Below are 55,952 nucleotides of genomic sequence, written 5' to 3'. Positions count from 1 at the left end.
AGCGATCCCGGTGGGAGTTGGGCCAGTCCGGCCTGGCCGCACAGCAGGGCTTCCTCAACCCCGAGGCGTTGATCCAGGAGCTGACCGGCAGCACCAAGGTCGAATCCCGCAAACTCGTCGGCGTGGGCCGGATGCTCGCCGAAGCCGAAGAAGCCCAGGCCCAAGCCGACGCGGCCGACGCCGACGCCCTGGACCCGGTCGTTCCACACCTGCCGACGACACTCCTGCCGTGGCACGCCCCGATCTCGCGGGCGGTGAACGACGGCACAATCTCGATCGACGCCGCCCACGCCCTGCGCACCGGCCTCGGCGACATCGACACGGTCGTCACCGGCCCGGTCCTCGCCGACGCCCTGGCCCAGCTCCTCACCGACGCGCAGACGTCGAACGTGGACCAGCTACTCAAGCAGGCCCGGCAGACCCGCGACACCCTCGATGAGGCCGGCATCCGAGTGCGGGAGCAGAAGGCCTGGGACGACCGCTACCTGCACATCTGGACCCTCGATACCGGCCAGGTCCGCGTGGACGGACTCTTTCCGCCCGAGCAGGGCGAGTTCATCAAGTCCACCTTCGACAGCCTCACCAGCCCCCGCCGCGGCGGCGTGCGTTTCGTCGACACCGACCGAGCCGCCTGGGCCCAACGAGTCAAAGACGACCCCCGCACCACCACCCAGATCACCTGCGACGGCTTCCTCGACCTCCTCAAGGCCGGCACCACCATCAACCCGAACGAGATGCTCGGCGGCCGCCGCCCCGCCGTCCAGATCCTCACCACCACCACCCCCACCACCCCCGCCGCCCCGCCCGCCGCAGCCGACGACATCCTGATCTGCCCGACCGGCCAGGCCGGCCACGGCTACATCGACGGCAACAACGCCCCGGTCTCCCCCGAAACCCTCGAACGCCTGATCTGCGACTCCGGCTCGGTCGAGATCCGGTTCGACGAGCACAACCGGCCGCTCGACGTCGGTCACGAACAACGCCTGTTCAACCGTGCCCAACGCCGAGCCATGGCCGCCCGCGACGGCGGCTGCATGTGGCCCGGCTGCGACAAACCGCCATCCTTCACCGAAGCGCACCACATCGAACACTGGCTCCGCGACCACGGCCGAACCGACATCACCCAGGGCATCTTGCTCTGCCACGCCCACCACATGCTCCTGCACAACCGACGCTGGCAAATCTTCGAAAACACCGGCAAGTACTGGCTGAGACCACCCGCCACCATCGACCCCGGCCAGTCACTCATCGCGATGCCCAGCCGCAACCAGCCCCGACGCAGCTAAGGCACACGCTAGTCAAGATTCCGCGCCTCGACCTACTAGCGCTTCAGGTTGGTGAGCTCCTGGAGCACCTCGTCCGAGGTGGTGATGATGCGGGCGTTGGCCTGGAAGCCGCGTTGCGCGACAATCAGGTTGGTGAACTCCTGCGAGAGGTCCACGTTCGACATTTCCAGTGCGCCGCCGGTGAGTGAACCGAGGCCGGTCGAGCCGGGAGCACCGAGGTCGGGAGTGCCGGAGTTGAAGGTGGCCCGGTAGCCGTTCGAGCCGGTCTTCTCGAGCCCGCCCGGGTTGGTGAAGGTGGCCAGGGCGATGCGGCCCAGTGCCTTCTGCTCGCCGTTGCTGAACAGCCCGACGAGGGTGCCATCCGGGCCGAACGAGTAGGACTCGAGAGCGCCGGGTGCGCTGCCAGTCTGGTTGGTTACCGTCAACGTTTTCAAGGCAGCCTGGCCTTGGAGCGTCGACAGATCTACCGTGATGCCGTTGACGGTGAGGGAACCCGGCGTGGTGAGGGTGCCATTGGCGAAGGCAAGTGTTGTGTTTGCGGTAACCGCGCCATCGGTGCCGACCACGTTCCACCCCTCGTTTCCGGTGCTGGTAAACGTGAGGGAAATGGTGCGGGCCGCACCCGTGGCGTCAAAGACCTTGATGTCTCGCACGAGGGAGGTGGGAGGCGTGGACCCGGACGGCAGGTTACCCGTGATAGACGCCGACGTTGTAGCCTCTCCCGCGATGACGGTGTTCATCGGCAGAGACAGGTCCCCAACCGCACTGCCCTCGTTCACCACACCGTCAACGGCGCCCCAGCCCTGCACGATCGCGCCCGACGGAGTGACGAGGCGTCCTTCGGAGTCGAAGTCGAACGCCCCGGCGCGGCTGTACACCGTCTCGCCGCCCTCCTGGGTGACGAAGAAGCCGTCCCCCGCGATCAGCATGTCTGATGCTTTACCCGTCGTCTGCGACGAGCCCTGGCCGAAGTTGGTGGCAATGCCGGCAACCTGCACGCCCAGGCCCACCTGCGCCGGGTTGCTGCCGCCGGCCCCGTCGGTCGGGGCGGCGGCGCCCTTGCTGAGCTGGGACAGCGTGTCCTGGAACTGGGTGGCAGAAGCCTTGAATGCTGTGGTGTTCACGTTGGCGATGTTGTTGCCGGTGACGTCGAGCATGGTCTGATGGGCGCGGAGGCCGGAGATGCCGGAGTAGAGGGAGCGAAGCATGAGAGCTGCCTTTCGAATGGTGATGCAGGAGGTGATGCGGAAGGTGTGGAAGACGACCAGTCGAACGAGACTGTGGGAGGTGCGACTACGCGGCGCGTGGGCGAGTGGCGTGCTCGTGGTGTGAACGCCGGCCGGGTCACCCGGTCGGGGCTGACACCCCCGAGATCGCGTCGAGGGCGACGCTGACCGTGCCGATGGTGACCTGGGGCACCGAGCCGGCGTAGGACACAGCCGACACGAGCCCAGTGGCGCTCGCCCCTGCAGCATCCGTGTAGGTCACGCTCTGCCCCACGAGCGCGGCTGCTGCCGTACGCATCTGCAGCGAGAAATTCTCGTCGGCGGTCGTGGAGAGGGCGGTGAGCTTCTCCATCATGGCCAGCTGGGTGGTCTGCGCGATCATCTGGTTGGTATCCATTGGTGAGCTCGGGTCCTGGTTGCGCAGCTGGGCCACGAGCAGCGACATGAAGGTCTCGGAATCGAGAGTCTGCTTGGGCGTGCGCACGGGTGGCGTGGAGTACAGACTGGCCCCGGCCGTCGTCTCTGCGGCAGCGGACGAAGCGGCAGCGGACACGGCGGTGGATACCGAACCAACGGCGTCGATGGTCATGTGGTCTCGATTCTGGTGGGCTGGATGGAACGGGGCGAGCGGAGCGGACAATCAGGCGAGCACATCGACCCGGCCTCCCGAGATATCAATGCCCGGTCGGCTTGAGTCGACTCCGTTGATGCCGACCTCGGTCGATGATCCGGTCGGGGACGCGGCGCCGTTCGCTACCGGCCGGAGCCAGGCATCAGCCAGCGGGGTTTGTCTGGGCTGGCCGGCACCGCCGCGCGGGCTGTCGCCGAATGAGGTGCCACCCTGCCCGAACGAGTCGGCGGCGTGGCGATCCTGCCGGCCTGACGAGCCGGCGTCGCCGGGCTGGCTGCGGGAGGAGAGGTCGAGGCTGGCCGATAGTGCGCCGCCGGCGAGGTCCCGGCGCAGTTCGGGCAGGATGAGCCGCAGCGCGTCACGGGCGACGTCGGTGGGCGCGAAGAGCTCCATCCGAACGCCGGTGGCGGTGATGACCGCCCGCACTACGACGGGGCCGAGGTCGTCGGGGGTGACACTGATCGACATGGTGTGCTCCCCCGGTCCCGCTGCGGCGAGGCTGAACAGTGGGCGAGCCACCTGACCGGCGAGCGGCACCGGCGCGGCGGAAGCCGTCGCGGGAGGTGTGGTCGGACTGGCCGCGGTCGGCTGCACGGTCGAGACGGACGAAACAGGGACGGATGCGGCGCCTGTGGCAGTCGCGACTGCGGCAGAAGCCGGTGCCGATGCCGTGGCGGGCGTCGCTTCTCCCGGTGATCCACCGTCGGGCGCGCCCTCGGCGGATGTCGTACCAACCGGTGTGGTGTCAGGCCCGGCCGAAGACGACGCTGGCTCGCTCCGAGTCACAGGCGCGGTGGGCGTGCCAGCACTCCCGTGCGCCAACCCGCTCGTGCCCCCCGCTGCGGGGAGAGACTCGGTGGGCACGCCGACGCTGGATGCCGTAACCGTGACAGTGGCGGCCGGCGCAGCCGCCACGGTTGATGGCGCCGAGGTCGCCTCCGCAGTTACTGCTGCGGGGTTCGCGGCGATCGGGGAAATAGTGCCGGCCGGCTGGGGACTCCCGGCCGCATCCGATGCCGGCTTGAGAGCGTGGGCAGACGATTCCGACCCGGGAACCAGGCTCTGGTCAGACGACGACGTTGTCGGCGCAGTCGGCGCAGGAATCGCACCTGTCGGCACCCCAGCTGACGGAACCGCTGCCGACGGACCGCCAGTCGACGGTGGGAAGGCTGGCGGCGCGCTGGCGGCGGGCGCAATGCCCACTGTCACGGCTGCCGCGCCCAGTCCGACGGCTTCGTGCTGCATCGGCTGCACATCATCATCTCCAGTGCGAGCAGTGTCTCTGTCGACGGATGAGGCAAGTGTCGGATCGCTTCCGGCGCTGAGCGCACCGTCGGCCGCCTGGTCGACGGATGCCGCCTGGTCGACGAATGCGGACGACGACGCCGGCGGCGCGGACGCGGACCCTGGCCCGCTTCCGACCGCGCCCTGCAGTGCCCCGGCGAACGCGCTGGCGCTCCGCGCACCGCGCTGGTCGTTCGGCGCACGCACACTGCCGGCTGCATTGAACCCAGCGTCGGCACTACTGCGCTGGGTGAGCATGGCCGGGACCGGCGTCACGAGAGCAATCCCGACGCCGACAGTGTCGACGTGAGATCGGTCGAGGACCCGGCTGTACTTCCGGAGAACAGTGAGGCGTACGCCGCGGCGACCAGATCGGTGGGCGCCGTGCCCGTCGCCGATGCCGTTGTGCTGGCGATGGCGCTGGTCCCGGTGCTCGCAGCCGCGATCTGGTCGGGGATCACCCGGCGGATGGTGGTGATGTCGGATTCGTCCATGTACGCCTCGACCTTGCTCACCGTGCGCCCCTCGTAGGGCGCGTGGATCACCTGGTTGTCGCCGGCGTAGATCAGGATGTGGTCGCCCCCACCGGTGACGATGAGGTCACCGGGCTTGGCCTCGGCCAGGGACGCCACCTCGGTGCCGATGGTCATCTGGCCGGAAACCAGCCGGGGCACCTCGATGCCGGCATCGGCATAAACGCGCTGCACGAGCCCCGAGCAATCCATGCCCGAGCTGTCCTCGCCGCCGAAAACGTAGGGCACACCGAGGTACTTTTCGGCGTTCGCCACGATGTCGGTACCGGTCGTACCGGTGCCGGAGGCCCCGTTCGTGACGGTCCCCGCCGCGGTCGCGCCGGTGGCGGAGGTGGCGGCGGTGAGGGCTTCGGCAAAGCTCGTCGCCGACGCCGCCGACGCCGGTGAAGTCGCCGACGTCGTGGCTGACGTCGTCGTCGCGGCCGTGCTTGTGTCGGCACTGACCCGGCCGGCGACCAAGTCGTTCAGCTCGACCAGCCGGGACTGGATCTCGCCGACCCGGCTGAGGGCATCCACCATCGTCATAGTTCCCGTCCTCCTGCGCGCCGGTGCCACCCGGTCGACGCGATCTCATCGATGACGGCCTGTTCGCTGTGCAGGTCGGCCTCAGCCTCGACAGCGGTGTGCCGAAGCTCGAGCTTCTCCAGGCTCACCGACGCGGCCTTGCGTGACTCGTACTCGAGCTGGGCGACCGACGCGGCCCGTCTCGCCACGCCATCGAGTCCTGCCAGCTCTGCCAGCATGCTTCGCGACGATGCCCGGGCCGCGACGATCGCGTGGAAAGTGTCGGCGCCCGCGGGATCGTTGGGAAGATTGTCGAGCGCTCCCCTGGCCTCTTCGATGCGTGCGGACATGGCGCGGCTCTGAGCGTTGGCCTGGGCGAGGTCGCCCGCGGCCTGGTCCTGCTGCAGGTGCCGCAGGCGCAGCAGGCCGGCCAGCGAGAAGGCGCGGCTCATCGCTCGCCTCCGAGCCGGCTCGACAGCGCAGACAATCGTTTCCAGGCCTCGACGGCCGGGGTGTGCTCGTCCATCCGCTGTTGCAGAAACGCCATGATCGCTCCATCGTGTTCAACGGCCGCGTCGACCAGCGGGTTGGTTCCCTTGCGGTAGGCACCGACGTCGAGCAGGTCCTGTGCGGCCCGCCGGGCAGCCAGCACCGCGCGCAACCGGCCAGCCACCGCAGCCTGGTCGGGAGTGGTGACCCGGGAGGCCACCCGCGAGATCGACGCGAGCGCATCGACCGACGGGAAATGACCGAGCACGGCAAGTTTTCGATCGAGCACGACGTGGCCGTCCAGGATGGACCTGGCGGCATCCGCAATCGGTTCGTTGTGATCGTCGCCGTCGACGAGCACTGTGTAGATGCCCGTGATCGAACCGACCTGGTCGGTGCCGGCCCGCTCGAGGAGCCGCGCCAGCAGGGAGAAGGTCGACGGCGGATACCCGCGGGTGGCCGGCGGTTCGCCGGCCGACAAGCCGATCTCGCGCTGCGCCATCGCCACCCGGGTCAGCGAGTCCATCATGAGCATGACGTCGGCACCACGGTCGCGGAACGATTCTGCGATGCGGGTGGCGACGAACGCAGCCCGCAGTCGCATCATGGCCGGCTCGTCGGAGGTGGAGACCACCACGATGGACCGGGCCAGGCCCTCCTCGCCGAGATCGTCCTCGAGGAACTCGCGCACCTCGCGGCCTCGCTCCCCCACGAGCGCGATCACTGACACCTCGGCATCCGTGCCGCGCGCGATCATCGACAGCAGCGACGACTTGCCCACACCGGAACCGGCAAAAAGGCCCATACGCTGGCCCTTGCCCACCGTGGTGAGGGTGTCGAGCACCCGTACGCCCAACTGCAACGGTGACTGGATGCGCGCCCGGGCCATGGCGGACGGGCTGTCCTTATCGAGGGAGACCCGCTGCACGTCGACAAGCGGGCCTTTGCCGTCGATGGGACGGCCGAGACCGTCGATAACCCGGCCGAGCAGCCCGCGCCCGGCGGGGACGAGGTAACCGGATCGGCCGGCGCGCACCGGGTCGCCCACCCGGATACCGGTGAGCTTCGCGAGCGGCATGCAGCGCATGCCGCTCGGAGTCGTGGCAACCACTTCGGCGTCGACGGCAGCACCGCCGGCACCGCCGCCGATCACGACGAGGTCGCCGATGGCACCGTTCAGGCCGCGGATGTCGACGCTGAGACCCACGATCGACGACACCTCGCCGACCCGCTCGGGGCGTGCCGCCGCGATGGCATTCGCCAGTCGATCGGCGGTATCGGGCCGGGCCAGCGTCATGAGGCCACCGGGCCGAGCGCCGCCCGGGCGCGCTCGAGGGCACTGCCGATCCGGGCGTCGAGGTACCCGTCGGGGAACTCGCTCACGGCATCACCGCGCACCAGGCTCGTATCAGCGACCAGCGTGACGCCGGGCGCCTCCACGGCGGGGTCGAGCAGCGCAAGATCATCGGGATGCAGCCGCACGGTATGCGGGCGGGTGCTCGAGCCGCCAGCTCCGGCGGTGTCGCTCGACCGGCCCAGGGCGAAGCGCACGGCGGAGGTCTCGTCGGAGAGCGCATGCCCGATGATCGCCTCGGCGAGGTCGATGGCGGCGCTGAGCAGAGTGTCCTCAGCATCACGCAAGACGGGAACGGTGCGTCGATCGAGGGCCTGGGCGGCGGTGTGCAGCACGGTCACTGCGGCGTTCAGGTCCCGGGTGGCGGTGCGCGTCAGCGCCGTGTACTCCGCGTCGAGCCGGGCCACACGAGCGTCGACCTCGATGGCCGCTGCCCGCAGGCCCTCGGTGTACCCGGCCGCGTGCCCCCTGGCCCGCGCGTGTTCCTCAAGGCGCGCACGATCGACCTCGCGCCCGGCGCGCTGTGCATCCGCCCGGCCGTTCAATGCGGGATAGGACAGCGCTGCGAATCCGGCGCCGACACCGGCCGCGCTAGTCAACGAAGTCATCCTCATCGGCGCGCTGCACGGTGATGGTGCCCTGGGCGGCGAGGTCGCGGATCGATCGAACGATGGTGGCCCGCGCCTCTTCCACCTGGGAGACCCGGACCGGGCCGAGTGCGGCCACTTCGTCGCCCAGGATTTCCCGGTTACGTTCGGAGAGGTTGCGCCGGATGCTGTCGACGACGGACTCGGTCGAACCCTTCATGGCAACGGCCAACACTGCGGAATCGATGCCGCGCAGTACGAGCTGAACGTCACGGTTCTCGAGCCTGACGATGTCGGCGAAGGTCAGCATTCGCGAGCGCACCTCTTCGGCCAGCGCCGGGTCTCGCTCGTCGAGGGCTTCCAGGAGCGCTCGTTCGGTGTTGACGTCGGCGCGGTTGATGATCTCCACGAGGGGCTGTACGCCGCCGACGACCGCGGCGGAGTCGCGCGAGGCCGCGACGGCGCCGATGCGTTTCTTCAGGATGTCGGTCACCACACGCACCGCCTCCGGCGCAGCAGTGCCCATGGACGCGATGCACTGCGCCACATCGGTGCGCAGCGGGCCGTCCAGTCCGGACAGGATGGCTGAGGCGTGATCCGGCCGCAGGTGGGCGAGCACGAGGGCGATGGTTTGGGGAAGTTCGCCGTCGAGGAGGACGAGCACCTGGTGCGGGTCGACGGCGTCGAGGAACTCGAATGCCTTGCCGGCCATGGAGGTGGCCACCCGGCTCATCACTCCGGCCGCCCGCTCGGAGCCGAACGATTTTTCCAGCAACCCGACCGCCATGGCATGGCCGCCACGCGGGTTGCGCCCGCCGGCGGATGTGAGGTCGTGGAATTCCGCCAAGGCGCTGTCCATCGCGGCGGCATCGATGCGACGCAGCTGCACGATTTCGGCCACGATCTCGGCGGCCTCGGACTCGGAAAACTGCTTCATGACCTCTGCCGCGCGCTGCTGGTCCATCGTCATCAAGACCACGGCGACTTTCTGGGTGCCGGTCAGGGCCGGCTTGATGTCGATCACGCGGGGTGCCGATCGTCCATCAGGCTGCGCAGCATGTCGGCGGTGGACTGCGGGTCACGCAGCGCGAGGGCATCGATGTCTGCCAGCCGCTGGTCGCCATCCGGCGGGGTGTAGGCCCGGGTCGGCAGCGGATCGATCACGAGCGGCGCCATGGGCTGCTGCAGGGCGAACGGCACCGTTGGCGCGCCGAGTGAGGACTTGGCCTGCACGAGCTCGTTGATCTCGATGACCTCCCGGCTCTGCCGGCGCGAACGCCGGGCGTAGACGATGAGGCCGAGCACGAATGCGATCACGGTGCCGCCCACGATCAGGCCCAGCCGCATCAGCCCGGCGTTCCGTTCGGCGACCTCGGCGGCAGCGGCGTCGGCGAGGGCGGACTGGGCGGCCTTGGCACCGGCATCGTTGAAGCTCACCATTTCCACCGTCACGGCATCGCCCCTGGCCGCGTCGACACCCGCCGCCGAAGACACCAGTGCGGTGATGTTCCCGACATCGAGTCCGTCGGCGACGTCGGCGTTGACGGCAACGGACACCGTCTGCCGGTTGATGGCGCCGGCCGGGATGGTGCGGGTCTCGGTGACCTTGTTGACGGCGTTGTTGCGGGTGGTGTCCTCCGAGGTGAAGGTGCCGTCGGTGGCGCTGTCGTCCGGCACGGCGATGTTGTCAGGCCCGAGCACCCCGGCCGCGGAACCCCCGCTGCCGGTGTAGGACTCAGTTTTGACGGCCTCGTTCAGGGCCAGTGTGTCGGCGGGCGCGGTGAACGATTCCTCAACGCGTTCCGCCGCTTCGGTGCTCACCTCTGCGGCCACCACGACCGTCGCATTGCCGTAACCGACCACCTTGTCCAGCATGGCCTGCACCGATCCGCGCACGCGTTCCTCGTAGTCGCCGGCCTGCTGGCCGGCCGTGCCGGTAGCTCCCACCCCGACGGCGGAGAGCACCACCCCGGAGGCGTCGATCACGGCGACGTCGTTGGGCACCATGCCGTCGATGGAGGCGCTGGTGAGGTGCACGATCGCCTGCACCTGATCGGCGTTCAGGCTGACCCCATTCTGCGTGGCGACAAAGACAGATGCCGTGGGGTCGGCGGTCTCTTCGGTGAAGACGGTGGCTTCCGGGATGGCCAGGCGCACCGATGCGGTCTGAACCCCCTTCATCGCCTCGATCGTGGCGGCGAGTTCACCCTCGAGGGCACGCTTGTAGGTGACGGACTGCTGGAACTCCGACGCCGTGACACCCATGTTGTCCAGCAACGAGTAACCGCCGGTGCTGGAGGAGGGCAGGCCGGCGGCGGCCGACTTCAACCGCTCGTCATAGACCACGGATTCCGGCACGAGAATCGTGGCGCCGCCGTCGCTGAGCTGGTACGAGACCCCGTCGGTGCGCAGCTGCTCGACGATGGTGTTCGCGTCCGAGCCGCTGAGCCCCGAGTACAGCGGAGTGTACGACGGTTGGGTGACCCACATCGTGAGCGCGGCGGTGCCCAGAGCGAGAACGGCGACGCCAATGATCGCCACGGTGCGCTGTGCGACCGAGAAGTCGCGGATGGCGCCGCCCAGGCGCCGGAAGACGGAGGAAAGCTGGGCGGGCATCAGGCCTGCATTCTCATGATGTCGTTGAACGCTTCGACGCCCTTGTTGCGCACCGCGGCGACGAGCTCGAGGGTGACCTGGGCGCGGGAAGCCGCGAGGGTGGCCGTGTGGATGTCATCCAGGTCGCCGGTGACGGCCTGAATCGCGTACGTGTTGGAGGTGGACTGCAGCTGCTGCAGGTTGTCGACGGCGCCGGTGAGCGCGCTGGAGAACCCGGTGTCGGACGACTCGACGGCGGTCGCTCCGGTGCCGGCTGGCAGGTAGGCCGTTGCAGACACGGCGGGAACAGCGCCAATGGCAGGAATGGTCATCAGGAGCGTCCGATCTGCAGGGCGGCTTCATAGGAGGTCTTGGCGCGGTCGATGACCGCCGCGTTCGCCTGGTAACCGCGCTGGGCCATGATCAGCTCGCCCATCTGCTCGGCAAGGTCGACGTCGGGGCGCCGGACGTAGCCGTCGGCATCCGCGATCGGGTTGTCGGGTTCGTAAACGAGGAGTCCCTCCGCGTCGCCGAGGGCAGTGCCGGCCACATAGGCGCCCGTGGTGCCTTCGCCCTCCTGGGCGACGATGTAGCGGGCCTGGAAGGCGTCACCGGAGGTGGCCGTGGCCGTATTGGCGTTGGCCATATTGTCGGCCACGGCGTCGAGCCATTTGCGGTGAAGGGTGAGCCCGGTGCCGGCGATGCCGAGGGCGTCGAGGCTCATCAGCTGGTCCGGAGCGCCGCGCGCAGGTAGCTGTGCTGGGCCTGGGCGGCCTGCGCGGCGAACTGGTATCGCAGCACGGTGTCGATGTTGGACACCGTTTCGGTGTCGAGGTTGACGTTGTTGCCGTCCAACCGGGTGGGTTCGAGCGAACGTGCCGTCGTGGCTGCCGTGTGGCCGTCACCCTGCTGCACCGACGCGGCCAGGGTGTCTTCGAACGACACGCGCTGGGACTGGTAGCCGGGGGTGTTGACGTTGGCAATGTTGTTGGCGATGGTTCTCTGGCGCAATGCCAGGCCGTCCAGGGCGCTGGCCAGCGCCGCAGAGGTCACGGATTCGATCACGCAGGGGCCCGTTTCGTCGTCAAACTCTCAGACGGCCGATCCGTGGCCTGGGGTGAGCAATCCGTGCTCACTCGTAGCTATCGGCCGTCTTTGACGGTTGGTTAGGACCTGCGGTGACGAATTCGCAGAAAGTTGCGTCGGGGTCAGCCCGCGATGTCGAGGTAGACCGGCTGGTCGGACTGATGGGTGGACAGGATGGTTCGCACCGCCGCCAGGTGGGCGCCGGCCGAGCGGCGCGCATCCTCGATCTCGCGGATCAGTTCGAGCTGACCGGCGAGGAGCAGGCGCGCCCGCTCCTCGAGTTCCCTGGGAAGCTGGCCGAGGAGTTCCGGTGCGCGCCAGTGCACGCCGGTGACGAGCTGGCCGCCCTGTGTGGAAAGCACCGCGTCCCTGGCTCCCCCGCTCAGGCTTGCCTCGAGGTCGTCGAGGACCTTCATCCACTCCGACGCGCTGGTACGTGGCGTGCCCTGCTGTTCGGCGCCCGGGCGGGTGCTGCGCGGCCGAGCGCTGCTCGAATGCTGGCTAAGCGACGCCACGGTAGCCGTCTCCACTCGGTGCGGTCTGGGTGGCGGGCAGTGCGCCGGCAGCTTCGTGCCAGGCCTGGCGCAGCGGCTCGAGCAGCACGATGCTCTCGCGGGTACGCGCGACGTCGCGGTGGATGTTGGCACCGATCAGCGCGTTCGACACGTAGGTGTAGATCGCGAGCAGCCCGTCGGCGCCATCCCATGCCGTGACGTCCAGCGAGGTGGTCAGTTCGTCGACGATCGCCTGCGCGTGCAGGAGGTTCTCGGAGGCGACCGCCCAGTTCTCGCTGACCTGGCCGGCCTCGGCGCGGTCGAGGTCGAGCATCAGCCTGTCGTACAGCATGGTGAGCAGGCGCACCGGCGTGGCCGAGAGCACGGCCTCGCGGTTGAGCTGGGCCCGGCGGGCCTGGGCGCCGGCCACGGATGGCGTGCCCGCTCCGCCGAGCGGGCTCGACGACAACGCGGCGGGGGCCAGCTGCGGCGCTGACAAAAGGGGCGTGAACGGGGATGGGGTCATCATGACGTCGAACTTCCGGTGTAGGCGGGCAGAAGCGATGCGATTTGCGAAGTGAGCCAGGAGGACTGGGACTTCAACTCCCCCAGCCTCGATTCCATGGCTGTGTAGACACGTTCGAGCGAGGTGCGCTTGGCGTTGAGCCTGAGGTCCCAGTCGCTGATCTCCAGGCCCATGGTGCGCACCTGGGATTGCTGGCTGGTGATGGTGGTGGTGAGTGTTCCGTCGTACTTGTCGGACGCGGACGTCGCGGCGGCCGCCACCCGGCCGGAGATCTCCTGCACCGTCTTCATGACACCGGCCGAGTCCTTCGCCAGCGCGGCGGCGAACTTCTCGGCATTGAATTCCAGGGTGCCGGTCTTGGTGATGCTGATGCCGATCTCCGACGGCGAGTGACCGTCGACGGGCAGCGAGGCGGCGGTGATGAGGGCCTGGTTCGCCGCGCGGATGGTGCCGTCGCCGGCGAAGAGCCCGGCGGTGGTGACGCTCTTGCCGGCTGAGTCGGTGGTGGTGGAAACCGCGGTTCTGCTGGAGATCAGGGCGAAGATGTCGTTGAGGCCGGTGACCAGGCCAGAGGCGATGGCGGTGATGGCCTTGTCGTCCCTGGCGATCGTGAGTGTCGTGGGAACGGCCGAGACCGCGCTGACGGTGACGGTGAGTCCGGGGAGCAGGTCGGCGAAGGTGTTGCTGGCCGATGTGATCGTCTGTTCGGCGGTGGTTCCGGACCACAGCGTGACGGCGGCATCCTGGGCGGTCTTCACCTGAGTGGTGGGCACGGTGCCGCCCGTGACGCTGAACGCTGCGGCGGCGCCGGTCGCGGCACTGCTGAACTGCAGCCGGTAGCTGTCGGCGCCGACGGCGACCTTGGTGGCGGTGATGCCGAGCCCGGCGCCGTTGACGGCTGAGACGACATCATCCAGCGAAGCGGATGCCGGGGTGAGCACGGTGGCTTTTCCGGCCGCGTCGGTGAAGGTGAGGGTAGTGTCCGGCCAGGAGGCGAGGGCGCCGGTGACGGTGACCTGGTTCTGGGCCAGACGGCTCACGGTGACGTCGAGTGTGCCGGCGGAGATGCCCGTGCTGGTGGTCGCGGTGACCTGGCTCGAGCTGCTCGTGGCCGTGAAGAGGCTGTAGGTGGCGGGCTTGGTGGCCGCCGCAGCGGTGTCGGCCAGTGCTGCCACCTTGGTGTTGAGCGATTGAACGGCGGTGGTGTAACTCTGCGCGGCCGTGACCTTGCCCTTGAGCAGGGTCTGCGGGATTGCTTCGACAGCGATGAGGTTGTTGATCAGGGTCGTGGTGTCCTGACCGCTGATCAGGCCATCGATGGAGAGTCCCATGCGTGCCTTCCCTTCCCGTTCGTCGTCGTGCGGATGCTGCGGGGCCGACGATGAGTGGCCGGCGGCGTGCGCTTCCTGAGGTCCAGTTCAGGTCGCACGCGCCACCGGCCGATTCTCGGTCAATCGGCTTCCCGGCGGTGACGCCGGGATGTCGCTGTTTCCGTGATTTAGCGCAGCAGCGTCAGGACGCCCTGGTTGGACTGGTTCGCCTGCGCGAGCATGGCGGTTCCGGCCTGCGACAGGATGCTGGAGCGGGTGTACTTGACCATTTCCTCGGCCATGTCGGTGTCGCGGATACGCGAACCGGCAGCGGTGAGGTTCTCCTTGGAGACGGCGAGGTTGCGGATGACGCTCTCGAACCGGTTCTGGTTTGCACCGAGTTCGGCGCGCGAGGTGGAGACGTTTTTGATCTGGGTGTCGATGGTGTCGATCGTTCCAGCAACGCCGACTGTTGCGCCTGCGGTCGCGAAGCCAGTCGCAGCTAGGCCGGACACAATTGTGGCTATCGCGGAAACGTCCGTGAGCTTCACATTGATCTGGTCGGCGGTCGCGGAGCTACCCGCACCGATCTGGAACGTCAAAGCCGTGGCATCCGTGTTGTGGGTGTTATCCAGCAGCTTGGTACCGTTGAAGTTGGTCGACTCGCCAATACGGGCCAGTTCCTTGCCCAGCGCCGTGACCTCGGTGGCGATGGCGGCGCGTGAGTCGGCGTTGTTCGAGTCATTGCCAGCCTGAACGGCGAGGTCACGAACGCGCTGCAGAATGGTCTGCACCTCGCTCAAAGAACCTTCAGCGGTCTGGATGACCGAGACGGCGTCCTGTGCGTTGCGGCTGGCGACCGTGAGGCCACCGACCTGCGACTTCAGTCCCTCGGAGATCGCCAGGCCGGCCGCGTCATCCGCTGCGCGGTTGATGCGGAGGCCGCTGGACAGGCGCTCGAGCGACTTGGCCATGTCGGTCTGGGTCGAAGCCAGGTTGCGGTACGTGTTGTTTGCCGCGAGGTTGGTGTTGATCTGCATACCCATGATGTGTTCCTCCGTGATTGGGTGGTGTTCGCCAGCCCATCCATGGGCTGACACTGAGACCTATCGGCCCCACCCCGCGGCGCGTTAGCCGTTGCTGGAGAAAAGTTCGCGGGGAGCAACACCGCGGGCAGCGTTCGGTCGCGGCACATCGCCCAGCGATGCCGGGACCGTCGGCACGGAACCAAGCGGGACCGCGCCCATCGCCACGGCTGCATCCGGTACCCGGTCGTGCGCGAGGTGGGCGAGGCCGAGCATGGCCTGGTCGGCGAGACGGGAGAGGTACGCGCTCCGGCGGGCGGGCGCGATCGTGGACTCCGGCACATACTCGGCGTCAACGTCGTCTGCATAGTGGGTTCCCAGGCCGTCGCGCAGCAGCCGGATGGCCTCCGTGCGCTGCTGGGACACCGCGGAGTGGGTGATGCCGAGGTCGGCGGCGATCTCTTTCACCGAACGGTCCTCGAAGTAGACCTGCTCAACGATCAGGCGCATCCGGTCCGGCAGCGCCACGACGGCGGCCCGCAAATAGGCGAGGCGTTCGGCCGAGAGCAGGGATTCCTCCGGCAACACGGTGTCGGCGACGAGAAATTCGGCGGTGGTGTCGTCCAGGGTGGTCAGGGTGCGGTCGGCGTCGGCCATTCCGGCGGCGGCACTCTCACGATCGACGCCGAGCGCCGCAGCGATCTCATCGATCGTGGCGCTGCGACCCAGGGCCGCGGACAGGGTGTCCTGCACCTGTCGGGTTTCCTTGATACGGCGCCGGGCCATCCGGGTTGCCCAGTCGTTGGAGCGCATCTCGTCGGCGAACGCGCCGATGATGCGTCGACGTGCGAAAGCTCCGAAAGGAACCCCCAGGTCGGGGTCGAAGGCATCGGCCGAGGTGATCAGCGCCAGCGAACCGGCGGACGCGAGGTCGTCGCGGGACAGGTGGCGGGCCTTCGCCCACACTTCGGAGACCAAATAACCCACCAACGGCAGATTCTCGACAACGAGCCGATTGCGCTCTGATCGGTTCACTGACGTCCTTCCTGGCGGCGACCGGATTGCACCGGTGTTTCTGCGGGCAAACAAGGCGTCTGGCGGCCGGCCGGGTAAGGAACTGGAGGTAGTGACGTCGTGCGCGTGCGCGAAAACAGGCCTGGAGCAGGGATTCGAGCCCCCGCCCTGCTGCTTTCGTATTGCTATTACGGTAACAACAAGCCCCTCACCCAACCGACCAAACCCACCCCCATTTTGGGGGGAGAGCGTGTCCTATCTTTGGGGGACATGGTGAGGTCGCTGCCGGAACACCTGCCCAGGTGAGATTGGGATCGTTGAGGGTCAGAGACGCAAGTTGCTAACCAGCCGGGAAAAACCGCCGATAGTGCCCTCGAATGACGATGAAATCGTACGATAGACCAACGAGCCCACAGGGCGGAAAGGCAGTGAACACGTGGGCGCCAACGAACTTTCTGCCTTGCTGTGGCGTGAACGCGAGCTGCTCGAACTCCTGGTCTTCAAACTCGACGAGGAACAGCTGCTCCTGAGCGCCGGACGCTCCCGGTGGGTACAGCACGCCACCCGCGAAGTCGAACAGGTGCTGGAGCTGGTCAAGGAAGCCGGCCTCAGCCGTACCGTCGAGGTAGCCGCCGTCGCCGACGAATGGGGTACGTCGCAGGATGCCACCCTGCGTGAGCTCGTTGAGCAGGCTCCGGCCGGCCCGTGGGCCGACATCCTCGGCGCCCACCTGACCGCGATGACGGAACTGATCGCTCAGATCCGTGGCCTGCGCGACGTGAACGAGCAGTTCCTGCGCGCGGCCACCCGGTCTACCCAGGAGACCCTGGCCGGCGTCGACGCCCAGGCGACGACCTACGACTCCCGTGGCACCTCCGGCGCCTCGGCGACCGGCGCCCGACTCTTCGACCAGAGCCTGTGAGCCCCCAAGCAATGAGAACTCCATGAGCACCTTTGGCGGCTTGAACGCCGCGTACACCGGCTTGATCGCAGCCCGGGCCGGTCTCGACGTGGTCGGGCAGAATATCGCCAACGTCAATACCGAGGGCTACACCCGCCAGCGCGTGACCACCTCGTCGACGAACGCCGCGGCCCGCGCCGGGCTCGTCGCCTGGGGAGTCACCCCCGGCACCGGCGTCTCGGTCGACGGCATCGCCCGGCTGGGCAGTGCCACGCTCGACGCCAAGGTTCGGGCCACGGCCGCGACCGCCGGGTACACGGCAGTGCGCGCCAACGCGCTGGCGTCGGTCGAGAACTCGCTGAAGGAACCGGGCGCCACCGGCTTGTCCAACCAACTGCAGGAGTTCTGGGCCTCATGGCAGGAGCTGTCCAACGGGGCCGACTCTTCGGCCGCCGCCGGGCTCCTGCTTGGTGAGGCCGGTCAACTCACCGCCCAGATCGCGTCCGGTTACCGAGCCGTCACCGACGAATGGTCTGCCGTGCGCAGCAGCGCCGACGCCCTGGTGACCGAGGTCAACGGGGCAGCCGCCCAGGTTGCGCAGCTCAACGGCATCATCCGCCAGACTGTCGCCACCGGCGGGTCCGCCAACGAGATGATCGACAAGCGCGATGCGTTCATCACCACCATCGCCGCCATCACCGGCGCTACCGTGCGGCCCCAGGCCAACGGCACCGTGGATGTGCTCATCGGCGGCAACAGCCTGGTTTCCGGATCGGATGTCCAGGCTCTCAAGGTGACAGGGCCCACCACTCTGGCCGGCACCGTCGTTCCGGATACGAATCCCGTCGAGCACACGGTCGTCCAGCTTGTCTGGGCGAATCATGATGACATCGCGGTGGCAGTCGACGGCGGCGAACTTGCCGGCGCCCTGTCGCTGCTCGGCCCCGCGGATGCCGCCGGCCCCGGCACCGGCGGCGCCCTCGCCGAGGCTGCCGCCTCGTATAACAGGTTCGCCGCGGACCTCGCCAACTCCGTCAACGAGCTCCACCTGACCGGAGTCACCACCATGGGAACCACCAAGGGTGCCACCGGTCTGGAATTCTTTCACTACGACGTGGGCAATGCTGCCGCGACCCTGTTCGTCGTTCCCAAGGACGCCACCGGGATCGCCGCCGGCGAGGTCGGCTCCGGCGCAGCCAACGGCACGATCGCCGACAAGATCGCTCAGCTCGGCACCGCGCAGGCGGCGAACTCGACGGGTGGTCCGGTCGAATCCCCCAACAGCGTGTGGTCGAAGTTCGTCACCGCGCTCGGTGTCTCCACCGGAGTCGAACTCGCCCAGGCCGCATCCGCCAACCTGTCGGCAAGCTCGGCAGTGACTTTGCAGCTGTCCAACTCCTCGGTGGACATCGACGAAGAGAATGTCAACCTCCTCACCTTCCAGCACGCCTACCAGGGTGCCGCCAGGGTCATGACCGCGGTGGATGAGATGCTCGACACCCTGATCAACCGCACCGGATTGGTGGGAAGGTAACCCATGATCTCCCGAGTCACCAGCACCACCCAGATGCGCGCCGCTCAGGCGAACCTGCAGGCCAGCGCCCAGCGCCTCGCCCAGTTGCAGGAGCAGTCTTCCTCGCTGAAGACCATCAGTCGGGCCTCCGACGACCCGGCCCGCGCCGCCAACGCCCTCGCCGTGCGGGCCGAGCAGCGCGCCACCGCTCAGTACACCCGCAACGCCGACAACGGCAACGGCTGGCTGACCACGCTGGACACGGCGCTCGGCGAGAGCACCACCATCCTGAACCGCGTGCGCGACCTCACCGTGCAGGGCTCGAATGCGGGCACCATGACCGCTGCGGCCAGGGAAGCCATTGCCGTGCAGATCGACGGCCTCAAGCAGGACCTGCTCACGCAGGCCAACGCCAGTTACCTGGGCCGCACCGTGTTCGCCGGCAATTCCGACACCGGTGTGGTCTTCGCCGCCGATGGAACATACTCCGGCGGCACCCAGTCGCCCGTGCTGCGTCGTGTCGGTTCCGACGCGACAGTGCGCGTGGATGCCGATGGATCCGCCGTGTTCGGTACAGGCAAAGAGTCGGTTTTCACGCTGCTCACGAACATCTCCGTTGCCCTCCGCGATTCTCCGGCATCGGTGTCGAACTATCTCGGCGCGGTCGACACCGCCCTGACGACAGTGATCGGCGCCAATGCTGACGTCGGCGCCAGGCAGGCGCGCATCGAGAGCGCCAGCGCAGCGTTGGTCACCCAGAAGGGCGCTCTCGAGGCCCAGCGGGTTCAGCTCGAAGATGCCGACCTCGCCACGGTGGTCCTCGACCTGAAGCTGCAGGAGGTTGCCTACCAATCTGCCCTGGCCGTGACTGCCCGCGTTATCCAACCGACCCTGATGGACTTCCTCTCATGAGCGCTACCCTGAGTTTCCTCTCCCCGCCTCCCGGGCTGGCGCCGCTCACCGAGTTCCACCTGAATGAGATCGCCGGGGCCGCCGGGCTCTTCTCACTCACGAGCGCCGAGGACGAGCGCACCAGGCTTTTCGTGCTGGATGCCTCGGTTTACCTGCCCGACTACGCGCCGGTGATCTCTGACGAGCACGCTGTGGACCTCGCCCTGGACGGTCCGGAACAGGCCATGGTCCTTGTGGTCTCCAATCCGGGCGAAACCGGGACCACGGTCAACCTGATGGCGCCCATCGTCGTGAACGTAGCCACAGGTCGGTGCTCCCAGATCATCCTCGACGGCCAGGATTACTCGCTGCGCACCGAGCTCGCCCCGCAGCCGGAGCCGGTCCTCGACCCCACCTAGTCAGCACTTTCGAGTGGCGGCAGGCGCCGTCGCAGGTAGCCCCGTCGCGCTGCAACGGACGGGCCTGACCCCAATCCGGGCGTAGGCTCAGAGCGCTTCACTATCTGGGGGACGAGTGCCATCATCTATCGGGGCGCCGGACCCCGGCGCCGCACGACCGGCCGTGTCGCGACCCGGCGTATCCCGCCCGGGTGTGTCCCGGCCCGGAGCCACCCGAATCGTCACCACGCGCACGACGGCCCCGGCGCCTGTGCCGGTCGCTCCCGCACAGAAGCCCCGCCGTCCACCGGCGTCTCCCGCTCCGCCAAGTGGTGGCTCCCCAGTCCCGCAGAGTGAAGGGCGGCGCCGAGACATCCAGGGCCTCCGCGCCCTCGCGGTGATCGCCGTCATCTGCGACCACGTCATCCAGTGGCCGTCCGGCGGGTTCGCCGGGGTCGACATCTTCTTCGTCATCTCCGGCTTCCTCATCACCGGCGTGCTGTTGCGGGAACACGACGCCACCGGGCGCATCTCCCTCCGCACCTTCTATGCCAACCGGATCCGCCGCATCCTGCCCGCCGCCGCGGCGGTGCTCGCCGTGACCGTCGGCATCGGTTACCTCCTCTTCAACCAGAGCCGGACCCTCGCCACCGCACTGGATGCGCTCGCGTCGCTCTTCTTCGTGGCGAACTGGCGGTTCACCGCCGTCGGCGCCGACTATTTCCAGGCCGCCGCGGCACCCTCGGTGCTGCAGCACTACTGGTCACTCTCGGTAGAGGAGCAGTTCTACCTCGTCTGGCCGTGGCTGATGATCCTGGTGCTGGCCGTCGTCACGCGACGATCCCGCACCCCCGGCCGCGGCCGCCGAGCGATCGCCGTGCTCGCGATCCTGCTGGTGGTCGTCTCGTTCGGCAACGCCCTGCGGGAGAGCGCGGTGGACCCCACGGGCGCGTACTTCTCGACCGTCTCCCGTGCCTGGGAGCTCGGCGTCGGCGCGGTCCTGGCCGTGGGCCTGCCCCGCTTCGCCCGGATGCCCACCGCCGCGCGCGCCGTTCTCGGCTGGGTCGGGCTGGCCGGCATCGTGGTGTCGTTCTTCGTCATCAACGGCACGCTGCCGTTCCCCGGACCGTGGGCGGCCCTGCCCGTCGCCGCGACCGCCCTCGTGATCGCGGCCGGTGCCGGTGGCCCGCAGCGCCACCTGTTCCCGCTCACCAACCCCGTCAGCGTGTACCTCGGTGACATCTCCTACTCGCTCTACCTCTGGCACTTCCCGGTGTTCGTCTACCTCTCCCTGGTGCTGCCCGATCACAGCGTGCGGACCATCCTGCTCATCCTCGGCAGCACCCTGGCCGTCTCCGTGGTGTCGTTCTACCTCATCGAGCAGCCGCTGCACCGCTCCCCCTGGCTGCGTACGCCGGCCCGCGACAGGGGTGAGCGCCGGGCGGCCTGGCGTACCTGGCGATCCAGGTTCAGCACCCAGTTCATCCTGTCCACCCTCGGCGCCTTCGTCATCGTGGCCGTCGTCGGCGTGTCCTTCGAGCTGAACGACCGACCGCTGACTCCGGCCGCCGCACCGGTGGCAACACCGGTGGCATCGGCGGACGCCAACCCGTCGGTGCAACTGCAGGCAGACCTGGCCGCCGCTGCCGTGGCGACCGCCTGGCCCGACAACCTGTCACCGTCGCTGGACGCCGCCATGGCACAGACCTCGAACAACAACCCCGCACGCGCCTGCTTCAACCCCGGCGATACCCCCGACTTCGGTCGTTGCACCTGGGGCGACGATGCCGCGCCGAACCAGATGTACCTGGTCGGCGACTCGGAGGCGCTCTCCTACGCGCCCGCCTTCAAGGCCATCGCCGAGGCCAGCGATGGACAGTGGAAGATCACCACCATCGGCCTCTACGGCTGCCGGTTCACGGCCGTCGATGTGGCCAACGACGGCGACGGCGTGATGGATGCCTGCCCGCAGCGCAAATTGGACATCGCTTCGGCGATCGCCGCGGACGCTCCCCGACTGGTGGTCGTGGCGAACGCGTTCGCGCTGGGCCAGGACACCAACCGCACTCCTCTGTCGGTGGCCGATCTCGTTGCCTCGACCGCGGCCGAGACGGCCACCTTCAACGCCGCCGGCAAGATCGTCTACCTGGCGCCACCGCCGCTCGGCGCCGACCTCGGCCAGTGCTATTCCACGGTGTCGAGCCCGCAGGACTGCAACTCGGCCGTGGGCCAGGCCTGGCAGGAATTTGCCTCGGCCACAGCGACCGCCAGCGCGGCAACCGGGGACTTCTACCTCGATTCCCTCGGCTTCAGTTGCGTCGACGGGGTCTGCCCGGCGTTCTCCGGCACCATTCCCACCAAGTACGACACCGTGCACATGACTCCGGCGTATGCGGAGCACGTGGCCTCGGCCATCCGGTTCGAACTCGGCGCCCTCGGGCTGATGTAGCCTCGCCGCCGGCCGCGCGGCAGGGCGGGCAGGCCCGCCGCTAGAGTCGGTGGTGGCTCCAGCGTTGGTGCCACGACCTCCTTTCGCGAAAGGCAACACGTGCCCCGCTTAGACCTGCCCCTGCCCGAGCTGCAGCAGTACCGTCCCGTCGTGGCCGAGCCGGCCGATTTCGACGCATTCTGGCGGCGCACCCTCGCCGAAGCGCGGGTCCACAGTTCCGAGCCCACCCTCACCCGGGTGGACTCGCCCCTGAGCGAGGTGGAGGTCTACGACGTCACCTTCAACGGTTTCGGCGGCGACCCGGTCAAGGCCTGGTTCCTGCTCCCGGTTGATCGTTCGGGGGCACTGCCCGGGCGCCTGGCCACCGTGGTCGAGTACAACGGCTACGGCGGCGGCCGCGGCTTCCCGCACGAGCACCTGGGCTGGGTGGCCAGCGGCTACGCCTACCTGTTCATGGACACCCGCGGCCAGGGCAGCGGATGGGGTTCCGGCGGGGACACCCCCGACCCGCACGGCAGCGGACCGGCCGGCTCCGGCTTCATGACCCGCGGCATCCACTCGCCAGAGGCGTACTACTACCGGCGCGTGTACACCGACGCGGTGCGGGCCATCGATGCCGTGCGCACCCTCGACCGGGTCGACCCAGACCGGGTGACGGTCTGCGGTGGCAGCCAGGGCGGCGGCATCGCGATCGCGGCCGCGGGGCTCTCCACCGGCCTGGTCGCCGCGATGCCGGAGGTGCCCTTCCTCTGCCACTTCGAACGCGCCGTCGGTATGACCGGCAGCGACCCGTACCAGGAGGTGGTGAGCTACCTGGCCGTGCACCGCGACGAGGTCGAGCAGACCTTCGCCACCCTGTCGTACTTCGACGGCGTCAACTTCGCCAAGCGGGCCACCGCACCCGCACTGTTCTCGGTGGGACTGCTCGACCCGATCTGCCCGCCCTCGACGGTGTTCGCGGCGCACAACCACTGGGCCTCGGATGCCGAGATCGAGGTGTACCCGTTCAACGAGCACGAGGGCGGCCAGGGCCACCACTTCGTGCGCCAGGCCGTCTGGCTGGCCCACCAGCTCGCGCCCCAGCCCACCCCCTAGCCCGGTTCCAGCGGTCCAACTGTTCCCAAAGCGGACAATTGCACCCGGTGTGCCGGGACCATTTGTCCGCACGGGGAACAGTTGCGGCGGGACTAGGGCGGGGGCGGCGGGATCTCGCCGGAGCCGCGCTGGATGAGCCGGGTGGGGATCTCCACCTGCCGGGTGAACGAGTCCGGGTCGGCGAGGTGGCCCAGCGCCAGGCGGGCGGCGGTGCGGCCCAGCTCGATCGGGTCGTACGCCACCACGGAGATGCCCAGGGCGTCGGCCAGCTCGAAGTCGTCGAAGCCGATGAACGCCACGGCCGGGTCGAGGTTGCGCAGCGCCCGCACGGCGCCGGCGCTGCCCCGGTTGTTGCCGGCCACGATCGCGGTGGGCGGGTCGGGCAGGGCGAGCAGGCTCTGCACCGCCGCCTCGGCCGAGACGGATGGGTCGTCGTCGAGCCGCTCCCACTGCCCGGTCTGGGTGACCCCCACCTCGCGGAGCGCCTCCCGGTACCCGGCCAGGCGCTCCCGCTGGGTGTAGATGCCGGAGGGATTGCTGAGGAAGCCGATCTTGCGGTGACCGATGGCGGTGAGCGAGCGCACGGCCCCGGCCATGCCCAGCCGGTTCTGCAGCACCACCGAGTCGGCGATGAGGTTGCGGGCCGGCCGGTCCACGCTCACCACCGGCGTGCCCAGCTGGCGTTCGCCGTCGAGGTAGGACTGGTCCTCGGCAATGGGAATCAACAGCAACGCCCGCACCCGCTGCGAGATAAGGGCATCGACCACCCGTTCCTCGCTGTCCGGCGAATCGTCGGTGGAAGCGAGCACCATCGTCAGCCCGTGCAGCGCCAGCTCACGTTCGATGCCCGCGGCGACGGTGAAGTAGAACGGGTTGGTCAGGTCACCAATCACGAACGCCACCGTGTTCGTCACCCCGCCCCGGCGGAGGTTCCTGGCCAGGTTGTTCGGGCGGAAGCGCAGCCGCTTCGCCGAGCCGAGCACCCGCTCCCGGGTGTCCGCGGACACGTTACCGGCATCGGCGAAAACCCGGGACACGGTCTTGGAGCTCACCCCGGCGAGCCTGGCGACATCGGCCAGGGTGGCTCGTGACTGTGTGGACATGCTTTCCCCGCTGCTTCCCGGCCCGAAATACCGGGCCAATGTCAACGTAGGACATTTTCGGGACATTCACAAGAAGTCGGCAATCCTCCGCGCATCGAATACACCGGTCAACCGCGATAATCCTGCAGACAGTGTGTGGCGGACACGACGAGACAACGTTGACATTATGTGTTTGCGGAGTCGGGAAAGCCGGGCCTAGCATGGGGACATACATCGGGATGCGCCGCCGCGGCGGCAGCCATCCGCCCCGTCAACAGCAACACACCATCAGCAGCACCGGGCCCCCTCGATCGAGACGCAGTCGTCTCGGTCGCCACGGGTCGCCGGTGCCGACCATGTCTGGACTGCGCATGTCTGAAACTCGCTCGATCGCCACCCTCCCCGCTGCTGCCCCGACCCGGGCCACCCGCGTCCTCACGGACTGGAGCGTCACCGCACTGGACGGCCCGGTGCCGCAGAACGTGCAGCGCATCACCGTGCCGGCCACGGTGCCGGGATCCGTGCACACCGACCTGCTCGCCGCCGACCTGATCCCCGACCCGTACCTCGACGGCAACGAGAAGCTGCTGTCCTGGATCGGGCTGACCGACTGGCGCTACAGCACGACCTTCGTCTGGAACCCGGCCGGTGCCGACCGGGTGGAACTGAACTTCGGCGGCCTCGACACCGTCGCCGAGATCGACCTCAACGGCGTGCGCATCGGGGCCACCCGCAATATGCACCGCAGCTACTCCTTCGACGTCACCTCCCGGCTCAAGGCCGGGCTCAACGAACTCGTGGTGGTGTTCCGCTCCCCCATCCGTGAGGCCGACGCCGCCAGCCTGAGCCTCGGCTACCGCCCGCACGTCAACCACCACCCCTACAACGCCATCCGCAAGATGGCCTGCAGCTTCGGCTGGGACTGGGGCATCGACACCTCCACGTCCGGCCTGTGGAAGCCGGTCACCCTGGTGAGCTGGTCGACCGCGCGCCTGGGCCCGGTGCGCCCGATCGCCACCGTCTCCACGACCGCCACCGGCACCGACGGCCTGGTCGAGGTGCACGTCGACGTGGCCAGGGCAACCGATGCGCCGGTGCGGCTCACCGCATCCGTCGCCGGCATCAGCGACACCGTCGACCTCGCCGCCGGGGCCACGAGCGCGACCGTGACCCTTGCCGTGCCCGACGTGGACCTGTGGTGGCCGGTCGGTTACGGCGAACACCCGCTCTACGACCTGGAGGTCACCCTGCACGACGGCGAGGCCGATGACGAGGCGACCGTGCTCGACAGCGCCACCCGCCGCATCGGCTTCCGCACGGTGGAGCTGGACACCACCCCGGACGACGCCGGCACCCCGTTCACCATCGTCGTCAACGGCACCCCGGTCTTCGTCCGCGGCGCCAACTGGATCCCGGACGATGCCTTCCTGCACCGCGTCACCAAGGACCGTTACCAGGCCCGGCTCGAGCAGGCCGAGTTCGCCAACATCAACCTGATACGGGTCTGGGGCGGCGGCATCTTCGAAACCGAGGACTTCTACGACCTCTGCGACGAGCGCGGCCTGCTCACCTGGCAAGACTTCCTGCTGGCCTGCGCCGCCTACGCCGAGGAAGACCCGCTGGCCGGCGAGATGGTGGCAGAGGCCAGGGAGAACGTCGCCCGGCTCGCCGCGCATCCGTCACTGGTGGTGCTCAACGGCAACAACGAGAACCTCTGGGGCTACGAGGAGTGGAACTGGAAGCTCCGCCTGGACGGCAAGACCTGGGGCGCCGGCTACTACTACGAAACCTTCCCGGCCATCGTCGCCGAGCTCGCCCCGCACATCGGCTACACCCCCGGCAGCCCCTTCTCCCCGGTCGCCGGCGCGCTGCGGAGCGACCTGCACCCGAACGACCCCGAGCACGGCACCATGCACATCTGGGACCTCTGGAACCAGCGCGACTACCCGGCCTACCGCGAGTACTCCCCGCGGTTCGTCGCCGAGTTCGGCTGGCAGGGCCCGCCGACCTGGTCGACGCTCACCGAGTCGATCCACGACGCGCCCCTGACCCCGGAATCGCCCGGCATGCTCGTGCACCAGAAGGCGGCGGAGGGCAACGGCAAGCTCACGGACGGCCTCATCCCGCACCTGCCGCTGCCGAACGAGATCACCGCCTGGCACTGGGCGATGTCGCTCAACCAGGCCAACGCGATCAGCACCGCGGTCGAACACTTCCGCTCCCTCGCACCATCCTGCATGGGCAGCATCGTCTGGCAGCTGAACGACTGTTGGCCGGTCACCTCGTGGGCCGCGGTGGACGGGTACGGCCGGCCGAAGCCGCTGCTCTACGCACTCAAGCACGCGTACGCCGACCGGCTCGTCACCATCCAGCCCCGCCAGGACGGCCTGGCCGTCATCGCCGTCAACGACTCCGCCGAGCCCTGGGCCGGTGAGCTCACCGTGCGCCGGTACGACTTCAGCGGAGAGGTCCTGGCCGTGCACGTGGAGCAGGTCAGCCTGCCCGCCCGCGGCGCCGTCACGGTGTCGCTGCCGGCCGCCGTGTCCGACACGGCGGATGCGGCGGGCGAGCTCCTGCGCGCCGACCTGGCCGGGGTGCGCGCACACTGGTTCTTCACCGAGCCCCGCGACTCCGCCCTGCTCGTGGGCACCCCGCAGGTGCACGCCGAGCGCACCGCGTCCGGCTACACCGTGCGTGTCACCGTGGACACCCTCACCCGGGACCTCGCCCTGCTGGTGGACAAGGTGGACCCGGACGCGCTGGTGGACGACATGCTCCTCACCCTGCTGCCCGGCGAGAGTACAGTTTTCACCGTCACCTCCGCACGTGACCTTGACCCGGCCGCCTTCCAGGCGGCGGGGGTGTTGCAGAGCACCAACCACCTCGTGCGGCCGTGACACTGCGCGCCGCAGCACTGAACACCGCAGCACTGAACACCGCACCGCTGAACACCGCAGCTCTGAACGCTGCACCGCTGAACACTGCACCACGGAACGCCGTGACACCGCCCCACGATTGGACCCACCATGAGCGCTGAACCCCGCTCGCTCACGATCGACGCCGGCCAGACCGGCATACGGGCCCTGCTGCACACCGGAAGCGGCCCGGCGGTACCGTTCGAGTTCGGCGGCATCCGCACCGACAGCGCCCTGGTGCCGCAGCTCGGCGAGGTGGTGGCCCGGATCGCCTCGTCGACGCAGCACCCCATTTTCACCGTCAGCGCCGGCATCTCGGGGTTCTCCAAGGACGAGACCGACCCCGCTGAGTTGCGGGCGCTGGGAGCGGCGCACGGGGTTAACGAGGTGTTCTTGGCGCACGACTCGGTCACCAGCTACCTGGGCGCCCTCGGCGACGAGCTCGGGGTCGTCGTGGCCGCCGGCACCGGCGTGGTCACACTCGCGGTCGGCGCCACCCAGGTAGCCCGCATCGACGGCTGGGGCAACCTGATCGGCGACGCAGGCAGCGCCTACTGGATCGGCCGTGCGGCCCTGGACGCCGTCATGCGCGCCTACGACGGCCGCGGCCCGGCGACCGCGCTCACCGGGTTCATGCTGCAGGAATTCCCCGACCTCGAGATGGCCTACCTCGACCTGCAGGCCGACCCGCTGCGGGTGAGCCGCATCGCCGCCTACTCCCGCCGGGTCACCGAGCTCGCCGGCACGGATGCGGTGGCCGCCGTGATCTGCGACGGCGCTGCCGCCGAACTGGTGCTGTCGGCCGCGACCGGGCTGCGCCGGGTGGGCGAGGCCGATCGGGTCTCCCCCGTCGTCTGCGGCATCGGCGGGGTGCTGCGCGCCCCGGAGATCGCCGCCCGGTTCGAACGGGGCCTCCGCGAGATCTGGCCGGAGGTGGACATCCGCCCCGCCGTGGCCAACGCCCTCGACGGCGCGGAGCACCTGCCCCGCCTGCCCGTCACGAGCGCCCTCCGCGACCGCATCGCCGTCTCCCTGGCCTGACCCCGCCCTCTCCCTCCGCCCGGTGGGCTGCACAACTCCTGCTATTTTCTGACATCACCATCACCAGCCCCGCTATTACGGGGCCGCGGTCGTGGGGCACCGAAAATTGCAGGAGTTATGCAACTGGAGCGGGTTGGGGCGGATGCTGGGGGTCAGCGCAGCTGCAGCAGGGCGGCCTCGAAGGCGACCCAGGGCAGCATCGCGCACTTGACCCGGGCCGGGTACTTGGAGACACCGGCGAAGGCGGCCGCGTCGCCGAGTACCTCTTCGTCGGGTTCGATGGTGCCGCGGGAGCGCAGCATCTCCCGGAACAGGTCGAGCATGGCCATGGACTCGGCGACGCTGGTGCCGCGCACGGTGTCGTTGAGCACCGACGCGGACGCCATCGAGATGGAGCATCCCGCGCCGCGCCACGCGAAGTCGGCGACCTGGGCGTCCGCCCCGGCCCCGGCCAGGCCCACCCGCACGGTGACCTCGTCACCGCAGGTGGTGTTCACCTGGTGCGACTGGGCCAGGCGCACACCGTCGGCCGCGTCGACCGACGCCGCCGCGGCCTCGAGGGCGGGCAGTTCGGGGACGGCGCCGTGCGCGGACTTGGCGTGGTCGAGGATGATCTGCTGGTAGAGCTGCTGCATGGCGGAGGAGGTCATCGGGCGACTCCGAAGAACGGGGCGACCTCGGCGAGCACGGCCAGGAACTGGTCGACCTCGTCGTCGGTCGTGTAGAGGTAGGTGCTCGCCCGGGTGGACGCGGTGACGCCGAGCTTCCGGTGCAGCGGCTGGGCGCAGTGGTGCCCGACCCGCACGGCGATGCCGGCCTCGTCGAGGAACTGGCCCACGTCGTGCGCGTGCACGCCGGCGACATCCACCGCGGCCAGGCCGATCCGTTCGACACCGAGGCCGGGGCCGAGCAGGCGCACGCCGGGGATGGCGGTGACGCCCTCGACCAGACGCCGGCCCAGCTCAGCCTCACGGGCGCGGATGCGGCCCATGCCGGTGTGACTGAGGTAGTCGACCGCGCTGGCCAGCGCGATGGCCTGGGAGATGCGCTGGGTGCCGGCCTCGAAGCGCTGCGGCGGGGCGAGGAATTCGGCGGTCTGCATGTCGACGGTGGTGATCATCGAGCCGCCGGTGAGGAACGGGGGCATGGCGGCCAGCAGTTCGGCCTTGCCGTAGAGCACTCCGATGCCGGTGGGGCCGAGCATCTTGTGCCCGGAGAACACGGCGAAGTCCACGTCCAGCGCGGTGAGGTCGAGCGCGAGGTGCGGCGCGGACTGGCAGGCATCCAGGAACACCAGCGCGTCGACGGCGTGCGCCAGCTGGACGAGCTCGTCGATGGGGTTGATCGTGCCGACCACGTTGGAGGCGTGGGTGACGGCCAGCAGCCGGGTGCGCGGGTTGAGGATCTCGGCGGCCGCGGTGAGGTCGAGGGTGCCGTCGGGCAGCACCGGGATGAAGCGCAGGGTGGCGCCGGTGCGGAGGGCCAGCTGCTGCCACGGGATGAGGTTGGAGTGATGCTCCATCTCGGTCACGACGATCTCGTCGCCGGCGCCGAGCGTGAACCGGGCGGCGGCCGGGCCGCCGAGGCCGAGGGACGCGTTCGAGAACGAGTAGGACACGAGGTTCACGCCCTCGGTGGCGTTGGAGGTCCAAACGATCTCGTTTTCCCGGGCGCCGACGAACGCGGCGACGGTGGCGCGGGCAGCCTCGAACACCTCGGTGGCGGCGAACGCGAGGGTGTGCGCGCCGCGGTGCACGGCGGCGTTCCGCTGCTCGTAGTACTCCTGCTCGGCTTCCATCACGCTGATCGGGTTCTGCGAGGTGGCTCCGGAGTCCAGGTAGGCGAGCGGATGCCCGTTGACCTGTTGGTGCAGCACCGGGAAGTCGTTGCGGATGCGCAGCACCTCGTCACGACTCAGGGTCTGATCGCGTGCGGGGGCCGGGGGTGGTGCAACGAACGTCATACTTCAGGGTACCGCCACCCGCTGCCGGTCGGCAGAGGATGACGGCAGGCGGCCGGCCGGGTGGTTCGGTTCAGGCCTAGGCTGGAAGCCAGCAGAAAGGCCCGCCATGCCGCACGTTCCCCTCGTTTCGCCGGGGCCGCCGCTCACCCCCGAGCAGCGCCAGCGCTATGCCCGCCAGATCTCGCTGCCGCAGATCGGCGACCTCGGCCAGCGCCGCCTCGCGGCCGCCCGGGTGCTGATGGTGGGCGCCGGCGGCCTGGGCTCCCCGGTGCTCACCGCGCTGGCCGCCGCCGGCGTCGGCACGATCGGCATCGTCGATTCCGACAGCGTCGAGGTGTCCAACCTGCACCGGCAGACGATCTACACCATGGCCGATCTCGCCGAGCCCAAGGCCGTCGCCGCCGCCGCCGCGCTCCGGGCGCGCAACCCGCTCATCGAGGTCGTGGCCCACCAGGTGCGCCTGACGGCGGCGACGGTGGATGCCCTGGTCGGCGGCTACGACATCATCGTCGACGGCACCGACAACTTCGCCGCCCGCCACCTCGCCCACGACGCCGCGGCGGCGCTGCACAAGCCCTATGTCTGGGGCTCGGTGCTGCGCTTCGACGGCCTGGTCACGACGTTCTGGGTCGACGGGCCGAGCGGTGGCACCCGCCTGGCCGACCTCTTCCCCACCACCCCCGGCCCCGACGACGCCGAGACCTGCGCGGTCGCCGGGGTGCTCGGCTCGGTGTGCGCCAGCGTGGGCGCCATGATGGCCTCCGAGACCCTCAAGCTCATCGTCGGATTCGGCGAACCGTTGTTCGGTCGGCTCCTCGTGCACGATGGACTGGACGCCAGCTGGCGGGAGGTGCCGTACGGCGCCGCCCCGGCGGCCTCGCCCGGCGCGGGCCCCGCCCCGCATGACACCAGTCACAGCGAGGTGCGCCTGGCCCCGGCCCCGCCGGCAGTGGAGCCCCCGACGGTTGGCGAGGTCAGCTCGGCCGAGCTCGCCGCGCTGCTGGCCGACCGGCAGGCGGGCACGGCTGATTTCGTGCTTGTCGACATCCGCGAGCCGTGGGAACGCGACATCGTCGCCATCGACGGCTCCGCCCTCGTGCCGATGGCGCAGCTGCTCACCGACCAGGCCCGCACGGTGATGGAGCCGGCCGACCGGGTCATCCTGTACTGCCACCACGGCACCCGCTCCGAATACGCCCGCGACGTGCTCCGCGACAACGGCTGGTCGAACGTGACCCACCTGGCCGGGGGCATCGACGACTGGGTGCGCCGGATCGAACCGGCCAAGTCGCGGTACTGACCGCGCCGGCGGATGCCCGGGGTGGTTGCCGTGCCCCGGCCCGGTTATGTTGTGCCCAACGGGCGCCATGGCGGCCTCGCGGTATCGAGGGAGGCGGTCATCGTGGTCGATGGCACACGCGGCAGGCAGGACACGATCGGGCGCAGGGGACACGCACACCCGAACCACCACACGGAGGGCGCCGACCCCGTCGACCGGGGTTTCCTGGGCAGCATCGACCCGATGGTGATCCACGCCGACGACGGCCGGGTGGTCTGGGAGATGGACTCCCTCGCCTTCCTGTCGGCGGACGGCTCGGAGAACGTGGATGCCGGCCTCTGGCGGCAGAGCACCCTGACGGCCCGGCACGGCCTGTACGAGGTGGCGGACGGCATCTACCAGGTGCGCGGTTTCGACCTGTCCAACATGACCCTCGTCGAGGGTGACCACGGGGTCATCGTGATCGACCCGCTCATCTCGGCCGAGACGGCCGCAGCGGCACTGGCGCTCTACCGCCGCCATCGCGGCGACCGGCCGGTGACCGGCCTGGTCTACACCCACGCCCACGTCGACCACTTCGGCGGGGTGCTCGGTGTCGTCGAGCCGGACACCACCGTTCCCGTCGTCGCCCCCGAGCACTTCCTCGACAATGCCGTCGCGGAGAACGTCTATGCCGGCACTGCCATGTTCCGCCGCGGCTACTACTACGACGGCCATCCGCTCGCCCGCAGTGCCACCGGCCGGGTCGGCATCGGGCTTGGCCCCGGCGCCTCCACCGGCACCGTCGGCCTTGTCGCGCCCACCCTCACCGTCACGGCCACCGGCCAGGAAGAGGTGCTCGACGGCGTCCGCATCATCTTCCAGCTCACCCCCGGCACCGAGTGCCCGTCAGAGATGAACCTGTACTTCCCGCACCAGCGGGCGCTCTGCATGGCCGAGAACGCCACCCACACCATGCACAACCTGCTCACCCTGCGCGGCGCACAGGTGCGCGATCCGCGGATGTGGTCCCGCTATCTGTGCGAGGCGATCGAGATGTTCGGGCACCGCTCGGATGTGGAATTCGCCTCCCACCACTGGCCCACCTGGGGAACCGGGGCGATCGTCGACTTCCTCACCGAACAGCGCGACCTGTACGCCTACCTGCACGACCAGACGGTGCGGCTGATGAACCAGGGCCTGATCGGCAGCGAGATCGCCGAGAACTTCGAGGTGCCGCCGAAGCTGGCCGGCCGGTGGCACGCCCGCGGCTACTACGGCTCGGTGAGCCACAACGTCAAGGCCATCTACCAGCGCTACCTGGGCTGGTACGACGGCAACCCGGCGCATCTCTGGCAGCATCCGCCGGCGGCGGCGGCCACCCGTTACGTCGAGGTGATGGGCGGTGTGGCGGCCACGCTCGAGCACGCCCGGCGCTATCTCGACGCCGGGGACCTGCGGTTCGCCGTCGAACTGGCCAGCCATGCGGTCTTCGCCGACCCCGGCGACCCGGCGGCCAGGGAGGTGCTCGCGACGGGGTTGGAACGGCTGGGACTCGGCGCCGAGAACGCCACCTGGCGGAACGCCTACCTCACCGGGGCCAGCGAGCTGCGCTACGGGGTCGGGCGCACCGACGTCTCCGCCGAGGGCCTGCTCTCGGTCCTGACCGTGACGCAGCTCTTCGACACCCTCGCGATCAGGGTCGTCGGGCCGCGGGCCTGGAACGAGGACTTCGCGATCAACTGGGTGTTCACGGACACCCGGGAGCTGTACCGGCTGGAGCTCAGCCATGGGGCCCTGGTGCATTTCCCGGTGGCCAAACCGCGCGCGGCTGACCTCAGCGTGCGGATCAGCCGGGCACGGCTGGCCCAGGGCGTGGCCACCGGGTCGTTCAGCGGCGTGGACATGACCGGTGACGCCAGCGTGCTGCAGCGGCTGTTCGCCCTGCTGGATGCCCCGGATCCGGATTTCGCCGTCGTCACCCCGTAGCGGCGGGCAGGGCGGATGGGTGTCAGCCGCCGGCGAACGGGGGCAGCACGTCGAGCAGGTCGCCGTTTTCGAGCACCAGGGCCCGGTTCGTGGTGGCTGCACCGTTCACGATGAAGGAACAGCGGGCGAAGACCGCGGGCGAAGTGCTGCCGAGGTCGTCGAGGAAACCGCCGATGGTGGCGCCGTCGGGCAGGTCGCGGGTCTCCGCGGCGATACCGGTGGCCGCCCTGGCGGCCGCGAAGTAGCGCACCTGAACCTGCATGGGACGGCCTCTCATCAATGCGGGCACGAACCGCCCGGCCCCTTCATTTTAGGACGGAGCCCGTTTACGACGGAGCCATTTCTGGTCGGAGCCGGTTGAGGACCGAGCCGGGATCGCGCGTCACCACTCCGGAGCGGGGCGGAGGGCGTAGTGCAACTCGACCAGGCCCTCGTCGAAGGTGCGCGCACCGAGCAGGTCGAGCACGGCGGGATCCGTCGCAGCGGGGAACGCGCCCCGCCCGGCACCGATGGCCACGGGCAACACCACCAGGCGCACCTCGTCGACCTCACCGGCGGCGAAGAACACCCGGCTCAGGCTCAGGCTGCCCCAGAGCACCACCTGGCCGGCGTTCTCGGCCTTGATCCGGCGGATGGCCTCGACGGCGTCGCCGGATTCCAGCGTCGCCGCGGCCAGGTCTCCCCAGGGTGCGTGGCTGAGGGTGCGGGAGAACACGTGCCGGCGCAGGGCGTTCAGCGGGGCGGTGATGACCTCGCCTTCCGCCGCGGGCGTCGGCCAGTACCCCACGAACAACCTGTAGGTGGCGGCGCCAAGGACCATGGCGTCGACTGCCTCGAGCCATGTCGCCTGGCTGCGGTCGAACTCCTCGGTGCCGCCGTCGAGCAGCTCGTAGGCGGTGAATTCGTTGTCGACGTTCGCCGCGAAACCGTCGGCGGTGACGAATTGCTGCACCACAAGATTGCCCATAACCCGACCCTTCCGGAACGTGTCGCCGCGGGTGTGTGCGAGGCACGATACGCCCGGAGGGAGGCCCCATCAAGGCTGGTCGTCAGCGCTCGAGGTTGAGCCCGAAGGTGAGGGCCCTGGTGAAGTCGGTTCGAGGCCGGGCGAACACCTCCCGTGTGTGCCCCTGCTCCACGATCCGGCCGTTCTCGAGCACCACCACCCGGTCGGCCAGCGCCAGCGCGTCGAGCGGATCGTGGGTGACCAGGATCACCGTGCGCTCGCGCAGCACGCCGTGCAGCAACATCCGCTGGGCCGGCACCGCCGCCACGTCGAGGGCAGTCATGGGCTCGTCGAGCAGCAGCAGCGACGGATGCGCCGCCAGGGCTCGCGCCACGGCCACCCGCTGGGCCTGCCCGCCGGAGAGCGCCGCCGGGCGACGGTCCGCCAGGTCGGCGACCTCGGCCTGCGCCAGCCAGTCGTCAGCGATGACCCGGGAGGCCGCCCTGGACGCCCCGGCGCTGCGGGGTCCGAAGGCCACGTTGTCGCGCACCGAGAGGTGCGGGAACAGCAGCGGTTCCTGGGCCAGGAGGGCGGTGCCGCGGGCGTGCGGCGGGAGCCAGGTCGTGTGGGCGGCTCCGACACGGTCGCGGCCGGCGGCACCGTCGGTGTCGGTGTCGGTGCCGGTACCGGCATCGGCGCTGATGTCGAACAGCACCCGGCCGTCGAGGCGGGCGCGGCCGCGGTCGGGGCGCAGCAGTCCAGCGATGATCTGCACCACGGTGGACTTGCCGGCGCCGTTGGACCCCAGCAGCGCCACGGTCTCCCCCGCGGCCACGTCGAAGGCCACGTCGAGGCCGCGCTGGGTCTGCACCGCGTGCAGGCTCAGGCCGGCCGGGCGCTGTTCCGGGCGGTGCTCCGCCGGCAGGCTCATCGCAGCGCTCCCGGCCGGTGGGTGCCCACCATCACGACGACGGCCACGACGACCAGCAGGAGGGCCAGTGCGACGGCGGCATCCGGGTCGGTCTCCCGCTGCAGGTAGATCTCCAGCGGCAGGGTGCGGGTGACGCCCTGCAGGCTGCCGGCGAAGGTGAGGGTCGCCCCGAATTCGCCCAGGGCCCTGGCGAAGGCCAGCACCGCGCCGGAGAGCAGCCCGGGCAGCACCAGCGGAACCGTGACCCGGCGGAAGACGGTGCCGGGGCCGGCGCCGAGGGTGGCGGCGACGGCCTCGAACCGGGCCCCGGAGGCGCGGAGGGTGGCTTCGACGCTGAGCACCAGGAACGGCAGCGCCACGAAGGTCTGGGCGAGCACGACCGCTGTGGTGCTGAACGCGATCTGCACGCCGAGAACACCGAAGGTCTCCCCGAGCAGTCCGCGCCGGCCGAAGGTGGCGAGCAGCGCCAGGCCGCCGACAACGGGCGGCAGCACCAGCGGCAACAGGACCAGGGCGCGCACGACGCGTTGGCCGGGAAACCGGGTGCGGGCCAGGACCAGGGCCATCGGCACCCCGAGCAGCACGCAGAGCGCGGTGCTGGCCAGGGCGGTGCGGAGGCTCAGGCCGAGTGCGGCCAGCGCGGACGGCGAGGTGATCAGCGCGGGCACCTGCGCCCAGTCCACCGTGAGCAGCATGCCCACGAGGGGCAGGACGATCAGCAGGGCGCCGATGGCGGCCACCAGCATGGTCCAGCGCGGCACGCCGAGCATGGTCGTCGCCGAGCCGGCGTCCGGGCGAGCGGACCGGCCGCGAACGATGGGCCGGTCAGGGGGCGCCAAAGCCGGCCTCCGCGAAAACGGCCTGGCCGGCGTCGCCGGTCACGAACCGGGTGAAGTCAGCGGCCAGGCGCGACCGGGCGCTGCCCGACACCGTCGCGATCGGGTACTCGTTCACCGCTTCCGTCGCCTCGTCGAACGGGATGCCCAGGATATCCGCGCCGGCGGCGGCGACGTCGGTGACGTAGACGAGGCCGGCATCCGCCTCACCGCTCGTGACCTTGCCGAGTACGTCGGTGACCGAGTTCTCCTCGCTCACAGGCGTGAGTTCGACGTCGGCCGCGGTGGCCACGGCGGCTGTCGCTTTGCCGCAGGGCACCTGGGGTGCGCAGACCACGAGATTGAGGCCGGCCTGGGCGAGGTCGGCGAACGAGCGGATGCCCGCCGGGTTGTCCGGCGGCACGGCGATCTCGAGGGTGTTGGTGGCGAACACGATGGGGCCGGCGTCGGCGAGCAGGCCGTCATCGGCGAGGGTGGCCATGGTCGCGCTGTCGGCCGTGGCGATGACGTCGGCGGGGGCGCCCTCGCTGATCTGGCTGACCAGGTCGGCGGAGCCGGCGAAGTTCAGGGCGACAGTGAGGCCGGGATGCTCGGCCTCGAACCGGTCGGCGATGTCGGTGAAGGTGCCGGTGAGGGACGCGGCGGCGAACACCGTGAGGGTCACGGCATCCGCGGGTGCGGGCGTTCCGGTCCCCTCGGTGTTGCCGTCCGAGCCGGCCGGCGCCGCGCAGCCGGCCAGGGCCAGGACGACGGCGGTGGCGAGGATCGCGATCCGGGCCGGGCCGTGGGAGCGTCGCTTCGGCGTGCGCGGCGAGGTGCGTCCGACCCGGCTCACGGCTGGCCCCTCGGCGTCTCGACGATCACGGTGGTGGCCTTGACGACGGCCACCGCCACCGACCCGGGCACCAGGCCGAGTTCGCGCACGGCTTCGGTGCTCATCAACGACACCACCCGGTGCGGTCCGCACTGGAGCTCGACCTGGGACATGACGGGGTCGCTCAGCACCGCGGTGACCAGGCCGACGAACCGGTTGCGCGCGGAACTGGAGCCGCCGGCCGGGTCGCTGGGCATCTGGGCGTTGGCCTGCGCCAGCTGCGCCAGCTCCAGGCCGTCGACCACCTTGCGGCCGGACTCGTCCACACCCGCGGTGAGCGTGCCCTGCTCGATCCAGCGGCGCACGGTGTCATCGCTCACCCCGAGGTAGCCGGCGGCATCTTTGATCCGTATTTGCGACATAAAACACATTGTATGTCCGTGGATGCGGAAGCGCACCGCAGGGTGACCCGGCGAGCATGCCGGCCGGGCGACGCTCCTCGGCCGGTGCGGCAAGATGGGGGCATGAGCGCGCGCACGATCGATCAGCACCGCGAGGCCGTGGCGACACTGCTCGCCCCGCTGAGCGGCCGCGCCACCGAGACCCTCGATCTCTCCGCTGCCCGGCTGACCGCCGCCCCCGCCGGCTACCGGGCCCGGGTCCTCGCCGGGGACGTCACCTCGCCGGTGTCGCTGCCGCCGTTCGACAACTCGCAGATGGACGGCTATGCCCTGCGCGCCGCCGACCTCGCGACGGCCTCGGCCGGCACCCCGGCGACCCTCACCATCGCGGCCCGCATCGCCGCCGGCGACCCGGGCAGCGCCCTGCACCCGGGCGAGGCGGCCCCGATCATGACGGGAGCCCCGATCCCGGCCGGTGCGGATGCGGTCGTGCCGATCGAGCAGGCCGACCCACCCCGTTTCCTGCCCAACGGCCCCGCCCAGACCGTCAGCTTTGTGGCGCCGGTCGCGCCTGGCGGCTTCGTGCGGCCGACCGGCAGCGACGTGCGGGCCGGCGACCTTCTCCTCGCCGCGGGTACCCTGCTCGGCCCGGCCCAGCTGGGCGTCCTCGCGGGCACCGGTCTCACCCGGGTCAGCGTGCTCCGGCGCATCCGGGTGCTGCTCATCGCGACCGGCCATGAGATCCGCGAACCCGGGGAGCACCTCGCCCCCGGCCAGATCTACGACTCCAACAGCGTCATCCTCAGCCAGGCGCTGCAGGATGCCGGCTGCGTCGTGACCGCACACCCCTGCCGGTCGGACGACGCCGCCGACCTCCTCGCCATCCTCGCCGACGCTGCGGAGACCGACCTCGTGGTCACGGTCGGCGGGGTCAGCGCCGGCGCCCGCGAGGTGGTGCGCGACGCGCTCGGCCCGCTCGGGGTGGTCTTCCAGCACGTGTCGATGCAGCCCGGCGGCCCGCAGGGACTCGGCGAGATCCCCCGGCCGGGCACCGGTTCCTCCGTGCCCGTGATCACCTTCCCCGGCAACCCGGTGAGCGCCCTGATCTCGTTCGAGGTGTTCCTCCGCCCGGTGCTGCGCCGCCTGGCCGGACTGCCCCGGCCCGACCGCGAGCTCAGGCGCGCACCGCTCGCCGCCCCGGTGGAATCGCCGGCCGGGAAGCACCAGCTGCGCCGCGGCATCCTGCGCCCGGACGGCACGCTCGACCTGGTGGGCGGCCCCAGCTCGCACCTCTTGCACGCCTATGCCGCCGCGACGGCGCTGGTGCACCTGCCCGTCGGGGTGGACAGCGTCGCCGCGGGCACCCACGTGGACTATTGGAGCATCGATGACTGACACCCCACCCGAATCCACCCCGGCAGCGACGCCGGATACGGCCGGCCGGCTCAGCCACGTGCGCGCCGACGGCGCGGCGCTGATGGTGGACGTGACCGACAAACCCGTCACCAAACGACGGGCCACAGCCACGGCCACCCTCAGCACCCGGCCGGACGTGATCGCCCTCCTGCTCGCCGGGGAGTTGCCCAAGGGCGAGGCCCTCGCCGTGGCCCGGGTGGCCGGGATCATGGGCGCCAAGCAGACCTCCGCACTGATCCCGCTCTGCCACCCGCTGCCGATCTCGGGGGCCACCATCGACTTCTCCCCCGGCACCGACACCGTCGTGATCACCGCGACCGTGAAGACCACGGGGGTGACCGGCGTGGAAATGGAGGCGCTGACCAGCGTCTCGGTGGCGGCGCTCACCCTGTACGACATGATCAAGGCCGTCGACAAGCACGCGGTGATCAGCGATATCCGGGTGCTCGCGAAATCCGGCGGCAAGAGCGGCGACTGGAGCACCGAATGAGTGCGGCCGGGCAGCCGAGGCGTACCCGCGCGGGAGCGTCCGGGCAGCCGAGGCACGCCGGCGCGGGTGCGGCCGAGGGTCGCATCGCCCAGGTGGTCGTGGCCTCCACCCGGGCGGCTACCGGGGTCTACCCGGACCGCACCGGTCCGGTCATCGACGCCTGGCTCGGTGAGCGCGGCTGGCTGGTGCTCGACCGGGCCGTCGTCGCCGACGGCGAGCCGGTGGGCGACGCGATCGCGGCCGCCGTCGAGGCTGGACTCGACCTCGTCCTCACGACCGGCGGCACCGGGGTGAGCCCCACCGACCAGACCCCGGAGCAGACCCTGCCGCTGCTCGACCGGCAGCTGCCCGGGATCATGGAGGAGCTGCGCCGCCGGGGCACGGCGTCCACCCCCCTCGCGGTGCTCTCCCGTGGTTACGCGGGCATCGCGCGCGGTCGCACCGTGGTGGTGAACCTGCCCGGCTCCACCGGCGGGGTGCGCGACGGCCTGGCCGTGCTCGACGAGGTGCTCGACCACCTGCTCGACCAGGTGCGCGGCGTCGACCATGCCGGACCGGCTGCAGCGGGCACCCAACCCACCGGCACCCACCCAACCGGCACCCAGCCATCGGGCGCCCACCCATCCGGCCCCCACGCGGCCGGTCACGACGAGGATGTGCAGCATCGCCACTGAACCCACTCCCGGAACGTCCGACCCCGCCGCGGCGAGCCCGGTGCTGTTCGCCCGGGTCGACGAGACCCCGATCACGGTCGACGAGTGCACGGATGCCGTGGCCGACGCCACCGCCGGGGCCGTCGTGTCGTTCGCGGGCGTGGTGCGCAACCACGACGACGACCGCGGCGTGACGTGGCTGCGCTACAGCGCGCATCCGAGTGCCCAGACGGTACTCGACGAGGTGGCCCGCGAGGTCGCCCTGGCACACCCGGGCTGCCGGATCGCCGCCGCCCACCGGGTGGGCGACCTCGGCATCGGTGATGTGGCGCTGGCCTGCGCCGTGGCATCCGCCCATCGCGCCGAGGCGTTCGCGGCCTGCGCGGCCCTCGTCGACGAGATCAAGGCGCGGGTGCCGATCTGGAAGGAACAGGGCTTCACCGACGGCACGACCGAGTGGGTGGCCGCCCTGGGCTGACCCACCGCCCCGCTGCCTACCCGCTCCCCAACTGTTCCCAATGCGGACAAGTGCACCCGGCACACCGGGTGCACTTGTCCGGAGGGGGAACTGTTAGGGCCAGATCAGGGCGGAAGTCTGGGCATCTGCCGAGGGCGGCCGGGCCGGTTTACATGGCCGACACAAAGCTGCGCTTGACTAGGGGTGTCGGCGCCCGATCGGGCGCCCCTCGGCGGAGCCCACAGGCTCCGGCGACACCTGGCCGCCACACCGCGGCCACGAATCATCGGGAGACCGGATGGACCTGACCACCGTTGCGACCATCACCCCGGCCCGCACCCGCGCCGACCTGAGCGCGCTCGGCGACACCGTGGTGCCGCTGGCCGGCGGCTCGGAGCTCTTCGCCGACCCGCGCATCCACCTCAACGGCCTCGTCGACCTGCAGACCATGGGCTGGCCCGCGCTCACCGTCACCCCCGACGGCCTCGACATCGCCGCCACCTGCACCCTCGCCGAGCTCTCCGCCATGCCCGCCGAGCCCGGCTGGACCTGCCACCCCGTCTTCCACCAGGCCTGCACCGCCCTGTTCGGCTCGTTCAAGGTCTGGAACGTCGCCACCGTCGGCGGCAACCTCTGCACGTCGCTGCCGGCCGGCCCGATGATCTGCCTCACCGCTGCCCTCGACGCCGAGGTGCTGATCTGGCGCGCCGACGGCAGCGACGAGCGGATGCCCGCCCTCGGCTTCGTCACCGGCAACACGACCAACGTGCTCGCCCCCGGCGACGTGCTGCGCTCCATCCACGTGCCCGCCTCCGCGCTGGCCTCCCGCACGGCCTACCGCAAGATCGCCCTGTCCCCGCTCGGCCGCTCGGGCGCCGTGCTCATCGGCCGGCTCGACACCGACGGCACCTTCGTGCTCACCGTCACCGGCGGCACCGTGCGTCCGGTGCAGCTGCGCTACCCAGAGACCCCCGAGGCGGCGGAGTTGGCCGCCGACATCGCCGGCATCGACGCCTGGTTCACGGATGCGCACGGCGCCGCCGACTGGCGCCGTGCCGTGAGCGGGCTGCTCGGCGAGGAGATCCGGCAGGAGCTGGCCGCCCCGACCCTGCCGGCCGGCACCGCAACCGCCCAGAACGGGGCCCGCGCATGAAGCTCTCCGTCAACGGCAGCCCGGTCGACGCGCCCGCCGCCGCCGGCCAGGCCCTGCGCACCTACCTGCGCGAGCAGGAGCACTTCGAGGTCAAGAAGGGCTGCGACACCGGCGACTGCGGCGCCTGCTCGGTGCTCGTCGACGGTACCCCGGTGCACTCCTGCATCTACCCGGCCTACCGGGCCGCGGATCGCGAGGTCACCACGGCGACCGGCATCGGCGGCCCGGACGACCTCGCCCCGATCCAGCAGCGCTTCATCGACGCGGCCGGCTTCCAGTGCGGCTTCTGCACCCCGGGAATGGTCGTGACGGCGTCCACTATCCAGGACCACCAGCTGCACGACCTGCCCCGCCTGCTCAAGGGCAACCTGTGCCGTTGCACGGGCTACCGCGCCATTGACGACGCCATCCGCGACCGGCACACCCCCGCCGACGGCAGCTGCGCCCACGACCACGACCACAGCCACGCGGCGGATGCTGCCCACCCGGATGCAGCCCCGATCACCGGCCTCGGCCCGGTTCGCACCACCAAGCCGCGCACCCCCCGCACCTCCGCCACCGACGGGCAGGTCGGCGGGTCCCTCCGCGCCCCGGCCGCCGCGCGGGTGGTGAGCGGCCAGGAGCCGTACACCCTCGACGTTGCCGTGCCCGGCCTGCTGCACCTCAGCGTGCTGCGCAGCCCGCACGCCCATGCCCGCATCACCTCCATCGACGACAGCGCTGCGCGCGCCCTGCCCGGCGTGCACGCCGTGCTCAGCCACGCCGACTCCCCCGGCACGCTGTATTCCTCGGCCCGGCACGAGAGCCGGCTGGACGACCCCGACGACAGCCTGGTCTTCGACACCGTGATGCGGCACCGCGGCCAGCGGGTCGCCGCCGTCGTCGCCGACTCCGTGGCCATCGCCGAACACGCCTGCCGGCTACTGACCGTGCAGTACGAGCTGCTGCCCGCGGTCTTCGACCCCGCCGAGGCGCTCACGCCCGGCGCCCCGCTCGTGCACGGCGACAAGGATCCCGCCGCCAGCCGCCTCGCCGACCCGTCCCGCAACCTCGTCGCCGAGCTGCACGGTGAGTATGGCGACGTGACCGCCGGCCTGGCCGCCGCGGACACCGTCGTCACCGGCACCTGGCAGACCCAGCGCGTCGCGCACACCCAGCTGGAGACCCACGCCACCATCGGCTGGGTCGAGGACGACCGGCTGGTGCTGCGCACCAGCTCGCAGGTGCCCTTCCTGGTACAGAAGGAGATCAGCCGGATCTTCGATCTCGACCTCGCCGACGTGCGGGTGTTCACCGCCCGGGTCGGCGGCGGCTTCGGCGGCAAGCAGGAGATCCTCACCGAAGACGTCGTCACCCTCGCCGTGCTGAAGACCAGGCGCCCGGTGCAGTACGAGTTCACCCGCACCGACGAGCTCGCCGCCTCGCCGGCGCGGCACCCGATGCGGGTGGGCGTGACCCTGGGCGCCACCCGCGACGGCCGGCTGACCGCCCTGGCCATCGACGTGCTCTCCGACACCGGCTCCTACGGCAACCACGGCCCCGGCGTCATGTTCCACGGCACCAGCGAGTCCGTCGCCCTGTACAACGTGCCCAACAAGCGGGTGGATGCGCAGGCCGTGTACACGAACAACCCGCCGTCCGGCGCCTTCCGTGGCTACGGCCTCGGCCAGGTCATCTACGGCATCGAGTGCGCCCTCGACGAACTCGCCGCCGAGCTCGACATCAACCCGTTCGACCTCCGCCGGATCAACTCGGTGCGGCCCGGCGACCCGCTCGTGGTCACCCACGAGGAGGGTGACGACATCGGCTTCGCCAGCTACGGCCTCGACCAGTGCCTCGACCTGGCCCAGGCCGCCCTGGCCCTCGGCAACGGTGTGCTCGCGCCGACCGGCGACGAGTGGAGGGTGGGCGAGGGGATGGCGTCCTCGATGATCGCGACGACCCCGCCGCGGGGTCATTTCTCGCAGGCCAGCATCACCCTCGGCGCCGGCAATCGCTACCTGGTGCGGGTGGGCACCGCCGAATTCGGCAATGGCACCACCACCGTGCACACCCAGATCGCGGCGACGGCGCTGAACACCAGCCCCGACCGGATCGAGATCCGGCAGTCCGACACCGATACCGCCGGCTACGACACCGGTGCGTTCGGCTCCGCCGGCGTGGTGGTGGCGGGCAAGGCCGTGCACGGCGCCGCGCTCACCCTGGCCGCGGACCTCCGCGCCGGGGCCGCCCGGCTCACGGGGACGCCGGCCGAGGACTTCACCCTCGAGGCGGACGGGCTGCGCGCCGGAGAGGTGTTCGTTCCGTTCGCCGACCTGGTCGGGCCGAGCGGCCTGACCGCCGTCGGCCGGGAGGACGGCGCCCGCCGGTCCCTCGCCTTCAACGTGCACGCCTTCCGGGTGGCCGTGAACACCGCCACCGGAGAGGTGCGGATGCTGCAGTCGATCCAGACCGCGGATGCCGGCTTCGTGATGAACCCCGAGCAGTGCCGCGGCCAGATCGAGGGTGGGGTGGCGCAGGCCATTGGCACCGCCCTGTTCGAGGAACTCATCCTCGACGGCGCGGGCACCGTTCTGACCCGGGTGCTGCGCAACTACCACGTGCCGCAGCTGGCCGACCTGCCGGTGACCGAGGTGTACTTCGCGAACACCGCCGACGACCTGGGCCCGTACGGGGCCAAGTCGATGAGCGAGTCGCCGTACAACCCGGTGGCGCCGGCGCTGGCCAACGCGGTGCGCGACGCCATCGGCATCCGCTCGTATGAACTGCCGATGTCCCGCGACCGGGTCTGGCGGCTCGTGAATCACGGACAGACTGAGACTTCGCGGACTCCCGCGGCGGCGTCCAGCTAGCCGGCCAGGGTGAGGCGGAGCTGCTTCGGCAGCGATGCCACGATGATCGCGTGCGATTCGGCGATCAGTTCGCAGACGTGGCCTGCGGGCACGGTGCCGTCCAGGCGCACCGTCACCCAGTGCTTCTTGTTCATGTGGTAACCCGGGTCGATGCCGGCAACGCTCCGGATCAGACGGGGCACGTTCTCCGGCAGCGCCTTCACCGTGATCGAGGTCGTCGGCTCGGCGAGGCCCTGGTGCACCGGGGTGTTGTCGATGGCGAACACCTTGCCCGCCACCTTGAACACCCGGGCCTCAGGGCCGAAGGGATAGGTCTCTTCGGCCCCGTTGAGGTCGAGCAGGAACGCGGTCAGGCCGGACGCCGTCAGCGGCGCCTCCACCGACGGTTCCGCCGACGGTTCTGCCGTCAGCGGTCCGGTCGTACCGTCTTCTGTCAGCCGGTCGGTCATTCCTCGACAGTAGTCGCTCGACTGGCCTCGACCGGCTTCAGCTCCTTGCCGTGCGCAGTGACCGCGAAGATCACCACAACGTCAAGGGCGATCATGGTGAGCGACCAGATCGGGTAGGCGGCGAGGAAGGCGATGTTCACCAACGCGCTGCAGAACGCGAGGACGACCGCGACGACCCGCGCCCACATCTGTCCGGCGAGCAGGGCGACGCCGGCGAGGATCACGACTGCGCCGAGGATCGTGTGCACCCAGCCCCAGGTCGTGTAGTCGACCTGCACAACCAGGCCTTCCTGCGCGACGAGGTAATACGTGTCCTGGAATAGCGCCACGAGGCCCTGGATGACGTGGAAGGCGCCCATCATGATCATGATGACACCGGCGAAGACGATCCAGCCGGTCCAGCCCGACATGCCGGTGTCGGGCGCCGATGCGCCGTAGGTTGCTGTCGTCCTGGCGGACTGTGCCGTTCCAGTGTTCTGTCGTGTTGTCGTCATTTCGATTCCTCCAATTCGTGGACTCGACGAGCACGCTAATGCGCAGTCGAACTCGTTTCGTCCCCCAAATGGGGTGAGGGCTGCCGGGCGAGTGCTGGTCACCCGGGTGCGGGATCGAATCGGTCAGGGCGCGGGGTGGATCGGGCCAGACCGGCCCCGCAGGGGTGCACCGGAGGCGCCGGAGCGGGTCGCGAGCACCTCCGCGAGGATGGAGACCGCGGTCTCCTCCGGGGTGCTCGCGCCCAGGTCCAGGCCGATCGGGGAATGCAGGCGACCCAGCTGGGATTCATGCAGGCCTGCGTCCAGCAGCCGATGCATCCGCCTGTCGTGCGTGCGCCGGGAGCCCATGGCCCCCACGTAGGCGACGTCGAGGGTGAGCGCGGCCTGGAGCAGGGGGATGTCGAACTTCTCATCGTGGGTGAGCACGCAGATGACGGTGCGGGAATCCGTGTCGGTGCCGGCGAGGTAATCGCTCGGCCACGCCACCACGACGTCGTCGGCGGTGCGGAACCGCTCAGGGGTGGCGAACACGGCGCGGGCGTCGCAGACCGTGACCCGGTAGCCGAGCAGGCTCGCGGCCGCGGCGAGGGCGGCGGCGAAGTCGACCGCGCCGAAGATGATGAATCGCGGGGGCGGGGCGGCCACCAGGAACAGCACCCTGGCCTCGAGCACGACACCTGCGCCATCGACAGCACAGTCGACGGAGCCCAGGGCCGTCTGGCCGCCGGTCACGCGGGCGCGCAGTTCGGCCCGGATGCGGCGGGCGCTGTCGGCGTCGAGCCCGGCGGGTAGAGTCCCGGACTCCGGGTCCGACCCGGCATCGGGCGAAAGAACCAGCCCGGCACCCGGACCGGCCACGATCACGGCGAGCCCGGCCGCCTTCCCGGCCACGGCGGCGCGCAACTGGCCGAGCACCGCGTCCGGTACCGCATTCCGATGCCCGGCCGGAGCCAGTTCGGTGAGGAAAACCTCGATCGTGCCGCCACAGCTGAGCCCGACGGCGAAGGCGTCGTCGTCACTCACGCCGTACTCCGCGACCCGGCCGCGGCCGTCGACGAGCACCTCGGTGGCGGCCTCGTAGAGGTCGCCCTCCACACAGCCGCCGGAGATGCTTCCGATCACCGCGCCGGTGTCGGTGACCGCCATCGAGGTGCCCAGGGTGCGCGGCGCGCTGCCGAGCACCCGGGTGACCGTGGCGATCGCCAGGGCCTGGCCGTGCGCGAGGGCATCGAGCACCGGACCGGCGATCTCGAGCACGGCTAGCTGCCTGCGCTCTGGTCCATGCCCATCCGCCGCAAAACGAGGTTCTCGGCGAATTGCGCCAGACCGTAGAGCACCATCGACACGATCGTGATGACGACCACGGACGACCACACCTCGAAGTTCTTCACCTGGGAGACGGCGACGACGATGCCGTAGCCGAGGCCCTGCCCGGTCGCCAGCCACTCGGCCAGCAGGGCACCGGTGATGGCGCCGGGGATGGAGATCTTGATGGCCGCGAAGAACGACGGCAGCGAGCTCGGCAGCGCCACCTTGCGGAGCGCCGTGAACGGGGTGCCGCCGTAGACGGCGATGACGTCGCTCACCTGCGGGGAGGCCGAGCGCAGGCCGAAGGCGATGTTCACCAGCGCCGGGAACAGCACGACGATGGCGCCGGTGACGACGGCGATCGACGGGCCGCGACCGGTGATGAGGATCAGCACCGGCACGAACGCCACCAGCGGCACGCTGCGCAGCAGCAGGGCAATGGGCATCAGGGCGTGTTCGATGCCCTTGGACAGCGTGAACAGGGTGGCCAGCACGAGGGCGAGCACCATGCCGGCGACGAAGCCGAGGAACGCGTCGGTGAGGGTGACACCGAGGTTGGTGAGGATCAAGGCCCGGTTCTCGGCGGCCTCCGGCACCGTGAACAACCAGTTGAAGACATCCAACGGACCCTTGGCGATGAACGGAGAGACGCCGAGCAGCAGGATCAGGCCCTGCCAGGCGGCGAGCACGATCACGAGGGTGAGCACGCCGGTGCCCAGCGCCCGGCCGATGTAGGCGCCGACACCGCGAGCCTGCGCGCCGGTGCCCTTGGTGATCACGCTCGGCCGGTTGCCGGAGAGGGTCGGCTGGTCTGAGACTGTCTGAGTGCTCATGAGCTGCTCCGTCCGGTGGTCCAGGGGGTCGCGAAGCGGGAGATCACCGCGAACAACAGGTAGCCGATGCCGGCCAGCAGGCCCGCGACGAGAGCGAGGCTCCAGACCCGTTCCACGTTGGCGGCGTTGCCGGCGGCGAGCATCGCCAGGCCGAGGCCGCGCTCCGCGCCGCCGAGGTACTCACCGAGGATGGCGCCGAGCAGGGCCGCGGGGGCGGCGATCTGCAGGGCGTTCAGCACACTCGGCATTCCGGCGATGAGCCTCACCTTGCGCAGCTGGGTGAACTTGGTGCCGCCGTACACGGTCACGAGGTCGAGGCTTGCGGTGTCCGCGGCCTTGAGCCCGACGAGGGAGCCCACCACGGTGGTGAAGAACACCGACAGCGCCGCGAGGAACACGGCGGTGCCGGAGGGGTCGCCGCGCGGCGGGCCGATCACGATGTAGGCGATCGGGCCGATGGCCACGATGGGCACGCAGTAGGTGATCACGGCGACCTGCAGGGCGATCTTCTCGATGCGGGGCACGATCAGCACCAGGCCGGCCAACAGCAGTGCCAGGCCGTTGCCCCAGAGGAAGCCGATCGCGGCTTCGCTCAGGGTCATGGTGATGTGCGGCCAGTAGAAACCGAACCCGTCATTGACGAACTGGCTGACCACTTCGGCCGGGGTGGGGATGGCGCCGCCGGGCACGGAGCCGGAGTTCTGGAAGATCGTGAGCGCGCTGATCCACCAGAGCGCCACCACGACGACGATGCCGAGCAGGCCGGTCGCCCAGCCGGGCAGGCCGCGGGTCACCGGCATCAGTGAGCTCCGCTGGTGGCCGGGGTGTCGGCGCCGAAGAGCAGCTCGGAGGCGCGGTCGTGCAGCGCGTGGAACTCGGGCGTGCGCATCATTTCGGGCAGGCGCGGGCGGGGCAGGTCGATCTCGATGACCTCTTTGACCCGGCCGGGCCGGGGGCTCATCACGGCGACCTGGTCGGAGAGGAAGATGGCCTCGGAGATGCCGTGCGTGACCATCAGGGTGGTGGCGGGCTTCTCGGTCCAGATGCGCAGCAGCTCGACGTTGAGGCGTTGGCGGGTCATGTCGTCGAGGGCGCCGAACGGCTCGTCGAGGAGCAGCACAGAGGGCTTGAGCACGAGCGACCGGGCGATCGACACACGCTGGCGCATCCCGCCGGAGAGCTGGGCGGGCTTGGCCTTCTCGAAGCCGGTGAGTCCGACGAGCTGGATCAGCTCGGTGACGTAGTCCTCGTCGACGGGCATCCTGGCGACCTCGAAGGGAAGCTTGATGTTGCTGCGCACGCTTCGCCAGGGCAGCAGGGCGGAGTCCTGGAACGCGATGCCGAGCTCGTGGCCGCTGCGGAGCTCCGCGGGGCTCTTGCCGTCGACCCGGGTGGTGCCGCTGGTGGGGTTTTCGAGGCCGGCGAGGATGCGCAGGATGGTGGACTTGCCGCAGCCGGACGGGCCGAGCAGGGAGAGGAAGCTGCCCTTGTCGGTGTGCAGGTTCGCGTTGTCGAGGGCCACCACCTCCTTGCGGCCGACCGAGAAGGTCTTGTGCAGCCCTGAGATGTGCAGTCCGGTCCCTGAAGCGGGGGCGGGAAGACCGGTGTCGATCGTGCTCACGTCGTACATTCCTTACTGGGCGTCGTCGGGATCCGATACATCAGTATCGCCGACGGCACCCGCCTCTGCTGAGGCGGGTGCCGGGGCGACACTGCATGCTGGAGCGACTTGCGGGGTGGAGCGGGAGTTACTTGCTGTACGCGATGAGGTCGGGGTTTTCCTCGTAGACCTCGTCGAGCAGCGTGGTGTCGAACAGGGTGGCGGCGTCGATGTCGATGCCGGCAGCCTTCAGGGTGGCGATGGACTCCTTCTGGAGGTCGTCGCTGATGGTGAAGAGACCGTTCTCCTCGGTGTCGTCGCTCACGACGAGGTCGGTGGCCTGGATCTCCGCCTGGCGGGTTTCCTTCTCCATCGTCAGTCCGAGGTCCTTGCCGTAGGTGTCGACGGTGAGGGTGGCGGCGGCAGCGGGATCGTTGATCGCGTCGGACCAGCCCTTGATCTCGGCGACCAGGAGACCCTTGAGCATCTCACGGTCGTTGGCGATCGCGTCGTCGGAGGCCGTGAAGGTCTCGGCGACGAACGGCAGGCCGTTGTCGGCCAGCGGCAGGTTGACCGGGTCGAGACCGGCCAGCTCGGCGTCGATCGACTCGTTGGTCAGGTACGCGAACCAGCCGTCGACCTCGCCGTTGAACAGCGGGGTCGGGTCGTACTCGACCGGGACGACGGTGATCGTGGACGGGTCGATGTCGTTGATCTTGAGGAACGCATCCCAGAGGCTCTGGTTGCTGGCCTGCACGCCGATGGTCTTGCCCGCGAGGTCGTCGAGGCTGGCGATGTTGCCGACGCCGGCCAGCGACAGGATGGTGAACGGGTTCTTCTGGTACGTCGCGCCGATGATCTTCAGCGGTGCGCCCTCCTCGGCGATGACGGTGCCGGTGGAGATGGCGTTGCCGATGCCGAGGTCGACGTTGCCGGAGATGACGCCGGCTTCTGCCGATGCCGGGCCGGGGATGAGGTCGACGGAGTCGAAGCCCGCGTCGGTGAAGTAGCCGGCGTCGTCGGCGACGAACTCGCCCATGAACTCGGTGTTCTTGATCCAGGACAGCTGGATGCTGGCGTCACCGAACGAGGCTGCCTCGCCGGAGCCCTCCGAGGAGGAGCCGGCGTCGCTGGCGCAGGAGGAGAGAACGAGGGTCAGTGCCGCGGCGGCGGCGATGCCGGTGCCGATGCGCTTGGCCGATCGACGGCTGAACGGGGAAAGTGGGGCTTGCGTCATGACGCTGTTCCTCTCGGTGGTGCTCGGGGGTTGCCGTGGAACTCAACGGCGTGCTGGGGCGGACTGCCTGTTGGAGAAGGTGGTGTCGTGCTGTGGTGGTGCTGGTGTGATTGCGGTGTTTCACGACGCCACATCCGCTGCAACAAACGTTCGGATGACTCGAACACTAATTGGTGTGTGTGACGCCCCGAAGACCGAAACATTTCCGGCTCATTACGGCCGAAAAGCCGTGTTGAAACGCTGGATTCCTTCCCGAGCGGCCCCGGAACCCTGGCGTGATAGCGTCACGGGGTCCACCCAGAAAGGAACCCCAATGTCTTCAGCTATCGTACCGACCCCGGCGTTCGTCTCCGGCCTGCCCAAGGCCGAACTGCACCTGCACCTCGAGGGGACGCTGGAGCCCGAACTCAAGCTCGCGCTCGCGCGGCGAAACGGCGTGGACATCGGCCAGAGCACGGTGGAACAGGTGAAGGCCACCTACGAGTTCGACTCGCTGGCGAGCTTCCTCGGGGTGTACTACCCGGCCATGCACGTGCTGGTGGAGGAGGAGGACTTCTACGACCTCGCCACCGCCTACTTCACCCGCGCTGCGGCCGACGGGGTGCGCCGGGTGGAGGCGTTCTTCGACCCGCAGGCGCACACCTCGCGCGGGGTGCCGATCGAGAAGGTCATCGTGGGCTACCACCGGGCCGCCGTCGACGCCGCCGGGCTGGGGATCTCGGCCGACCTCATCCTGTGCTTCCTGCGGGACTTCTCCGCGGAGAGCGCCCTTGCCACGCTGACCGAGGCGTTGCCGTACGCCGACAGGTTCATCGGCGTCGGCCTCGACTCCGACGAACGCGACAACCCGCCGGCGAAGTTCGCCGAGGTCTTCGCGCTCGCGCGGGCGAACGGCCTCAAGCTCACCATGCACTGCGACATCGACCAGGTCGGCAGTATCGAGAACATCCGCCAGGTGCTCGAGGAGATCCAGGTGGACCGGATCGACCACGGCACGAACATCGTGGAAAACCCCGAGCTGGTCACCCTGGTGCGGGAGCGCGGCCTGGGGCTCACCTGCTGCCCGGTGTCGAACAGCTTCGTGACGGCGGATATGAAGGCCGTGGAGATGGTGGCGCTGCTGAACTTCGGTGTGCTGGTCACCGTGAACTCCGACGACCCCGCCTACTTCGGCGCCTACGTGGCCGACAACTACCTCGCCTTGGCGGAAAAGGCCGGTCTCGACACCGACGAGCTGGTGCTGCTGGCGAAGAATTCCTTCTTGGCCTCCTGGCTGCCCGACGCCGAGAAGCAGGCGTATCTCTCGGCCATCGACGAGTACGTCGCAGGGTACCCGACCGCGTAGCCCGTTCGGGCCGGCGAGTGTTTCACCACGACCGAATCAAGTGTGTCGGGCAGGTTTCACAACCCCGGAACACGGCCCGAACGACTTCACTAGGGTGACAGATAGGCCGCCGAACGAGGCCGCTGGAGCCACCCGGACCGAGTAGGAGAACCCGATGTACGACCTGGTCATCCGTTCGGCCCGAGTGTTCACCGGGCAGGATTTCGAGCCGGCCGCCGTCGCGATCGCCGGCGGTGTCATCCAGGCGATCGAGCCGGTGGATGCGCCGCTCGAGGCGCGGCTGGACCGGACCCTCCCGGCCGGGCAGGTGTTGCAGCCGGGCGTCGTCGACACCCACGTGCACGTGAACGAACCCGGCCGCACCGACTGGGAGGGCTTTGCCAGCGCCACCCTCGCCGCCGCCGCCGGGGGCGTGACCACGATCATCGACATGCCGCTGAACAGCATCCCGCCCACCACGACGGTCGCGGCGCTCGAACTGAAGCGCCTGGCCGCCGGGCTGCAGGCGACGGTGAACGTGGGCTTCTGGGGCGGGGCGATCCCGGCCAACCTCGGCGCGCTGAAGCCGCTGCACGACGCCGGCGTGTTCGGCTTCAAGGCGTTCCTCTCCCCCTCCGGCGTCGACGAATTCCCCCACCTCTCCCCCGCCCAGCTCGAGGCGGCCGCCACCGAGATCGCCGGCTTCGGCGGGCTGCTCCTGGTGCACGCCGAGGACCCGGCCGTGCTCGAGAGCCACCAGAACGCCGGCGGCACCGCATACCGCGACTTCGTCGCCAGCCGACCGGATGCGGCCGAGGACGCCGCGATCGCCCGGGTGATCGACGTCGTTCGACGCACCGGCGTGCGCGCCCACATCCTGCACCTCTCCTCCGCGCAGGTGCTGCCGCGGCTGGCGGCCGCGCGCGCCGAGGGCCTGCCCCTCACGGTGGAGACCTGCCCGCACTACCTCAGCTTCGCCGCCGAGGCCATCGCCGACGGCTCCACCGCGTTCAAGTGCTGCCCGCCGATCCGGAGCGAGAGCAACCGGGAACTGCTCTGGCAGGGCCTGGAGGACGGGGTCATCGATTTCATCGCCTCCGACCACTCGCCCGCCACCCGCGAACTCAAGCTCGGCCACGACGGCGACTTCGGGCTGGCCTGGGGCGGCATCTCGGGGTTGCAGCTGAGCCTGCCGGCGGTGTGGACCGCCGCACGGGCCAGGGGGCTCGGGCTGGACCGGGTGCTGCACTGGATGGCCGGCGCCACGGCCGCGTTCGCCGGCCTGCCCGGCGGCGCCATCACGGTCGGCGGTCCCGCCGACCTCGTGGCGTTCGCCCCGGAGGAGAGCTTCACCGTGAGCGTCGACGCCCTGCGGCACAAGAACCGGGTGAGCGCCTTCGACGGTGCGACCCTGTTCGGCCGGGTGCACAGCACCTGGCTGGCCGGCGCGAGGATCTTCACCGTGGACCAGCCCGGCGCATCCGCCCAGGCCGTGTCGAATGCCCTACCGACGGGCGTTCTGCTGCGCGCCCGCTGAACCGCGGCGCAGCACCGCCGCATCCGTACCCGTTTTTGCACTGCCCGACGTATCCCGAAGTATAAGGAGCACCCATGTCGATCGTTCTCGGACCCAACCGTTACGGCAAAGCGGAGAACCGCATCGTGCGGATCTACCGCGACACCCCCCGGCACGAGATCCACGACATCAGCGTCTCCACCGCCCTGCACGGCGACTTCACGGATGCCCACCTGGCCGGCGACCAGCTGCAGGTGTTGCCCACCGACACGCAAAAGCAGACCGCGTACTCCTTCGCCAAGGAGAAGGGCCTGCTCTCGATCGAGAGCTACGGCCTGGACCTGGCCACCCACTTCGTCGACCACATCGGCTCCGTGGCGGGCTCACGGGTGGAGATCGAGGAATTCGCCTGGGAGCGGGTGGTGGTGGACGGCACCGAGCACGACCACACCTGGGTGCGGCGCGGCCAGGAGGTGCGCACCGCGGCGATCTCGGTGGAGGGCACCGGTGACGAGCAGCAGGTCTGGGTGGTCGGCGGGTTGAAGGACCTGATCCTGCTCAAGTCCACCGGGTCGGAGTTCTCCGGCTTCATGCAGGACCCGTACACGCTGCTGCAGCCCACCACCGACCGGGTGATGGCCACATCGCTCACCGCCGGCTGGCGCTTCACCGACCACACCGACGTCGACTGGGAGGCCACCTACACCGGCATCTCCGCGCTGCTGAAGACCCAGTTCGCCGTGGTGCACTCGCTGGCGCTGCAGCAGACCCTCTACAAGATGGGCGAGGCCGTGCTCCAGGCCTACCCGAACATCGCCGAGATCCGGCTGTCCGCGCCCAACAAGCACCACTTCCTCTACGACCTCTCGCCGTTCGGTGTGGAGAACAACAACGAGGTCTACCACGCGGCCGACCGGCCCTACGGCCTCATCCAGGCCACCGTCATGCACGACGACGCCACGGATGCCGGACCCGCGTGGGACTCGTACACCGGGCTGGTCTGATGAGCCTGGCCACCGAGTCCGCCGCCGGTGCACTGGGGCACGTCTACCTCGGCCACGTCTTCCACGTCGCCGGCTCCCCCACCCTGGCCGAGGCGCCGGCCCACCTGGTCTCGCTGCCGCAGGGGGCGCTGGTCACCGCCGCCGACGGCACCATCGCCTGGGTCGGCCGCGCCGCCGACCTTCCCGCCGGCTTCAAGAGCCTGCCGGTCACCGACACCCGCGGCGGCTTCATCCTGCCCGGCTTCGTGGACACCCACGTGCACTTTCCGCAGACCTACTCCACGGATGCCTACGGCGGCGGCCAGCTGCTGGAGTGGCTCGACAACTGCGTGTTCCCGGCCGAGTCCCGGCTGCAGGATGAAAACTTCGCGAACGCGATCGCCCGCGACTTCACCCGGCGGCGCACCGCGGCCGGAACCACGAGCGCCCTGGTGTTCGGCTCCGCCTTCCCGCACGCCCAGGACGCCCTGTTCGGCGAATCCGAGCGCGCCGGGCTGCGCCTCGTCAGCGGGCGCGGCATCCAGACCGTCGGCCCGGACTCGGCCGGCGCGCTGATGACGTCGGAGGCCGTGGCGCTCGACCTGGTCGGCGAGGAGATCTCCCGCTGGCACGCCCGTGACACCGGGGACGCGCGCACCGCACTGTTGCAGGTGGCCGTGGTGCCACGGTTCAGCCTGTCGGTGACGCCGCACACCCTCGCAGCGCTCGGTGAGCTCTACGACGGGGTGCGCGGGGACGGGGTCTACTTCCACAGCCACCTGAACGAGAACAACCGTCCGGAGACCGGCGAGATCGATGTGGTGAAGGCGATCTACCAGGTCGACAATTACCTCGACACGTACGACGGCAAGTTCCTGCCCGGGTCGGCGGTGGGCGGGTCGAGCCTGCTCGGCCGCCGCAGCATCCTCGCGCACGCCGTGCACTGCGAGGACGGCGAGCTGGCCCGCCTGGCCGAGACCGGCTCGTCGATCGCGCACTGCCCCACCTCGCAGCAGTTCCTCGGCTCCGGCACCATGCCGTGGACCCGCACCACCGGCTTCGGCGTGAATGTGGCGCTGGGCTCGGACATCGGCGCGGGCGATGAATGGCTGATGAGCCGGGTGCTCAACGACTGCTTCAAGGTGCACCTGTCGGAGCCGGGTGACGCCGGCCTGTCGATCAGCCCGGCCGAACTGCTCTTCACCGCCACCCTCGCCGGCGCCAGGGCGCTCGACATGGAGGAGCGCTACGGCAACCTCGACGTGGGCAAGGACGCCGACTTCCTGCTCATCGAGCCCGACAAGTGGGAGCCGCTCGCGGCGGTGCTGGCCAACGGCATCCGCGCCGACGACGAGGCGATGGCGACCGACCAGACCCTGTTCGCGCTGCTGATGGCCCTCCGCCAGCCGGCCATCACCGGCGTCTTCGTGCGCGGCCGACGGGTCACCGCCCCCTAGCCCCACCCCAACTGCACCCGTTTCGGACAAATGGTCCCGGCACACCGGGACCATTTGTCCGGGCGGGGAACGGTTGGTGCGGCGATCAGCCCGGGAGCGAGGCGATCAGCCCAGGAGCAGGAGGGATCCGAGCAGCACCACGAGCGGGGCGAGCAGCAGCACGCCGATTCCGCCGAGCAGCCCGGTGAGTGCGGCGCCGCGGCGATACCCGCCCAGTTTGGCAGCACGGACGGCGGCGATGCTCCCCAGGGCGATCGCCCATACCGCGAGGGCCGTCGCCGTCAGGAAGCCCAGCCAGCTCACCAGCACGCCCAGGCTCTGCGTCCTGGTCAGGGCGACGGCGAGCATCCCCGAGCCGACCAG

General features: G+C 69.9%; 54 protein-coding genes and 2 pseudogenes (2 of these 56 only partly in view). 21 read left to right on the top strand and 35 right to left on the bottom strand.

Annotated elements, in window-relative coordinates:
* Positions 1–1,286, top strand: the 3' portion of a protein-coding gene (locus ACU5E9_RS01580; protein WP_456811905.1) for a DUF222 domain-containing protein. Its footprint begins 211 nt before the window's first position; the window shows 1,286 of its 1,497 coding nt (coding positions 212–1,497); its start codon lies beyond the left edge, outside the window; its stop codon occupies positions 1,284–1,286.
* Positions 1,287–1,321: 35 nt separating this feature from the next.
* Here the strand turns inward: ACU5E9_RS01580 and ACU5E9_RS01575 are convergent, their stop codons facing one another.
* The 17 genes from ACU5E9_RS01575 to ACU5E9_RS01495 all read right to left on the bottom strand — a co-directional run bounded on the left by ACU5E9_RS01575 (position 1,322) and on the right by ACU5E9_RS01495 (position 15,965).
* A complete protein-coding gene (locus ACU5E9_RS01575) occupies positions 1,322–2,494 on the bottom strand; it encodes a flagellar hook protein FlgE (protein ID WP_456811904.1) in 1,173 nt (390 codons plus the stop codon).
* Positions 2,495–2,630: 136 nt separating this feature from the next.
* On the bottom strand, positions 2,631–3,101 hold the full coding sequence (locus tag ACU5E9_RS01570; RefSeq protein ID WP_456811903.1) for a flagellar hook assembly protein FlgD: 471 nt from the start codon (positions 3,099–3,101) through the stop codon (positions 2,631–2,633).
* Positions 3,102–3,152: 51 nt separating this feature from the next.
* Positions 3,153–3,611, bottom strand: coding sequence for a hypothetical protein (locus ACU5E9_RS01565; protein ID WP_456811902.1), 459 nt, complete (start codon positions 3,609–3,611; stop codon positions 3,153–3,155).
* Positions 3,612–4,699: 1,088 nt separating this feature from the next.
* Positions 4,700–5,485, bottom strand: coding sequence for a C40 family peptidase (locus tag ACU5E9_RS01560; protein ID WP_456811901.1), 786 nt, complete (start codon positions 5,483–5,485; stop codon positions 4,700–4,702).
* A complete protein-coding gene (locus tag ACU5E9_RS01555) occupies positions 5,482–5,916 on the bottom strand; it encodes a flagellar FliJ family protein (protein ID WP_456811900.1) in 435 nt (144 codons plus the stop codon). The genes ACU5E9_RS01560 and ACU5E9_RS01555 overlap by 4 nt, the downstream gene beginning before the upstream one ends.
* Positions 5,913–7,250, bottom strand: a complete 1,338-nt coding sequence (locus tag ACU5E9_RS01550; protein WP_456811899.1) for a FliI/YscN family ATPase — start codon at positions 7,248–7,250, stop codon at positions 5,913–5,915. The genes ACU5E9_RS01555 and ACU5E9_RS01550 overlap by 4 nt, the downstream gene beginning before the upstream one ends.
* Positions 7,247–7,906: a FliH/SctL family protein gene (locus ACU5E9_RS01545; protein WP_456811898.1), complete on the bottom strand. Its 660-nt coding sequence runs from the start codon at positions 7,904–7,906 to the stop codon at positions 7,247–7,249. The genes ACU5E9_RS01550 and ACU5E9_RS01545 overlap by 4 nt, the downstream gene beginning before the upstream one ends.
* Positions 7,899–8,909 (bottom strand): flagellar motor switch protein FliG, encoded by a 1,011-nt coding sequence (fliG, locus tag ACU5E9_RS01540; protein ID WP_456813473.1) that lies wholly within the window; start codon positions 8,907–8,909, stop codon positions 7,899–7,901. The genes ACU5E9_RS01545 and fliG overlap by 8 nt, the downstream gene beginning before the upstream one ends.
* A gap of 5 nt (positions 8,910–8,914) precedes the next feature.
* Positions 8,915–10,510 (bottom strand): flagellar basal-body MS-ring/collar protein FliF, encoded by a 1,596-nt coding sequence (fliF, locus tag ACU5E9_RS01535; RefSeq protein WP_456811897.1) that lies wholly within the window; start codon positions 10,508–10,510, stop codon positions 8,915–8,917.
* Complete coding sequence (fliE, locus tag ACU5E9_RS01530) at positions 10,510–10,821, bottom strand: flagellar hook-basal body complex protein FliE (protein WP_456811896.1); 312 nt, start codon at positions 10,819–10,821, stop codon at positions 10,510–10,512. The genes fliF and fliE overlap by 1 nt, the downstream gene beginning before the upstream one ends.
* A complete protein-coding gene (locus tag ACU5E9_RS01525) occupies positions 10,821–11,213 on the bottom strand; it encodes a flagellar basal body rod protein FlgC (RefSeq protein ID WP_456811895.1) in 393 nt (130 codons plus the stop codon). The genes fliE and ACU5E9_RS01525 overlap by 1 nt, the downstream gene beginning before the upstream one ends.
* Complete coding sequence (gene flgB, locus ACU5E9_RS01520) at positions 11,213–11,554, bottom strand: flagellar basal body rod protein FlgB (protein ID WP_456811894.1); 342 nt, start codon at positions 11,552–11,554, stop codon at positions 11,213–11,215. Before flgB ends, ACU5E9_RS01525 begins: the two co-directional genes overlap by 1 nt.
* A 143-nt stretch (positions 11,555–11,697) precedes the next feature.
* Entirely contained in the window at positions 11,698–12,090 is a 393-nt protein-coding gene (locus tag ACU5E9_RS01515; protein WP_456811893.1) for a hypothetical protein, read from the bottom strand.
* The gene (gene fliS, locus ACU5E9_RS01510) at positions 12,077–12,598 is read right to left on the bottom strand and encodes a flagellar export chaperone FliS (protein ID WP_456811892.1); all 522 of its coding nucleotides are present in this window, start codon (positions 12,596–12,598) and stop codon (positions 12,077–12,079) included. Before fliS ends, ACU5E9_RS01515 begins: the two co-directional genes overlap by 14 nt.
* Entirely contained in the window at positions 12,595–13,926 is a 1,332-nt protein-coding gene (gene fliD / locus ACU5E9_RS01505) for a flagellar filament capping protein FliD (RefSeq protein ID WP_456811891.1), read from the bottom strand. The genes fliS and fliD overlap by 4 nt, the downstream gene beginning before the upstream one ends.
* A 167-nt stretch (positions 13,927–14,093) precedes the next feature.
* Positions 14,094–14,951, bottom strand: coding sequence for a flagellin N-terminal helical domain-containing protein (locus tag ACU5E9_RS01500; protein WP_456811890.1), 858 nt, complete (start codon positions 14,949–14,951; stop codon positions 14,094–14,096).
* 84 nt (positions 14,952–15,035) lie between these two features.
* Positions 15,036–15,965 (bottom strand): sigma-70 family RNA polymerase sigma factor, encoded by a 930-nt coding sequence (locus ACU5E9_RS01495; protein ID WP_456811889.1) that lies wholly within the window; start codon positions 15,963–15,965, stop codon positions 15,036–15,038.
* A gap of 415 nt (positions 15,966–16,380) precedes the next feature.
* Between ACU5E9_RS01495 and ACU5E9_RS01490 the strand changes: the two genes are divergently transcribed.
* From ACU5E9_RS01490 to ACU5E9_RS01465, 6 genes are all read left to right on the top strand, one after another.
* On the top strand, positions 16,381–16,866 hold the full coding sequence (locus tag ACU5E9_RS01490) for a flagellar protein FlgN (protein WP_456811888.1): 486 nt from the start codon (positions 16,381–16,383) through the stop codon (positions 16,864–16,866).
* 22 nt (positions 16,867–16,888) lie between these two features.
* Positions 16,889–18,379, top strand: coding sequence for a flagellar hook-associated protein FlgK (flgK, locus tag ACU5E9_RS01485; RefSeq protein WP_456811887.1), 1,491 nt, complete (start codon positions 16,889–16,891; stop codon positions 18,377–18,379).
* Positions 18,380–18,382: 3 nt separating this feature from the next.
* Positions 18,383–19,270, top strand: coding sequence for a flagellar hook-associated protein FlgL (gene flgL / locus ACU5E9_RS01480; RefSeq protein ID WP_456811886.1), 888 nt, complete (start codon positions 18,383–18,385; stop codon positions 19,268–19,270).
* A complete protein-coding gene (locus ACU5E9_RS01475; protein WP_456811885.1) occupies positions 19,267–19,668 on the top strand; it encodes a flagellar assembly protein FliW in 402 nt (133 codons plus the stop codon). Before flgL ends, ACU5E9_RS01475 begins: the two co-directional genes overlap by 4 nt.
* A gap of 115 nt (positions 19,669–19,783) precedes the next feature.
* Complete coding sequence (locus tag ACU5E9_RS01470; protein ID WP_456811884.1) at positions 19,784–22,096, top strand: acyltransferase family protein; 2,313 nt, start codon at positions 19,784–19,786, stop codon at positions 22,094–22,096.
* A 99-nt stretch (positions 22,097–22,195) separates the two neighbouring features.
* A complete protein-coding gene (locus tag ACU5E9_RS01465) occupies positions 22,196–23,191 on the top strand; it encodes an acetylxylan esterase (RefSeq protein WP_456811883.1) in 996 nt (331 codons plus the stop codon).
* A gap of 92 nt (positions 23,192–23,283) precedes the next feature.
* Here ACU5E9_RS01465 and ACU5E9_RS01460 read toward each other — a convergent pair whose 3' ends face one another.
* Complete coding sequence (locus tag ACU5E9_RS01460) at positions 23,284–24,294, bottom strand: LacI family DNA-binding transcriptional regulator (protein WP_456811882.1); 1,011 nt, start codon at positions 24,292–24,294, stop codon at positions 23,284–23,286.
* A gap of 350 nt (positions 24,295–24,644) precedes the next feature.
* Here ACU5E9_RS01460 and ACU5E9_RS01455 point away from each other — a divergent pair, with 350 nt between their 5' ends.
* Positions 24,645–27,170 carry a glycoside hydrolase family 2 protein gene (locus ACU5E9_RS01455; RefSeq protein ID WP_456811881.1) on the top strand — a complete coding sequence of 842 codons (2,526 nt, stop codon included), beginning with the start codon at positions 24,645–24,647 and terminating at the stop codon, positions 27,168–27,170.
* A 28-nt stretch (positions 27,171–27,198) separates the two neighbouring features.
* Here the strand turns inward: ACU5E9_RS01455 and ACU5E9_RS01450 are convergent.
* Positions 27,199–27,255 (bottom strand): annotated as a pseudogene (locus ACU5E9_RS01450) (hypothetical protein); the annotation flags it as partial.
* 44 nt (positions 27,256–27,299) lie between these two features.
* Between ACU5E9_RS01450 and ACU5E9_RS01445 the strand changes: the two are divergent.
* Positions 27,300–28,229, top strand: a complete 930-nt coding sequence (locus ACU5E9_RS01445; RefSeq protein ID WP_456811880.1) for a BadF/BadG/BcrA/BcrD ATPase family protein — start codon at positions 27,300–27,302, stop codon at positions 28,227–28,229.
* Positions 28,230–28,381: 152 nt separating this feature from the next.
* On the opposite strand, the gene sufU is transcribed toward ACU5E9_RS01445, so the two are convergent.
* Together sufU and ACU5E9_RS01435 are read right to left on the bottom strand one after the other, a co-directional pair.
* Positions 28,382–28,879: a Fe-S cluster assembly sulfur transfer protein SufU gene (gene sufU / locus ACU5E9_RS01440; RefSeq protein WP_456811879.1), complete on the bottom strand. Its 498-nt coding sequence runs from the start codon at positions 28,877–28,879 to the stop codon at positions 28,382–28,384.
* The gene (locus ACU5E9_RS01435; protein WP_456811878.1) at positions 28,876–30,192 is read right to left on the bottom strand and encodes an aminotransferase class V-fold PLP-dependent enzyme; all 1,317 of its coding nucleotides are present in this window, start codon (positions 30,190–30,192) and stop codon (positions 28,876–28,878) included. The genes sufU and ACU5E9_RS01435 overlap by 4 nt, the downstream gene beginning before the upstream one ends.
* A gap of 106 nt (positions 30,193–30,298) precedes the next feature.
* Between ACU5E9_RS01435 and ACU5E9_RS01430 the strand changes: the two genes are divergently transcribed.
* Both ACU5E9_RS01430 and ACU5E9_RS01425 read left to right on the top strand, forming a co-directional pair.
* Positions 30,299–31,492 (top strand): ThiF family adenylyltransferase, encoded by a 1,194-nt coding sequence (locus tag ACU5E9_RS01430; protein WP_456811877.1) that lies wholly within the window; start codon positions 30,299–30,301, stop codon positions 31,490–31,492.
* Between the two features lie 102 nt (positions 31,493–31,594).
* Positions 31,595–33,439 (top strand): alkyl/aryl-sulfatase, encoded by a 1,845-nt coding sequence (locus ACU5E9_RS01425; RefSeq protein WP_456811876.1) that lies wholly within the window; start codon positions 31,595–31,597, stop codon positions 33,437–33,439.
* Positions 33,440–33,461: 22 nt separating this feature from the next.
* Here ACU5E9_RS01425 and ACU5E9_RS01420 read toward each other — a convergent pair whose 3' ends face one another.
* From ACU5E9_RS01420 to ACU5E9_RS01395, 6 genes and pseudogenes are all read right to left on the bottom strand, one after another.
* Positions 33,462–33,701 (bottom strand): MoaD/ThiS family protein, encoded by a 240-nt coding sequence (locus tag ACU5E9_RS01420; RefSeq protein ID WP_456811875.1) that lies wholly within the window; start codon positions 33,699–33,701, stop codon positions 33,462–33,464.
* Between the two features lie 120 nt (positions 33,702–33,821).
* A complete protein-coding gene (locus ACU5E9_RS01415; RefSeq protein WP_456811874.1) occupies positions 33,822–34,406 on the bottom strand; it encodes a dihydrofolate reductase family protein in 585 nt (194 codons plus the stop codon).
* A gap of 91 nt (positions 34,407–34,497) precedes the next feature.
* Positions 34,498–35,316, bottom strand: a pseudogene (locus tag ACU5E9_RS01410) (sulfate/molybdate ABC transporter ATP-binding protein); the annotation flags it as partial.
* Positions 35,313–36,086: an ABC transporter permease gene (locus tag ACU5E9_RS01405; protein WP_456813472.1), complete on the bottom strand. Its 774-nt coding sequence runs from the start codon at positions 36,084–36,086 to the stop codon at positions 35,313–35,315. The gene ACU5E9_RS01405 and the pseudogene ACU5E9_RS01410, both read right to left, overlap by 4 nt.
* A 55-nt stretch (positions 36,087–36,141) precedes the next feature.
* The gene (gene modA, locus ACU5E9_RS01400; RefSeq protein ID WP_456811873.1) at positions 36,142–36,987 is read right to left on the bottom strand and encodes a molybdate ABC transporter substrate-binding protein; all 846 of its coding nucleotides are present in this window, start codon (positions 36,985–36,987) and stop codon (positions 36,142–36,144) included.
* Positions 36,984–37,388: a TOBE domain-containing protein gene (locus ACU5E9_RS01395; protein WP_456811872.1), complete on the bottom strand. Its 405-nt coding sequence runs from the start codon at positions 37,386–37,388 to the stop codon at positions 36,984–36,986. Before ACU5E9_RS01395 ends, modA begins: the two co-directional genes overlap by 4 nt.
* 102 nt (positions 37,389–37,490) lie before the next feature.
* On the opposite strand from ACU5E9_RS01395, the gene ACU5E9_RS01390 reads away from it, so the two are divergent.
* The 6 genes from ACU5E9_RS01390 to ACU5E9_RS01365 all read left to right on the top strand — a co-directional run bounded on the left by ACU5E9_RS01390 (position 37,491) and on the right by ACU5E9_RS01365 (position 44,388).
* Entirely contained in the window at positions 37,491–38,762 is a 1,272-nt protein-coding gene (locus ACU5E9_RS01390) for a molybdopterin molybdotransferase MoeA (protein ID WP_456811871.1), read from the top strand.
* Positions 38,755–39,273 carry a cyclic pyranopterin monophosphate synthase MoaC gene (moaC, locus tag ACU5E9_RS01385; protein ID WP_456811870.1) on the top strand — a complete coding sequence of 173 codons (519 nt, stop codon included), beginning with the start codon at positions 38,755–38,757 and terminating at the stop codon, positions 39,271–39,273. The genes ACU5E9_RS01390 and moaC overlap by 8 nt, the downstream gene beginning before the upstream one ends.
* Positions 39,270–39,947 carry a MogA/MoaB family molybdenum cofactor biosynthesis protein gene (locus ACU5E9_RS01380; RefSeq protein ID WP_456811869.1) on the top strand — a complete coding sequence of 226 codons (678 nt, stop codon included), beginning with the start codon at positions 39,270–39,272 and terminating at the stop codon, positions 39,945–39,947. Before moaC ends, ACU5E9_RS01380 begins: the two co-directional genes overlap by 4 nt.
* Positions 39,928–40,404: a molybdenum cofactor biosynthesis protein MoaE gene (locus ACU5E9_RS01375; RefSeq protein WP_456811868.1), complete on the top strand. Its 477-nt coding sequence runs from the start codon at positions 39,928–39,930 to the stop codon at positions 40,402–40,404. Before ACU5E9_RS01380 ends, ACU5E9_RS01375 begins: the two co-directional genes overlap by 20 nt.
* Positions 40,405–40,681: 277 nt before the next feature.
* Positions 40,682–41,536, top strand: a complete 855-nt coding sequence (locus ACU5E9_RS01370; protein WP_456811867.1) for an FAD binding domain-containing protein — start codon at positions 40,682–40,684, stop codon at positions 41,534–41,536.
* Positions 41,533–44,388, top strand: a complete 2,856-nt coding sequence (locus ACU5E9_RS01365) for a molybdopterin-dependent oxidoreductase (protein ID WP_456811866.1) — start codon at positions 41,533–41,535, stop codon at positions 44,386–44,388. The genes ACU5E9_RS01370 and ACU5E9_RS01365 overlap by 4 nt, the downstream gene beginning before the upstream one ends.
* On the opposite strand, the gene ACU5E9_RS01360 is transcribed toward ACU5E9_RS01365, so the two are convergent.
* The 7 genes from ACU5E9_RS01360 to ACU5E9_RS01330 form a co-directional block, all read right to left on the bottom strand.
* Positions 44,385–44,837 carry an MmcQ/YjbR family DNA-binding protein gene (locus ACU5E9_RS01360; RefSeq protein WP_456811865.1) on the bottom strand — a complete coding sequence of 151 codons (453 nt, stop codon included), beginning with the start codon at positions 44,835–44,837 and terminating at the stop codon, positions 44,385–44,387. The two genes, ACU5E9_RS01365 and ACU5E9_RS01360, sit on opposite strands and share 4 nt — an antisense overlap.
* Complete coding sequence (locus tag ACU5E9_RS01355; protein ID WP_456811864.1) at positions 44,834–45,331, bottom strand: DUF7144 family membrane protein; 498 nt, start codon at positions 45,329–45,331, stop codon at positions 44,834–44,836. Before ACU5E9_RS01355 ends, ACU5E9_RS01360 begins: the two co-directional genes overlap by 4 nt.
* A 123-nt stretch (positions 45,332–45,454) precedes the next feature.
* Positions 45,455–46,588: an XdhC family protein gene (locus ACU5E9_RS01350; RefSeq protein ID WP_456811863.1), complete on the bottom strand. Its 1,134-nt coding sequence runs from the start codon at positions 46,586–46,588 to the stop codon at positions 45,455–45,457.
* A gap of 2 nt (positions 46,589–46,590) precedes the next feature.
* On the bottom strand, positions 46,591–47,472 hold the full coding sequence (locus ACU5E9_RS01345) for an ABC transporter permease (protein WP_456811862.1): 882 nt from the start codon (positions 47,470–47,472) through the stop codon (positions 46,591–46,593).
* On the bottom strand, positions 47,469–48,272 hold the full coding sequence (locus tag ACU5E9_RS01340; protein ID WP_456811861.1) for an ABC transporter permease: 804 nt from the start codon (positions 48,270–48,272) through the stop codon (positions 47,469–47,471). The genes ACU5E9_RS01345 and ACU5E9_RS01340 overlap by 4 nt, the downstream gene beginning before the upstream one ends.
* Positions 48,272–49,084 (bottom strand): ABC transporter ATP-binding protein, encoded by an 813-nt coding sequence (locus ACU5E9_RS01335; RefSeq protein WP_456813471.1) that lies wholly within the window; start codon positions 49,082–49,084, stop codon positions 48,272–48,274. Before ACU5E9_RS01335 ends, ACU5E9_RS01340 begins: the two co-directional genes overlap by 1 nt.
* A 136-nt stretch (positions 49,085–49,220) precedes the next feature.
* Positions 49,221–50,309, bottom strand: a complete 1,089-nt coding sequence (locus tag ACU5E9_RS01330) for an ABC transporter substrate-binding protein (RefSeq protein WP_456811860.1) — start codon at positions 50,307–50,309, stop codon at positions 49,221–49,223.
* A gap of 313 nt (positions 50,310–50,622) precedes the next feature.
* Between ACU5E9_RS01330 and add the strand changes: the two genes are divergently transcribed.
* The 4 genes from add to ACU5E9_RS01310 all read left to right on the top strand — a co-directional run bounded on the left by add (position 50,623) and on the right by ACU5E9_RS01310 (position 55,589).
* Complete coding sequence (gene add, locus ACU5E9_RS01325; protein WP_456811859.1) at positions 50,623–51,654, top strand: adenosine deaminase; 1,032 nt, start codon at positions 50,623–50,625, stop codon at positions 51,652–51,654.
* Positions 51,655–51,808: 154 nt separating this feature from the next.
* Positions 51,809–53,170, top strand: coding sequence for an allantoinase AllB (allB, locus tag ACU5E9_RS01320; protein ID WP_456811858.1), 1,362 nt, complete (start codon positions 51,809–51,811; stop codon positions 53,168–53,170).
* Positions 53,171–53,244: 74 nt separating this feature from the next.
* Complete coding sequence (pucL, locus tag ACU5E9_RS01315) at positions 53,245–54,153, top strand: factor-independent urate hydroxylase (RefSeq protein WP_456811857.1); 909 nt, start codon at positions 53,245–53,247, stop codon at positions 54,151–54,153.
* Positions 54,153–55,589: an amidohydrolase family protein gene (locus ACU5E9_RS01310; protein ID WP_456811856.1), complete on the top strand. Its 1,437-nt coding sequence runs from the start codon at positions 54,153–54,155 to the stop codon at positions 55,587–55,589. Before pucL ends, ACU5E9_RS01310 begins: the two co-directional genes overlap by 1 nt.
* 105 nt (positions 55,590–55,694) lie before the next feature.
* Here ACU5E9_RS01310 and ACU5E9_RS01305 read toward each other — a convergent pair whose 3' ends face one another.
* Positions 55,695–55,952, bottom strand: the 3' portion of a protein-coding gene (locus ACU5E9_RS01305) for a hypothetical protein (RefSeq protein WP_456811855.1). 111 nt of this gene lie beyond the right edge of the window; 258 of the gene's 369 nt are visible here — the last part of the coding sequence; its start codon lies off the right edge, out of view — the gene reads right to left on this strand; the stop codon is at positions 55,695–55,697.

The organism is Cryobacterium sp. AP23 (assembly GCF_054075385.1).
Note: the sequence above shows the minus strand (reverse complement) of the source record. Positions and strands in the feature narration are given on the sequence as shown.

Excerpts from the sequence above, each read along its gene's own strand:
- ACU5E9_RS01570 (WP_456811903.1), bottom strand. The coding sequence starts at position 3,101 with ATGACCATCGACGCCGTTGGTTCGGTATCCACCGCCGTGTCCGCTGCC.
- ACU5E9_RS01370 (WP_456811867.1), top strand. The coding sequence starts at position 40,682 with ATGGACCTGACCACCGTTGCGACCATCACCCCGGCCCGCACCCGCGCC.
- allB (WP_456811858.1), top strand. The coding sequence starts at position 51,809 with ATGTACGACCTGGTCATCCGTTCGGCCCGAGTGTTCACCGGGCAGGAT.
- ACU5E9_RS01455 (WP_456811881.1), top strand. The coding sequence starts at position 24,645 with ATGTCTGAAACTCGCTCGATCGCCACCCTCCCCGCTGCTGCCCCGACC.
- fliE (WP_456811896.1), bottom strand. The coding sequence starts at position 10,821 with ATGACCATTCCTGCCATTGGCGCTGTTCCCGCCGTGTCTGCAACGGCC.
- ACU5E9_RS01390 (WP_456811871.1), top strand. The coding sequence starts at position 37,491 with ATGAGCGCGCGCACGATCGATCAGCACCGCGAGGCCGTGGCGACACTG.
- flgL (WP_456811886.1), top strand. The coding sequence starts at position 18,383 with ATGATCTCCCGAGTCACCAGCACCACCCAGATGCGCGCCGCTCAGGCG.
- ACU5E9_RS01420 (WP_456811875.1), bottom strand. The coding sequence starts at position 33,701 with ATGCAGGTTCAGGTGCGCTACTTCGCGGCCGCCAGGGCGGCCACCGGT.
- ACU5E9_RS01395 (WP_456811872.1), bottom strand. The coding sequence starts at position 37,388 with ATGTCGCAAATACGGATCAAAGATGCCGCCGGCTACCTCGGGGTGAGC.
- ACU5E9_RS01310 (WP_456811856.1), top strand. The coding sequence starts at position 54,153 with ATGAGCCTGGCCACCGAGTCCGCCGCCGGTGCACTGGGGCACGTCTAC.
- ACU5E9_RS01430 (WP_456811877.1), top strand. The coding sequence starts at position 30,299 with ATGCCGCACGTTCCCCTCGTTTCGCCGGGGCCGCCGCTCACCCCCGAG.
- ACU5E9_RS01365 (WP_456811866.1), top strand. The coding sequence starts at position 41,533 with ATGAAGCTCTCCGTCAACGGCAGCCCGGTCGACGCGCCCGCCGCCGCC.
- ACU5E9_RS01550 (WP_456811899.1), bottom strand. The coding sequence starts at position 7,250 with ATGACGCTGGCCCGGCCCGATACCGCCGATCGACTGGCGAATGCCATC.
- ACU5E9_RS01575 (WP_456811904.1), bottom strand. The coding sequence starts at position 2,494 with ATGCTTCGCTCCCTCTACTCCGGCATCTCCGGCCTCCGCGCCCATCAG.
- ACU5E9_RS01475 (WP_456811885.1), top strand. The coding sequence starts at position 19,267 with ATGAGCGCTACCCTGAGTTTCCTCTCCCCGCCTCCCGGGCTGGCGCCG.
- pucL (WP_456811857.1), top strand. The coding sequence starts at position 53,245 with ATGTCGATCGTTCTCGGACCCAACCGTTACGGCAAAGCGGAGAACCGC.
- ACU5E9_RS01565 (WP_456811902.1), bottom strand. The coding sequence starts at position 3,611 with ATGTCGATCAGTGTCACCCCCGACGACCTCGGCCCCGTCGTAGTGCGG.
- ACU5E9_RS01360 (WP_456811865.1), bottom strand. The coding sequence starts at position 44,837 with ATGACCGACCGGCTGACAGAAGACGGTACGACCGGACCGCTGACGGCA.
- ACU5E9_RS01405 (WP_456813472.1), bottom strand. The coding sequence starts at position 36,086 with ATGCTCGGCGTGCCGCGCTGGACCATGCTGGTGGCCGCCATCGGCGCC.
- ACU5E9_RS01340 (WP_456811861.1), bottom strand. The coding sequence starts at position 48,272 with ATGCCGGTGACCCGCGGCCTGCCCGGCTGGGCGACCGGCCTGCTCGGC.
- moaC (WP_456811870.1), top strand. The coding sequence starts at position 38,755 with ATGACTGACACCCCACCCGAATCCACCCCGGCAGCGACGCCGGATACG.
- fliF (WP_456811897.1), bottom strand. The coding sequence starts at position 10,510 with ATGCCCGCCCAGCTTTCCTCCGTCTTCCGGCGCCTGGGCGGCGCCATC.
- flgK (WP_456811887.1), top strand. The coding sequence starts at position 16,889 with ATGAGCACCTTTGGCGGCTTGAACGCCGCGTACACCGGCTTGATCGCA.
- ACU5E9_RS01375 (WP_456811868.1), top strand. The coding sequence starts at position 39,928 with ATGTGCAGCATCGCCACTGAACCCACTCCCGGAACGTCCGACCCCGCC.
- ACU5E9_RS01415 (WP_456811874.1), bottom strand. The coding sequence starts at position 34,406 with ATGGGCAATCTTGTGGTGCAGCAATTCGTCACCGCCGACGGTTTCGCG.
- ACU5E9_RS01500 (WP_456811890.1), bottom strand. The coding sequence starts at position 14,951 with ATGGGTATGCAGATCAACACCAACCTCGCGGCAAACAACACGTACCGC.
- sufU (WP_456811879.1), bottom strand. The coding sequence starts at position 28,879 with ATGACCTCCTCCGCCATGCAGCAGCTCTACCAGCAGATCATCCTCGAC.
- ACU5E9_RS01345 (WP_456811862.1), bottom strand. The coding sequence starts at position 47,472 with ATGAGCACTCAGACAGTCTCAGACCAGCCGACCCTCTCCGGCAACCGG.
- ACU5E9_RS01460 (WP_456811882.1), bottom strand. The coding sequence starts at position 24,294 with ATGTCCACACAGTCACGAGCCACCCTGGCCGATGTCGCCAGGCTCGCC.
- add (WP_456811859.1), top strand. The coding sequence starts at position 50,623 with ATGTCTTCAGCTATCGTACCGACCCCGGCGTTCGTCTCCGGCCTGCCC.
- ACU5E9_RS01525 (WP_456811895.1), bottom strand. The coding sequence starts at position 11,213 with ATGAGCCTCGACGCCCTCGGCATCGCCGGCACCGGGCTCACCCTTCAC.
- ACU5E9_RS01445 (WP_456811880.1), top strand. The coding sequence starts at position 27,300 with ATGAGCGCTGAACCCCGCTCGCTCACGATCGACGCCGGCCAGACCGGC.
- ACU5E9_RS01330 (WP_456811860.1), bottom strand. The coding sequence starts at position 50,309 with ATGACGCAAGCCCCACTTTCCCCGTTCAGCCGTCGATCGGCCAAGCGC.
- ACU5E9_RS01355 (WP_456811864.1), bottom strand. The coding sequence starts at position 45,331 with ATGACGACAACACGACAGAACACTGGAACGGCACAGTCCGCCAGGACG.
- fliS (WP_456811892.1), bottom strand. The coding sequence starts at position 12,598 with ATGATGACCCCATCCCCGTTCACGCCCCTTTTGTCAGCGCCGCAGCTG.
- fliD (WP_456811891.1), bottom strand. The coding sequence starts at position 13,926 with ATGGGACTCTCCATCGATGGCCTGATCAGCGGTCAGGACACCACGACC.
- ACU5E9_RS01555 (WP_456811900.1), bottom strand. The coding sequence starts at position 5,916 with ATGAGCCGCGCCTTCTCGCTGGCCGGCCTGCTGCGCCTGCGGCACCTG.
- ACU5E9_RS01435 (WP_456811878.1), bottom strand. The coding sequence starts at position 30,192 with ATGACGTTCGTTGCACCACCCCCGGCCCCCGCACGCGATCAGACCCTG.
- ACU5E9_RS01560 (WP_456811901.1), bottom strand. The coding sequence starts at position 5,485 with ATGACGATGGTGGATGCCCTCAGCCGGGTCGGCGAGATCCAGTCCCGG.
- ACU5E9_RS01380 (WP_456811869.1), top strand. The coding sequence starts at position 39,270 with ATGAGTGCGGCCGGGCAGCCGAGGCGTACCCGCGCGGGAGCGTCCGGG.